The following is a 53,466-nucleotide window of genomic DNA, read 5'->3' on the forward strand; positions in this document are numbered from 1 at the left end:
TGTGGGTGCCCGCCCCGGGGGCGCCGGCCCGTCAAAAAACAAAAACCCGAGACCTAACTTGTGCGCTGGCCCGCCTGTTAGCACCTCAAATCGCTCCGTTCCGCCCCGGACCCCACCCGGACGTCGGGGCCCTTCTGCCATGCTCCGGATCACCAGGTGACGGGGAGTGCCACCGGTCCGCGGATCATCGTGCGCTGCCGCCAGGGGACCTCGTCGGCGGGGACGGCGAGGCGCAGCCCCGGCAGCCGGTCGAGGAGGGTGTTGATCAGGAGGTCGGTCTGTATCCGGGCGAGGACGGCGCCGGTGCAGTAGTGGGGGCCGTTGCCGTAGGCGAGGTGGGCGCTGGTGTCCCGGTCGATGTCGATGCGGTCGGGGTCGGGGAAGACGTCCGGGTCGCGGTTGGCGGCGAGGTAGGAGACGTAGACGGGGTCGCCCGCGGTGATGCGTACGCCCTGGATGTCGATGTCCTCCAGGGCGATGCGGGCCAGGCCGACCGAGGTGCGGTGCGGGATGAAGCGCAGGAGTTCGTCGATGGCGGCGGGACGGGACTCGGGCTGGCAGCGCAGGCGATCGAGCAGCTCGGGGTCGGTCAGGATGAGGTAGAGCATCTGGCCGACGTTGTGGGTGACGGCCTCGCCGCCGATCTGAAGAGGCCCCGCGATGCCGATGGCCTCCGCCTCGCTGATGTCACCGCGGCCGACGGCGGCGCCGAGGAGCGAGAGGACGTCCTCGGCTCGGCTTCCGGCCCGCTCGTGAATGGCCTCGGTGATCCAGCCGTACATCCCGTCCTTGGCAAGCTCCGCGGCCTCGGCACCGCCCGCGGTGGAGATGATCTGCCGGGTCCACGCGTGGATCTGCTCCCGGTCGGCCTCGGGTACCCCCATGACCTCGCAGACGACGGCGATGGGGAAGGGTTCGAGGACGCGCTCGACGAGGTCGGCGGGGGGACCGTCCTTCGCCACCCCGTCCACGAGGGCGTCGAGCGTCTCCTGGGCGCGGGGGCGCAGCCGCTTCACGGCTCCCACGGTGTACGCGGCCGCCACCGCCTTGCGCAGCCGGTTGTGGTCGGGCTGGTCGGCGAACGCCAGTGACCCGGGCTTCGGCTTGAAGTGCGGTGCGATACGGGTGACTTGGCGGTCGACGACCTCGGCGCGGCTGAAGCGGGGGTCGTTCGTGATCGCCTTCACATCCTCGTGGCGGGTCGCCAGCCAAGCCCAGCCCTCCCCGTGGGGGAGCCGGATCCGGGTCAGCGGCCCCTCGCGCATCAGCTCCGCGAGCACCGGGTCGAAGTCGGTCGCGTGCAGTTCGCGGGGCGGCCAGTCCCGTACGGGGGGAGGAGGCTGGCCGGTCAGGGTGGTGGTGTCTTCTGCCATGGGTCCACCATCGATCGGCGGAGGGCGGGTGTCGCGTGGGGGTGCTCCAGGCGGAGTGCGAGGCTCGGGGCTCTGAGGAGGCTTCGGGCGCCGAGGCGGACTTCAGATGTGCTGCCGGATGGCCGGCGCGGTGGATGGTACGGGTGCGCGGAACGGTGGTGGAGGTGGCAACTGGGCGGGGGGCGAGGAGGGCTGCTGGGCGGCGTTGGTCTTGCGGTGGCAGGTCCGTGGTCAGGGCGTGTCGTACGGCGGTGGGGGTGAGGGTTCGGTTCAGCCAGGCGGCGACACCCGGGGCGAGGTGTTCCGCGTCGGTGGCGGAGAGGGGGTGGTTGTACGCCGCTGAGCGCTGACCTACGGCGGGCGTCCCTCTTCCTGTAAATTCGCTGATGCGTACGACAGTTGGTGGGACGGGCGTGACGGGGGTTGCGGCGTGGCGGGGAATCGGCCGAGTGACTGGCATGTCCTGGATCTGGACAGGGACCCCACGCCTGGTGATCCGGACCGGGTGCGGTCGCTGGCAAAGAATCTGCAGGACTTCGCGGACGATGTCGGGGACGGGCTGCGTCTGATCAAGGGGATGGCGGACGAGGAGGCGGTCCTGCAGTGGGCGGGGAAGTCCGCGAAGGCGTTCCAGGATCAGTTTTCGGGTGTGCCGAAGCAGCTGAAGAAGCTGAAGACGTCGTATGACATGGCGGGGGATGCGCTGGCGGCGTACTGGCCGAAGCTGGAGCGTGCGCAGGCCCTCGCCGACCGGGCGCTGGCCAATGGGCGTGCGGCGCAGGCCGACCTGAGCTCGGCCAAGTCCCGTCTCTCGTCGGCCGATTCGTGGGTGACGAAGGCCGGCAAGGAAGCCGACAAGTACAAGGACGACCCGACCGGCAGCAAGAGCACCGAGAAGCCCGATGAGGCCAAGGTCCGGGCAGCCACCCGGGACGCGCAGCATGCCAAGTCGGCCCAGACGTCCGCCCAGTCGGACGTCAGCTCGGCACAGAACGCGCTGGACGCGGCGAAGAAGATGGCCGAGGACGCGCGCACCATGCGCGAGGAAGCGGCGCGCGAGACGAAGACCAAGATCGATGAGGCGTCGGATGCGGGGATCCGTAACCGGAAGTGGTGGGAGGAGGTCGGGGACTGGTTCTCCGACAACTGGGACACCATCGTCACGGTCTGCAAAGTCGTCGTCGCGGTCGTCGGAATCATCGCGATGATCATCGGGGGGCCGATCCTCGGCGCGATCGTGCTGATCGCGGCTCTCGTCGTCCTCGCTGACACCCTCAACAAATACGCGAAAGGCCAGGCCTCCCTATGGGACGTGGCCTTCGCGGCGCTGGACTGCATACCCGGCATGAAGGGCCTGACAACCCTCGGCGGACTCGCCAAGGGCCTCAAGGGCGGCATGGCTGCGATGAAGGGACTCAGGGGCGGGCTGAAGGGCATGGGACTCGCAGCGCGCGGGCTCGGCAAATCGGCCCGTGGCGCTATCGCCGACGGTGCGAAGGGCGCCTACAACCGGGCCAAAAACGTGGTGCGCTCCAAGGGCAGTGACCCGATCGACATGGCCACCGGCGCGATGTTTCTGCCGGAGACCGATGTCTCGCTGGCCGCAAGCCTGCCGCTGGCCTTCACCCGCCGGGCCGCCTCCACCTACCGCACCGGCTGGTGGTTCGGCCCCACCTGGGCCTCCACCATCGACCAGCGCCTCGAAATCGACGAGGACGGCATCGTCTTCGTCACCGAGGACGGGCTGCTCCTCGCCTACGCCCACCCCACCGGCACGCAGCACCAGGTGCTCCCCGAGGCCGGCCCCCGCCACGGTCTGATGCGTCTCGACAACGGCGGCTACCGCGTCGAAGACCCCATCGGGGTAACCCGCCGCTTCGGGCCCCCCGTCGATGGCATCGCCCTGCTGGAGCGAATATCCGACCGCAACGGCGACACCATCGACTTCGACCACGCCTCCGACGGGACCCCGCTCGCGATCCGGCATTCCGGCGGGTACCACCTCAAGCTGGCCGCTGTCGACGGCCGTGTCACGGCCCTCCACCTGGCCGGGGCGGGCGAGGAGGGATCCGACCTCGAACTGCGCAGGTACGAGTACTCCGGCGACTGCCTCACCACGGTCATCAACGCCACAGGCCACGCGATGGAGTTCACTTATGACGAGCGGTATCGCATCACGTCCTGGACCGACCGCAACGGCCGCAGCTACTCCTACGAGTACGACAGGGCGGGCCGCTGTGTGGCGGAGGGTGGCGAGGCCGGCCACATCAGCCTCACCCTGGACTACGACAGCACCGACCCGGCCTGGCCCGGTGCCAGGATCACCACCGTCACCACCGCCGAGGGCGCCGTCAGCAGGTTCGTCGTCAACGACAACTGCCAGGTCGTCGCGGAAATCGATCCGCTCGGCGGCACCACCCGCACCGCCTGGGACGAACACCACCACCTGACGTCCTGGACGGACCAGCTGGGCCACACCACGGACAAGACCTACGACGACCTCGGCCGTCTGCTGGATGTCACACGTCCGGACGGCGCGACGGTCAGTCTCACGTACGACGCGCAGGGGAACCCTGTTGCCATCACCGGCACCGACGGGCAAGTCCAGCGCCGGGAGTACGACGCCCGCGGCAATTGCGTCACGATCGTCAAGCCCGGTGGCGCCACGACCCGTTACACCTACGACGACGCCGGTCACCTGTCCACGGTCACGGATCCCACGGGATACGTCACTCGTGTGCGATGCGACCTGGCCGGTCTGGCCGAACATGTCACCGACCCCCTGGGAGGTGTCACGCGCTACACCCACGACGCCTTCGGCCGGGTGGCAGGCGTCACCGACCCCCTGGGCAACCCGACCCGTATGGAATGGGGTGCGGACGGCGAACTGCTGCGACGCACCGGAGCGGACGGGCAGGCGGAGGTGTGGACCTATGACGCCGAGGGCAATCGGATCAGCCACACCGACGCCATGGGGGCCGTGACACGGTTCGAGTACACCCACTTCAACCTGCTCGCGGCGCGGACGGGCTCCGACTCCGTCCGCCACGACTTCGAGTACGACCCCTCGCTGCGTCTGCTCGGCGTGAGTCGCCCGGACGGGCGGCGCTGGAGCTATCGGTACGACGACGCGGGGCGGCTCGTGTCGGAGACCGACTTCGACGGCCGCACACAGACCTACGGCCATGACGCCAAGGGCCAGGTCGTCCTGCGTGCCAACGCCCTTGGGCAGACGGTTCGCATCACACGGGACGTGTTCGGGCGTGTTGTCGGCAAGGACGCCGACGGCGCGGTCAGCACGTACACCTATGACCTGAACGACCGGCTCTGCGTGGCCGAGGGCCCTGACGCAACCGTGACGCTGCGGCGGGATCCGCAAGGGCGCCTGGTCTCGGAGACGGTCAACGGCCGGACCATCAGCTTCACCCACGATGCCGCGGGCCGGCCGCTGAGCCGTACCACTCCCACCGGTGCGACGAGTTCATGGGGCTACGACGGTCGCGGCGACCTCGCCCGGCTGCACACAGCAGGCCGAACCCTCGACTTCGGCCATGACGCGGCGGGGCGGCTCCTGTCCCTCGACGTGGACGACGCTCTGTCGCTGACGCGCGCGTACGACGGCCTCGGGAGAGTCATCGCGCAGGCGGTCACCACCGGTGAGGGTCGCACGCTGCGCGACCGTTCCTACCGCTACCGCGTGGACGGACACCTGGTCGGAATCGACGGCCCGGGCGGTGAGAGCCGGAGCTTCGACCTGGACGCGGCCGGCCGCACCACGGCCGTCAGGGCAGAGGGATGGACGGAGTCCTACACCTACGAAAAAGACGGTGCTCAGACGAGCGCTGCCTGGCCCGGCCAGCATCCTGGCCAAGCGGCTGTGGGCCAACGCCACACCGAGGGCGCGCGGTTGTTCCGTGCCGGTGACACCCGCTACTCCTACGACGACCAGGGGCGGGTCGTTCGCCGCCACCGCACCCGGCTCTCGCGCAAGCCCGAGACCTGGACGTACACCTGGGACGCGGAGGACCGGCTCGTCTCCGTCCGCACCCCCGACGGGACATTGTGGCGGTACCAGTACGACCCGATGGGGCGCCGTATCGCCAAACAGCGGATCGGCGCGGACGGCACCACCGTGGTGGAGCAGACCGATTTCACCTGGGACGGCAGCACCCTCTGCGAGCAGCTCACCACCGACTCCGCGTGCCCGCACTCCGTGGCCCTGTCCTGGGATCACGAGGGTCTGCGGCCCATCGCCCAGACCGAACGGCTTCTCACTGCCTCGCGCGAGGAGATCGACGCGCGGTTCTTCGCCATCGCCACCGATCTCGCGGGTGCTCCCACCGAACTGGTCGGTGAGGACGGTCGTATCGCCTGGCAGGCGCGGAGCACTCTGTGGGGCGTGACCGCCTGGAACAGCGGGAGCAGTGCGTATACACCGCTGCGTTCCCCCGGGCAGTACCACGACGCGGAGACGGGTCTTCACTACAACGTCCACCGCTACTACGACCCGGAGACGGCTCGCTACGCCACCCCGGACCCGCTGGGCCTGGGGCCCTCCCCCAATCCGTTCCTGTACGTCCTCGACCCCCTGCTCCTGGCCGACCCGCTCGGTCTCTACGAGATCGGGAAACCGGACGCCGCGAGCCAGGCGGGCAACCTGCCGATGCTCGCCGACAAGATCGCCGCACACGGTGACATCAAGAACCGGGGGATTCCGGGTGTCGACGACCTGGACGTCGCGGAGCACCTGGAGGACCTGATGACCAACACGCAGGGAATCCGGATGCGCAGCACCACGTCGGGCAACGCACGTTTCGCCTGGTGGGACGACGCCACCGGGACGATGCTGATCCGCGAAGGGGAGAATGGCACCTTCATGCAGCCCGATGACGGCTACGAGTACTTCCTGAAACAGCTGAAGGAGTGAATGGATTCGTGGGCGAAGCGGAGCGCGGCAGGGCTCGGCGGGGCAGTAGGCGTGCACCGTTCGACGTGTTCTGGGCGGCGCCGGAAAGCAGGGCCGTGTGGGCCGAGTTGCCCGAACCGGTCCTCGCGGCGATCGCCCGCCTTGATGCGGAGCGGCTGGAGTTGGAACGGTCGCGGGTCGCACCGCGGTTGCGGGAGAAGATAACGGCTCCCGTGTACTCGGTGGCGGACCGGTTCGCGTCCTGGGAGCGCGTGGTGCGCAGGATGGAGCCGGGCTGGTCGAGCGAGGACTTCTATCCCATCAGCGCCTACGACAACGACCTGGACTCCCGGGACTCGCTGGACGACTTGATGCAGCTGCTGCCCACCGAGGCGCGCGAAGGTGCGCTGGGGCGGCTGCTGGCACAGCTGGACGCACGCTTTCGGGCAGCGAGTGTCCCGGACCCGGAACTCACGCTCCGCCCCTGGGTACGTCCGACCAAGGAGAAGCCCGAGGCCGAGCTGGGGGAGTGGTGGAAGCGCAAGCCGGTGCGGGAGCCCTGGGACTGAGCAGGGAGCGGTCATGGCGTCCGAGTGGAACTGGGAAAGCGGCGAGGGTCTGCTGGGTATGGACGATCCCGCCGAGGTGGACACGGCGTTCGAGCGTGGCGAGGGTCATCTCGGTACGACAGTGATCGGGTTGGCCTTCAACTGTTCGCTGGAGGAGGCCTCGCCTCGGATCGTCAGGGCGATGCAGTTGCCGGACCTCGCTCAGCGGGGGTTCGCGTTCACCGCGGCGGGCACCGCGGCCCGACTCAATGGCGAATTGACGCCGGAGCTGTACGCCACGCTGCGTGCGGAGGGCCATCGTGGCATCGCCGAGGACGCCATCGACGACACGCTGACGTTCGTACCGTTCCCGCAACTGCCGCCGTGGTTCAAGCGTCGGTGGGTGTTCGTGGCGGTGCGGAACAAGTTGGAGGGCTGGTGGCTGCGGTCCGCGGACGCGGTCGGGGACGCGGTCGGGGACGCCTGGAAAGCGCTGCGTGGGCGCCGTTCTTGAGCGGGTGGACCCGTGCGGCCGGGGCCCCTCTGTCCAGGAAACCGTGAGGGCGGACGCCCTACAGGGGCCGGAAGTCGTGGCCGCAGCTCTCGCCCTTGCCGTCGATCTCGCGGACGACGCGGGCCGGAGCAGCGTCGCCGACACGTTCAAGATGTGGCGGGTCGCTTTCCTCCCGGGCATTCTGCGTCCCGACTCGACCGCACCCGAGTACGGAAAGAGAGCCTTCCGTGCCTACGCCCACACCTTGGAGGCGTCGTTCGGCTCGCACGGTTTCCGGAGCTGAAGCCCTCGCGCGTCGTCAAGTGAAGTCCTGGGGAACGCCGGTGGGCTCCTTGTTGGACGTTGGGTCAACTGTCCGGCGACTGTGTGAGTAATGTTCTTTTCTGGTCGCTGTGGGGTGGTTGTGGCGGTCGTAGCCTAGGTTGGCTCGGGGCCGCTTGGTTCCGGGAGTCTCTGTGAGGGTGGGTAGGTGCTCATGCGCGGCGCCGCAGGAGGATCGGCGATAACCCATGCAGGGCGCAGGTGGGTTGAAACAGCCGCTTCCCCCGCTCGCCGAGTCGGACTGGCGGACCGGCGTCGCCGCTGCCGAGCGGTCGGCGCAGCCGCCCGCGAGCGTCCGGGACGGGAAGCCCGCACGGGCCCAGCGCGCCCGCAGCCGGCTGTACGCCCTCGACGGCATCCGGATAGCCGCCGCGCTCATGGTCGCCGTGCACCACTTCGCCGGTACGAAACGGATGAACCAGCCTGGCAACGCCGTCTGGGGCCGTCCGGTGTCGGACATCATGCCCAACGTGTTCCGCTTCGCCACGTACGGCTGGATCGGCGTCGAGATCTTCTTCGTGATCAGCGGATTCGTGATCTGTATGTCGTGCTGGGGGCGCTCTCCCCGGCAGTTCTTCGTCTCGCGGGTGATCCGCCTCTACCCGGCGTACTGGTTCGCCGTCCTCTTCACCACGGGCGTGCTGATGGCCCTGCCGGGGGTGTGGGAGCGACTGAAGCCGCGGGAGATCCTGTTCAACCTCACGATGCTGCAGTCCGGTTCGGGCGTGCAGGATGTCGACGGCGTCTACTGGACCCTCTGGTCGGAAGTGCGCTTCTACCTGCTCTTCATGCTGGTCGTCGCGACCGGTCTGACGTACCGCAAGGTCGTCGTGTTCTGCTGCGTGTGGGGGGCGGCGGCGATGATCGCCCCGGAGTCCGACTTCCGTCTGCTGGTGGTCGTCGCCAACCCCGACGGTGCCTGGTACTTCATCGCGGGCCTCGTCCTCTACCTCATGCACCGCTTCGGCCAGGACCTGCTGCTGTGGGGCATCCTCGCCATGTGCTGGCTGATGGCCCAGATGGAGCTGGGGCATCGGATCGACGCGGTCGAGCACGTGTCCAGCTGGCGGGGCAGCGTGCTGATCTTCACGGTGTTCCTGCTGTTCATGGTCGGTGTCGCACTCGGTATGACCGACCGCATGCAGTGGAAGTGGCTGGTCACCGCCGGCACCATGACCTACCCGCTCTATCTGATGCACTACGCGGCCGGTACGACGGTGATCAACCGCCTTCGGGACACCATGGACGCCCGGCTGCTCGTCGCCGCCGTCATCGCCGGGTTCCTGCTCCTGAGCTATCTGGTCCACCGCTTCGTGGAACGCCCCGTGGCGCGGCTGGTGAAGAAGGGGCTGGACAGATCCTTCGCCCGGTTGCGAGAGGCACGGAGCATGGCCTGATCCGGGGGCGGGCTTCGATCGACCGAGCCTGTGTTTGACGTGCGTCACCTTCGGGGTATTCTCTCCGGCTCGATTAGCCAGGCCCGTGCCCCGTATGGCAGACTGTCGGAGTTGCTCGGTCGAGCGCCGATGCTGCGCGCCTCCCGTCGGGAGGACCGGAAGCGAGTCCCACAGTACTCGTCGCCCCAACTGCCGTAAGGCAGCGCTGGGGCGGACGTACGGGAATCTTTCGGGAAGTGTCAGCGGGGTGCAGGCCAGGCACCCGGTGGGTGTTCAGCCCCCGGTCCAGCGGTTGCTTTCGGGCGAGCCGCGTCCCTCGCAGGGAAATTCGTAACGGATATCTGTGCGGCAGGAGCGCGACACACCCGACCGCGTGGGTCGGAGGACAGGACGCGAACCCCCGGGTTCCGGAGCGTTTCACTAGACAAAGGACTACTGAGTAGCCATGGCGGGACAGAAGATCCGCATCCGGCTCAAGGCCTACGACCACGAGGTCATCGATTCCTCGGCGAAGAAGATCGTCGAGACGGTGACGCGTACTGGTGCGTCGGTCGCGGGCCCGGTGCCGCTGCCCACTGAGAAGAACGTGTACTGCGTCATCAAGTCGCCGCACAAGTACAAGGACTCGCGCGAGCACTTCGAGATGCGCACGCACAAGCGCCTGATCGACATTCTCGACCCGACGCCCAAGACCGTTGACTCCCTGATGCGACTCGACCTCCCGGCCGGTGTCGACATCGAGATCAAGCTCTAAGGGCCGGTGATCTGAGAATGGCTAAGCAGATCAAGGGCATCCTGGGCGAGAAGCTCGGCATGACGCAGGTGTGGGACGAGAACAACCGTGTTGTTCCCGTCACCGTCGTCAAGGCCGGTCCGAACGTCGTGACCCAGGTCCGTACGAATGACTCCGACGGCTACGAGTCGGTCCAGATCGCCTTCGGCGAGATCGACCCTCGCAAGGTGAACAAGCCCCTCAAGGGTCACTTCGCCAAGGCCGACGTCACCCCCCGCCGCCACCTCGTCGAGATCCGTACCGCTGACGCCAGCGAGTACACCCTCGGCCAGGAGATCACCGCCGAGACCTTCGAGGCCGGCGTCAAGGTGGACGTGACCGGCAAGAGCAAGGGCAAGGGCTTCGCCGGTGTCATGAAGCGTCACAACTTCAAGGGCCTCGGCGCCGGACACGGTGTCCAGCGCAAGCACCGCTCTCCCGGCTCCATCGGTGGCTGTGCCACCCCTGGCCGTGTCTTCAAGGGCATGCGCATGGCGGGCCGCATGGGCAACGAGCGGGTCACCACCCAGAATTTGACCGTTCACGCTGTTGACGCGGAGAAGGGACTGCTCCTCATCAAGGGAGCCATCCCCGGTCCGAACGGCGGCCTCGTCCTGGTCCGTACCGCGGCCAAGGGGGTCTGAGGACATGACCACCATTGACATTCAGTCGCCCTCCGGCGACATCGCCGGGACCGTTGAGCTCCCGGCCGAGATCTTCGACGTAGAGAAGATCAGCATCCCGCTGCTCCACCAGGTCGTCGTCGCACAGCTGGCCGCTGCCCGTCAGGGCACGCACAAGGTCAAGCGTCGTGGCGAGGTCCGCGGTGGTGGCCGCAAGCCTTACCGCCAGAAGGGCACCGGCCGCGCCCGTCAGGGTTCGACCCGCGCCCCGCAGTTCGCCGGCGGTGGCGTCGTCCACGGCCCCACGCCGCGTGACTACTCGCAGCGGACCCCGAAGAAGATGAAGGCCGCGGCCCTGCGCCACGCCCTCACCGACCGGGCCCGCAACGCTCGCATCCACGTCATCACCGACGTGATCGACGGCGAGGCCATCTCCACCAAGGCCGCGAAGAGCTTCCTCGGCAAGATCTCGGAGCGCAAGAACGTGCTCCTGGTCATCGAGCGCTCGAACGAGACCGCGCTGCTTTCCGCGCGCAACCTGCCCCAGGTCCACATCCTGGAGCCGGGCCAGCTGAACACGTACGACGTTCTCGTCTCGGACGACGTGGTCTTCACCCAGGCCGCCTTCGAGTCCTTCGTGTCTGGCGCGCCGGCTGGATCGGCTGCTGACACCGAAGGGAGCGAAGCCTGATGGCTACGCGTCACCCGAGCATTGCCTCGAAGGCCGCCAAGGCCAAGAAGGTCGCGCGCATCGCCAAGGCGAAGCGCCACGAGACCGAGGGCAAGAACACCGTCGAGACGCCGCTGAGCAAGAGCTTCACGGACCACCGTGACGTCCTTCTCAAGCCGGTCGTCTCCGAGAAGAGCTACGCGCTGCTCGACGAGGGCAAGTACACCTTCGTCGTCGCGCCGGGCGCCAACAAGACCCAGATCAAGCAGGCCGTCCAGGCGGTCTTCTCGGTCAAGGTCACCGGCGTCAACACGATCAACCGTCAGGGTAAGCGCAAGCGGACCAAGAGCGGTTTCGGTAAGCGTGCTGACACCAAGCGCGCGATCGTGACCCTCGCTGAGGGCGACCGTATCGACATCTTCGGCCAGGCCTCCTAACGGAGCGCCCTGGTCCGAATATCGGACGAGGACTGAGAAATGGGAATCCGCAAGTACAAGCCGACTACGCCGGGCCGCCGTGGCTCCAGCGTCGCCGACTTCGTCGAGGTCACGCGGTCCACGCCGGAGAAGTCGCTGGTTCGCCCCCTGCACAGCAAGGGCGGCCGTAACAATTCCGGTCGTGTGACCGTTCGCCACCAGGGTGGCGGACACAAGCGCGCCTACCGAGTGATCGACTTCCGTCGTCACGACAAGGACGGCGTGCCGGCGAAGGTCGCGCACATCGAGTACGACCCCAACCGCACCGCGCGCATCGCGCTGCTGCACTACGCGGACGGCGAGAAGCGTTACATCCTCGCCCCCCGCAACCTGTCGCAGGGTGACCGCGTCGAGAACGGTCCCGGGGCCGACATCAAGCCGGGCAACAACCTGGCGCTCCGCAACATCCCGGTCGGTACCACGATCCACGCGATCGAGCTCCGTCCGGGTGGCGGCGCCAAGTTCGCCCGCTCCGCCGGTGCCTCGGTGCAGCTGCTCGCGAAGGAGGGCACCATGGCCCACCTCCGCATGCCCTCCGGTGAGATCCGCCTGGTCGACCAGCGCTGCCGCGCCACGGTCGGCGAGGTCGGCAACGCCGAGCAGAGCAACATCAACTGGGGCAAGGCCGGCCGCAAGCGCTGGCTGGGCGTCCGCCCGTCCGTTCGCGGTGTGGCGATGAACCCGGTTGACCACCCGCACGGTGGTGGTGAGGGCAAGACCTCCGGTGGTCGCCACCCGGTCTCCCCGTGGGGTCAGAAGGAGGGTCGTACTCGCTCGCCGAAGAAGGCTTCGAGCAAGTACATCGTCCGCCGCCGCAAGTCGAACAAGAAGCGCTAGGAGCGGGTTTAGATGCCGCGCAGTCTCAAGAAGGGGCCCTTCGTCGACGGACACCTCGTAAAGAAGGTGGACGTACAGAACGAAGCCGGTACCAAGAACGTCATCAAGACCTGGTCCCGTCGCTCGATGATCATCCCGGCCATGCTCGGTCACACGATCGCGGTGCACAACGGCAAGATCCACATCCCGGTGTTTGTCACCGAGTCGATGGTCGGCCACAAGCTCGGCGAGTTCTCGCCGACGCGCACCTTCCGGGGTCACGTCAAGGACGACCGGAAGACGAAGCGCCGCTAGCGCGGGGTGGATTCGACCATGACAGACACTGGAAGGACAACCATGGAAGCCAGGGCCCAGGCGCGGTACATCCGCGTTACGCCCATGAAGGCCCGCCGCGTGGTGGACCTTATCCGTGGCATGGATGCCACGGAGGCTCAGGCGGTCCTGCGTTTCGCCGCGCAGGCCGCGAGCGTGCCGGTTGGCAAGGTGCTTGACAGCGCCATCGCCAACGCCGCGCACAACTACGACCACACCGACGCCGGCAGCCTCGTCATCTCTGAGGCGTACGTCGACGAAGGTCCGACCCTGAAGCGGTTCCGTCCGCGTGCCCAGGGCCGTGCCTACCGGATCCGCAAGCGGACCAGCCACATCACCGTGGTCGTCAGCAGCAAGGAAGGAACCCGGTAATGGGCCAGAAGGTTAACCCGCATGGGTTCCGGCTCGGCATTACCACGGACTTCAAGTCCCGTTGGTACGCCGACAAGCTGTACAAGGACTACGTCAAGGAAGACGTCGCCATCCGTCGGATGATGACGTCCGGCATGGAGCGCGCCGGCATCTCGAAGGTTGAGATCGAGCGCACCCGTGACCGCGTGCGGGTGGACATCCACACCGCGCGTCCCGGCATCGTCATCGGCCGCCGTGGCGCCGAGGCCGACCGCATCCGCGGCGACCTCGAGAAGCTCACGGGCAAGCAGGTCCAGCTGAACATCCTCGAGGTCAAGAACCCCGAGACGGACGCTCAGCTGGTTGCTCAGGCCGTTGCCGAGCAGCTGTCCTCCCGCGTCTCCTTCCGCCGCGCCATGCGTAAGAGCATGCAGTCGTCGATGAAGGCCGGCGCCAAGGGCATCAAGATCCAGTGTGGTGGCCGTCTCGGCGGCGCCGAGATGTCCCGCTCGGAGTTCTACCGCGAGGGCCGTGTGCCCCTGCACACCCTCCGCGCGAACGTCGACTACGGCTTCTTCGAGGCCAAGACGACCTTCGGCCGCATCGGTGTGAAGGTCTGGATCTACAAGGGCAACGTCAAGAACATCGCCGAGGTCCGCGCCGAGAACGCCGCGGCCCGTGCGGGTAACCGCCCGGCGCGCGGTGGCGCGGGTGGCGGCGCTGACCGCCCGGCCCGTGGCGGTGCCCGTGGTGGCGAGCGTGGCGGCCGCGGCCGCAAGCCGCAGCAGCAGTCCGCGCCGGCTGCCGAGGCCCCCAAGGCCGACGCTCCCGCCGCCGCTGCCGCTCCGGCTGAGAGCACCGGAACGGAGGCCTGACCGAAATGCTGATCCCCCGTAGGGTCAAGCACCGCAAGCAGCACCACCCGAAGCGCCGTGGTCAGGCCAAGGGCGGTACGCAGGTTTCGTTCGGCGAGTACGGCATTCAGGCCCTCACGCCGGCGTACGTGACCAACCGCCAGATCGAGGCGGCGCGTATCGCGATGACCCGCCACATCAAGCGTGGCGGCAAGGTCTGGATCAACATCTACCCGGACCGCCCGCTGACCAAGAAGCCTGCCGAGACCCGCATGGGTTCCGGTAAGGGTTCGCCCGAGTGGTGGGTCGCGAACGTGCACCCGGGCCGGGTCATGTTCGAACTGTCCTATCCCAACGAGAAGATCGCCCGTGAGGCCCTCACTCGCGCAGCCCACAAGCTGCCGATGAAGTGCCGGATCGTCAAGCGCGAGGCAGGTGAAGCGTGATGTCGGCCGGTACCAAGGCGTCCGAGCTGCGCGAACTGGGTGACGAGGAGCTTCTCGCGAAGCTTCGCGAAGCCAAGGAAGAGCTGTTCAACCTCCGCTTCCAGGCGGCGACCGGTCAGCTCGAGAACCACGGGCGGCTCAAGGCCGTCCGCAAGGACATCGCGCGGATCTACACCCTGATGCGTGAGCGCGAGCTGGGCATCGAGACGGTGGAGAGCGCCTGATGAGTGAGAGCAATGTGACTGAGACCGCTGAAGCCCGTGGCTTCCGCAAGACCCGTGAGGGTCTCGTCGTCAGCGACAAGATGGACAAGACCGTCGTCGTCGCCGTCGAGGACCGCGTGAAGCACGCGCTGTACGGCAAGGTCATCCGCCGTACCAGCAAGCTCAAGGCCCACGACGAGCAGAACGCCGCCGGCGTCGGCGACCGTGTCCTCCTGATGGAGACCCGGCCGCTGTCCTCGACGAAGCGCTGGCGCATCGTCGAGATCCTCGAGAAGGCCAAGTAATTACTTCAGGCCCTGGAAAAAAATTCTAGGGGCCCCTGAAGTTGGTTCCGCCAGGCTCGGGGCGGGAGCGCCTTAACCGGTGCCCCCGCCCCGGGAACCGGCAGACAATCAGGAGATAGACGTGATCCAGCAGGAGTCGCGACTGCGTGTCGCCGACAACACTGGTGCGAAGGAAATCCTTTGCATCCGTGTGCTCGGTGGCTCAGGTCGCCGCTACGCGGGCATCGGCGACGTCATCGTCGCCACCGTCAAGGACGCGATCCCCGGTGGCAACGTGAAGAAGGGTGACGTCATCAAGGCGGTCATCGTTCGCACCGTCAAGGAGCGCCGCCGTCCGGACGGCTCGTACATCCGCTTCGACGAGAACGCCGCTGTCATTCTCAAGAACGACGGCGACCCTCGTGGCACCCGTATCTTCGGCCCGGTGGGCCGGGAGCTGCGCGAGAAGAAGTTCATGAAGATCATCTCGCTCGCGCCGGAGGTGCTGTAAGCATGAAGATCAAGAAGGGTGACACGGTTCAGGTCATCACCGGCAAGGACAAGGGCAAGCAGGGCAAGGTCATTGCGGCCTACCCCCGCGAGGACCGCGTCCTGGTCGAGGGTGTCAACCGGGTCAAGAAGCACACCAAGGCCGGCCCGACCGCGAAGGGTTCGCAGGCCGGCGGCATCGTCACCACCGAGGCGCCCGTCCACGTCTCCAACGTCCAGCTGGTCGTTGAGAAGGACGGCAACAAGGTTGTCACGCGTGTCGGTTACCGCTTCGACGATGAGGGCAACAAGATCCGCGTTGCCAAGCGGACGGGTGAGGACATCTGATGACTACCACCACGACTCCGCGTCTCAAGACGAAGTACCGCGAGGAGATCGCGGGCAAGCTGCTTGAAGAGTTCGCGTACGCGAACGTCATGCAGGTTCCCGGGCTCGTCAAGATCGTGGTCAACATGGGTGTCGGCGACGCCGCCCGTGACTCGAAGCTCATGGACGGTGCCGTCCGTGACCTGACCACGATCACCGGTCAGAAGCCGGCCGTCACCAAGGCCCGCAAGTCCATCGCGCAGTTCAAGCTGCGTGAAGGTCAGCCGATCGGTGCCCACGTCACGCTCCGTGGCGACCGCATGTGGGAGTTCCTGGACCGCACCCTGTCGCTCGCGCTTCCGCGCATCCGCGACTTCCGTGGTCTGTCCCCCAAGCAGTTCGACGGGCGTGGCAACTACACCTTCGGTCTCACGGAGCAGGTCATGTTCCACGAGATCGACCAGGACAAGATCGACCGCGTCCGGGGTATGGACATCACCGTGGTCACCACGGCGACCAACGACGCTGAGGGCCGTGCCCTTCTCCGTCACCTCGGCTTCCCCTTCAAGGAGGCGTAACCGAGATGGCGAAGAAGGCTCTGATTGCCAAGGCTGCTCGTAAGCCCAAGTTCGGCGTACGTGGCTACACGCGCTGCCAGCGCTGCGGCCGTCCGCACTCCGTGTACCGCAAGTTCGGCCTGTGCCGCATCTGCCTTCGTGAGATGGCTCACCGTGGCGAGCTGCCGGGCGTGACCAAGAGCTCCTGGTAATCCTCCACCGTCCGTAGGACGTTCGGGATTACCCGAGGCTCTCGGTAAGCAATGGGTCGGTAAGGTGCCCTGCTCTCCATGGCTTAGGCTAGGAGGGTTGGGCGCCTGCCGCCCGTACGACTTACTACGCCGTAGGTCCCCGCACCGCACCCGTCCCGCCACTGAGTGGGGAGAGGGATGGCGCACTGGAAACCCCGGCGAGAGAGGCCGAAGGCCAATTCATGACCATGACTGATCCCATCGCAGACATGCTTACTCGTCTGCGTAACGCGAACTCGGCGTACCACGACGATGTCGCGATGCCGCACAGCAAGATCAAGTCTCACATCGCGGAGATCCTCCAGCAGGAGGGCTTCATCACCGGCTGGAAGGTCGAGGATGCCGAGGTCGGCAAGAAGCTCGTCCTCGAGCTGAAGTTCGGCCCGAACCGTGAGCGCTCCATTGCGGGCATCAAGCGGATCTCGAAGCCGGGTCTGCGTGTGTACGCGAAGTCCACCTCCCTGCCCAAGGTGCTCGGTGGCCTCGGCGTGGCGATCATCTCCACGTCGCACGGTCTCCTCACTGGACAGCAGGCCGGCAAGAAGGGCGTAGGCGGAGAAGTTCTCGCCTACGTCTGGTAGCGGAAGGGAACGGAGGAAAAAGCTATGTCGCGTATTGGCAAGCTCCCCATCACGGTTCCCGCCGGCGTGGACGTCACCATCGACGGCCGTACGGTCCAGGTGAAGGGCCCCAAGGGCGCTCTCTCCCACACCGTCGCGGCACCGATCGATGTCGCCAAGGGTGAGGACGGCATTCTCAATGTCACCCGCCCGAACGACGAGCGTCAGAACAAGGCCCTGCACGGCCTGTCCCGCACGCTGGTGGCGAACATGATCACCGGCGTGACCCAGGGTTACGTGAAGAAGCTCGAAATCAGCGGTGTCGGTTACCGCGTCCTGGCGAAGGGCTCCAACCTGGAGTTCTCGCTCGGCTACAGCCACTCGATCACGGTCGAGGCGCCCGAGGGCATCTCGTTCAAGGTCGAGAACCCGACGCACTTCTCGGTCGAGGGAATCGACAAGCAGAAGGTCGGAGAGGTTGCGGCCAACATCCGCAAGCTGCGCAAGCCCGACCCGTACAAGGCCAAGGGCGTCAAGTACGAGGGCGAAGTCGTCCGGCGCAAGGTCGGAAAGGCGGGTAAGTAAGCCATGGCATACGGTGTCAAGATTGCTAAGGGCGACGCTTACAAGCGTGCTGCCATCAAGCGTCGTCACATCCGGATCCGGAAGCACATCTCGGGTACGGCTGAGCGTCCGCGCCTGGTCGTGACGCGCTCCAACCGCCACATCGTGGCCCAGGTCATCGACGACGTTAAGGGTCACACCCTGGCGTCGGCGTCGACCCTGGACACCACGGTCCGCGGTGCCGAGGGCGACAAGTCCGCGCAGGCCAAGTCGGTCGGCGCCCTGGTTGCCGAGCGCGCCAAGGCCGCCGGTGTCGAGGTCGTCGTATTCGACCGTGGTGGAAACCAGTACGCCGGGCGCATTGCCGCTCTGGCGGACGCCGCCCGCGAAGCGGGACTCAAGTTCTGAGTCGCCCGTCGCGCTAGCGACTTCGGTCGCTGCGTAGCTAGCGGAAAAAGAGAGAGGTAATCCAATGGCTGGACCCCAGCGCCGCGGAAGCGGTGCCGGTGGCGGCGAGCGGCGGGACCGGAAGGGCCGTGACGGCGGCGGTGCCGCTGCCGAGAAGACCGCGTACGTTGAGCGCGTTGTCGCGATCAACCGCGTCGCCAAGGTTGTGAAGGGTGGTCGTCGCTTCAGCTTCACTGCGCTCGTCGTGGTGGGCGATGGTGACGGCACCGTCGGTGTCGGTTACGGCAAGGCCAAGGAGGTGCCGGCCGCGATCGCCAAGGGTGTTGAAGAGGCCAAGAAGCACTTCTTCAAGGTCCCCCGTATCCAGGGCACCATCCCGCACCCGATCACGGGCGAGAAGGCCGCAGGCGTCGTCCTGCTCAAGCCTGCTTCCCCCGGTACCGGCGTTATCGCCGGTGGCCCGGTGCGTGCTGTCCTGGAGTGCGCCGGCGTTCACGACATCCTGTCGAAGTCGCTCGGCTCGTCCAACGCGATCAACATCGTGCACGCGACCGTGGCGGCCCTCAAGGGCCTGCAGCGTCCCGAGGAGATCGCGGCCCGCCGTGGTCTGCCCCTCGAGGACGTCGCCCCCGCGGCTCTGCTCCGTGCACGTGCGGGAGCGGGTGCGTAATGGCTCGCCTCAAGGTCACGCAGACGAAGTCGTACATCGGCAGCAAGCAGAACCACCGCGACACCCTGCGCTCCCTTGGTCTCAAGGGCATCAACACGCAGGTCGTCAAGGAGGACCGCCCCGAGTTCCGCGGAATGGTGCACACCGTCCGCCACCTCGTGACGGTTGAGGAGGTCGACTGATCATGGCGGAGAACAGCCCGCTCAAGATCCACAACCTCCGTCCCGCCCCGGGCGCCAAGACCGCCAAGACCCGTGTGGGTCGTGGTGAGGCGTCGAAGGGTAAGACGGCTGGTCGTGGTACCAAGGGCACGAAGGCCCGTTACCAGGTTCCGGCGCGCTTCGAGGGTGGCCAGATGCCCCTCCACATGCGTCTCCCGAAGCTCAAGGGCTTCCGGAACCCGTTCAAGACCGAGTACCAGGTCGTGAACCTCGACAAGCTGGCGTCGCTGTACCCGGAGGGTGGCGAGGTCACCGTCGAGGGGCTCGTCGCCAACGGTGCGGTGCGCAAGAACAGCCTCGTCAAGGTCCTCGGCCAGGGCGAGATCTCTGTGGCACTGCAGGTGACGGTTGACGCCGTCTCCGGCTCCGCCAAGGAGAAGATCACCGCCGCCGGCGGTACCGTCACCGAGCTCGTCTGAATTCAGCAGGCGTCTCGATGACTTGAGCGATCCCAGCCGGGGGTGCCCACAAAAGGGGCATCCCCGGTTGGTCGTTCCTAGGGGGGCAGTGTCGCCGGTAAGGTGGCCTGCGCTGCCGAATTTCGTCCGGTGAGTCCCATGGGAACTCCGGGCGGCTTTTGACTGTTGGTTAGCTGTCAGACATCCGTCGAACCTCAAGACCGTCACCTCTGACGCAGAAGCGCGGGGGTCGCAGGAGGCACCGTGCTCACCGCGTTCGCCCGGGCGTTCAAGACGCCCGACCTGCGCAAGAAGCTGCTCTTCACGCTCGGCATCATCGTGGTCTATCGGGTGGGTACCCACATCCCGATCCCCGGTGTCGACTACACGAACGTTCAGACCTGTATGGATCAGGCCAGCGGCACCCAGGGTCTGTTCGGTCTGGTCAACATGTTCAGTGGTGGCGCGCTGTTGCAGATCACGATCTTCGCGCTGGGCATCATGCCGTACATCACGGCGAGCATCATCCTCCAGCTGCTGACCGTGGTGATCCCACGCCTGGAAGCCCTGAAGAAGGAGGGCTCGGCCGGCACTTCGAAGATCACGCAGTACACCCGCTATCTGACGGTGGCGCTGGCCATCCTCCAGGGCACCGGCCTGGTCGCGACCGCCCGCAGCGGTGCGCTGTTCAGCGGCTGCTCGGTCGGCACCCAGATCGTGCCGGACCAGTCGATCTTCACCACCATCACGATGGTCATCACCATGACCGCCGGTACGGCGATGGTCATGTGGCTCGGTGAACTCATCACCGACCGCGGCATCGGCAACGGCATGTCGATCCTGATGTTCATCTCGATCGCCGCGACCTTCCCGGCCGCGCTGTGGTCCATCAAGACCCAGGGCACGCTGGCCGACGGCTGGATCGAGTTCGGCACGGTCATCCTGGTCGGCCTGGTCATGGTCGGTCTGGTGGTCTTCGTCGAGCAGGCTCAGCGCCGTATCCCGGTCCAGTACGCGAAGCGCATGATCGGCCGCCGTTCCTACGGCGGCACGTCTACGTACATTCCGCTGAAGGTCAACCAGGCGGGCATCATCCCTGTGATCTTTGCCTCGTCGCTGCTCTACATCCCGGCTCTGATCGCCCAGTTCTCCAGCGGGACGTCCACCTGGAAGACCTGGATCGAGACGAACCTGACCAAGGGTGACCACCCGGTCTACATCAGCGTCTACTTCTTGCTGATCGTTTTCTTCGCCTTCTTCTACGTCGCGATCTCCTTCAACCCCGAAGAAGTAGCCGACAACATGAAGAAGTATGGTGGCTTCATCCCGGGCATCCGGGCTGGTCGGCCGACCGCTGAGTACCTGGGATACGTACTCAACCGGATCACCTGGCCAGGTTCGCTGTATCTGGGTCTGATCGCTCTCGTGCCGACGATGGCGTTGGTTGGTTTCGGGGCAAACCAGAACTTCCCGTTCGGTGGCACCAGCATCCTGATCATCGTGGGTGTCGGTCTGGAGACGGTGAAGCAGATTGAGAGCCAGCTCCAGCAGCGCAATTACGAAGGGTTCCTCCGCTGATGCGAATCGTCCTCGTCGGGCCGCCCGGCGCCGGCAAGGGAACGCAGGCCGCGTTTCTCGCCGCGAACCTGTCGATCCCGCACATCTCCACGGGCGACCTGTTCCGCGCCAACATCAGTCGGCAGACGGAACTCGGCAAGCTGGCGAAGTCCTACATGGACAAGGGCGAACTGGTACCGGACGAGGTCACCATCGCGATGGCCAAGGACCGCATGGAGCAGCCGGACGCGGAGAACGGCTTCCTGCTCGACGGCTTCCCTCGTAACGTCTCGCAGGCCGAGGCGCTCGACGAGATGCTGAAGAACGAGGGCATGAAGCTCGACGCGGTGCTGGACCTTGAGGTTCCCGAGGACGAGGTGGTCAAGCGGATCGCCGGCCGTCGCGTCTGCCGGAACGAATCGGCGCACGTTTTCCATGTCACGTACAAGCCGCCGAAGAAGGACGGCGTGTGCGATGTCTGTGGCGGCGAGCTATACCAGCGTGACGACGACTCCGAGGAGACCGTGCGCACGCGCCTCGAGGTCTACCACACGCAGACCGAGCCGATCATCGACTACTACAAGGCCCAGGGCCTGGTCGTCACGATCTCCGCGCTCGGCAAGGTGGAAGAGGTCACGGGGCGCGCGATGGAGGCGTTGGCTCGCGGGAGTGCGTGATCTCGCGGGGCGCGTTGAGCGGTAAGTAGTCCGTTGCTTCGGCCGCGGCACCCTGGGGGTGCCGCGGCCGAGGTGTGTGGTGGGGCCTGCGGCCCCGGGGCGCGCCGGTTGCTTGCCAGCGGGGCCTGCCTGGGGCTGAGTTGTGCCTTGGAGCGCGCCGCGGGAGGGGGAGGGACCTGGGCCGGGTTGCCGTGTCGTACGCGTGTGTGAGGCCTTGCCTGTACTGCCGTGGCGCGTGCGTCCCGGTCGGCGCGGGGGCGGGGGTGAGGCTGGTGTCCCCGGGCCGTGGGTGTCCGCTTCCGAGGGGGACCGCGGGGGCGTCGTGGTTTGGGTGCCTTGGGCCGCAGGGCAGGTGGGGGCACCCGTATCGTTGGAGTAGTCCGTTCTCTCCGGTCAAGGAAGGCCGCAGTCGCCATGGTGCAGATCAAGACCCCCGAGCAGATCGCCAAGATGCGTGAGGCGGGCCTGGTCGTCGCCGCCATCCACGCGGCAACCCGTGAGGCAGCCGTGCCCGGAGCCACCACGAAGGACCTGGACGAGGTCGCGCGCAAGGTGCTCGCCGAGCACGGGGCCAAGTCGAACTTCCTCGGGTACGGCGGATTCCCGGCCACCATCTGCACCTCGGCCAACGAGGTCGTCGTCCACGGCATCCCGGACGACAAGACCGTCCTCAAGGACGGCGACATCATCTCCATCGACGCCGGCGCGATCGTCGACGGCTGGCACGGCGACGCCGCGTACACCGCGTTCGTGGGCACCGGTCACGCCCCGGAGCTCATCGAGCTCTCCCGGGTGACCGAGGAGTCGATGTGGGCGGGCATCGCCGCGATGAAGCTGGGGAACCGGCTCGTCGACGTCTCCCGCGCCATCGAGACGTACATCCGCCGCCAGCCCAAGGTCGGCGGCGGCCGGTACGGGATCGTCGAGGACTACGGCGGCCACGGCATCGGCACCGAGATGCACATGGATCCGCACCTCTTGAACTACGTCGAGCGCCGGCGCGGCAAGGGACCCAAGCTGGTCCCGGGGTTCTGCCTCGCCATCGAGCCGATGGTGTCCCTGGGCACCCCGAAGACCGAAGTGCTTGAGGACAACTGGACCGTCATCACGACGGACGGGACCTGGTCCTCGCATTGGGAGCATTCCGTGGCGTTGACGGAGGAGGGGCCGCTTGTGTTGACGGCTCCGGATGGTGGGCGGGCGAAGTTGGGGGAGTACGGGGTTGTGGCTGCGCCGGATCCGTTGGTGTAGTCGTTCCGTGCGGGGCCCGAGGCTGCTGCGACAGGGGGGCTTCCGGCCTGGGCCGGCGCCGTATCGGGCGGTCACGACGTGCCGTGTCGGTGCCTGAGCTGCCGCGATTTCGATCTTTCTGTCGGCGGTTCGGGGCCCTCTGCTGTAGGGGTTCTGGTTAATGATCTTTGAAGTCGGGCATTCTTCCTCGATTCGTCTTTCCGGGTGCGCTGACGTAGACTGACTCGTCGGCTCTCGTGCACCCGCATGCCTGCATGCGCTCGTACGGAGTCGATCAAGGTAGTCGATTCGAAGGGCGAAGCGTGGCCAAGAAGCAAGGTGCCATCGAGATCGAGGGCACTGTCGTCGAGTCTCTTCCGAACGCAATGTTCAAGGTTGAGCTCCAGAACGGCCACCAGGTTCTGGCACACATCAGCGGCAAGATGCGTATGCACTACATCCGCATCCTCCCTGACGACAGGGTCGTGGTGGAGCTGTCTCCGTACGACCTGACGCGTGGCCGGATCGTCTACCGGTACAAGTAGATCTTGCCTGTGCCCCGCTTCCGCGGGGTGGTGGCACTGACCCGGAGAACCTCACCAATGAAGGTCAAGCCGAGCGTCAAGAAGATCTGCGACAAGTGCAGGGTGATCCGCCGTCACGGCCGGGTCATGGTCATCTGCGAAAACCCGCGCCACAAGCAGCGCCAGGGCTGACGCACGACCGACCTTCTGCTTCCGCAGATACTTCGCGCGACGCAAGTAGTACGTGTTCATACGCAGAGCCCAGGGCTGAGTCGCATCAGGCCTGACACCCCCGGTCGGAGGCCGGGGACCCGGTTCGTGCCGAATCTTCGACGTGAAGAGGACGGCGGGCGGGAACCGGCTTTGCGGAAGACCTCCGAACGACAACTGGAGCCATTGAATGGCACGCGTTTCCGGTGTTGACATCCCGCGCGAAAAGCGCGTGGAGGTTGCGCTCACCTACGTGTTCGGCATCGGCCGGACCCTCTCGCAGAAGACGCTGGCCGAGACCGGCGTCAACCCGAACACCCGCGTTCGTGACCTCTCCGAGGAGGAGCTGGTCAAGATCCGCGAGTACGTGGACGCCAACTTCAAGACCGAGGGTGACCTCCGTCGCGAGGTGCAGGCCGACATCCGCCGCAAGGTCGAGATCGGCTGCTACCAGGGTCTGCGTCACCGTCGCGGTCTGCCCGTTCACGGACAGCGCACCAGCACGAACGCTCGTACCCGCAAGGGCCCGCGTCGCGCGATCGCCGGTAAGAAGAAGCCGGGCAAGAAGTAGTCCTCAGCGGACAACGCTTCATCAGCGGTCTTCGCTGTAGGACCGACCACCTCCCCGTAGGAGTTATAGATGCCCCCCAAGGGTCGTCAGGGCGCTGCCAAGAAGGTGCGCCGCAAGGAAAAGAAGAACGTCGCTCATGGGCACGCCCACATCAAGAGCACGTTCAACAACACGATCGTCTCGATCACGGACCCCGCGGGCAACGTGATCTCCTGGGCCTCCGCCGGCCACGTCGGCTTCAAGGGCTCGCGCAAGTCCACCCCCTTCGCCGCGCAGATGGCCGCCGAGTCGGCCGCCCGTCGCGCGCAGGAGCACGGCATGCGCAAGGTTGACGTCTTCGTGAAGGGCCCGGGCTCCGGTCGCGAGACCGCGATCCGTTCCCTCCAGGCCACTGGCCTCGAGGTCGGCTCCATCCAGGACGTCACCCCCACCCCGCACAACGGCTGCCGTCCGCCCAAGCGCCGCCGCGTCTGACGCACGGTTGTCTTAGTTTTCCGGGGGTCCGGGCGGTATGGCCTTTTGGGGCCGTGCCGCCCGTACCCTTGTAGCTGGAACACATCGGGCTACCACCCGGTGGCAAGGGCATCAAATAGTGGGTGCCCCTGACTGAAGGACTCCTTCATGCTTATTGCTCAGCGCCCGTCGCTGACCGAAGAGGTCGTCGACGAGTTCCGCTCCCGGTTCGTGATCGAGCCGCTGGAGCCGGGCTTCGGCTACACCCTCGGCAATTCCCTGCGTCGTACGCTCCTCTCCTCGATCCCGGGTGCGGCGGTCACGTCCATCCGCGTCGACGGTGTCCTGCACGAGTTCACCACCGTGCCGGGCGTCAAGGAGGACGTCACCGACCTGATCCTCAACATCAAGCAGCTCGTCGTGAGCAGTGAGCACGATGAGCCGGTCGTGATGTACCTGCGTAAGCAGGGTCCGGGTCTGGTCACCGCCGCCGACATCGCGCCCCCGGCCGGTGTCGAGGTGCACAACCCCGACCTCGTCCTCGCCACGCTGAACGGCAAGGGCAAGCTGGAGATGGAGCTGACCGTCGAGCGCGGTCGCGGCTACGTCTCCGCCGTTCAGAACAAGCAGGTCGGTCAGGAGATCGGTCGTATTCCGGTCGACTCGATCTACTCGCCGGTTCTGAAGGTCACGTACAAGGTCGAGGCCACGCGTGTCGAGCAGCGGACCGACTTCGACAAGCTGATCGTCGACGTCGAGACCAAGCAGGCGATGCGCCCGCGTGACGCCATGGCGTCTGCGGGTAAGACGCTGGTCGAGCTGTTCGGGCTTGCCCGTGAGCTCAACATCGACGCCGAGGGCATCGACATGGGACCGTCCCCGACGGACGCCGCCCTTGCCGCTGATCTCGCCCTGCCGATCGAGGAGCTCGAGCTCACCGTTCGGTCCTACAACTGCCTCAAGCGTGAGGGCATCCACTCCGTGGGTGAGCTCGTCGCACGCTCCGAGGCCGACCTCCTCGACATTCGTAACTTCGGTGCGAAGTCCATCGACGAGGTCAAGGCGAAGCTGGCCGGCATGGGCCTGGCCCTCAAGGACAGCCCGCCCGGATTCGACCCGACCGCAGCCGCCGACGCCTTTGGCGCCGACGACGACGTGGACGCGGGTTTCGTGGAGACCGAGCAGTACTGACCGACCAGTACTGCTCGGGAGCCACACCTCCGGGACCTTTCGGGGCCCCGGATCTCCGACAGGCGATCGCCTGCTCGGACACTGACCTCGGTACCTGATACGGCCGGGGCAGATACGAAGGAGAAACACCATGCCGAAGCCCGCCAAGGGTGCCCGTCTGGGCGGCAGCGCCGCGCACGAGAAGCTGCTCCTCGCGAACCTTGCGAAGTCGCTCTTCGAGCACGGCCGCATCACCACCACGGAGGCGAAGGCCCGGCGCCTGCGCCCGTACGCGGAGCGTCTGGTCACCAAGGCGAAGAAGGGTGACCTTCACAACCGCCGCCAGGTGCTCACGGTGATCACGGACAAGAGCATCGTGCACACGCTCTTCACCGAGATCGGCCCGCGTTACGAGAACCGTCCGGGTGGCTACACCCGTATCACCAAGATCGGTAACCGCCGTGGCGACAACGCGCCCATGGCTGTCATCGAGCTGGTGGAGGCGCTGACCGTGGCCCAGGCGGCCACCGGTGAGGCCGAGGCGGCGACGAAGCGTGCCGTCAAGGAAGACGTCCTCAAGAAGGACGACGCCCCGAAGGACGCCCCGGTCGAGACCGAGGCTGCCGACGAGGTCGTCGAGGATGCGAAGCCGGCTGCGGCCGAGGGCGACGAGTCCAAGGACGCCGAGTCCAAGGACGCCTGAGCTTCTGCTCGTGTCTGAGCGGGTCCGCCCCCTTCGGGGCGGGCCCGCTTTCGCGTTCCCCCGGTGGGGGCTGGGGGCCGTGCGCGGCTGCGGTCCGGCTGGGCGGCATGCTGCTGTCCCCGTCGTCCTGCTGTCCCCGTCGTCCTGAGAGGATCTGTCTGTGAGTGATGAAGCAGAAACTGGGTTTGTGCGGGTGCGGCTGGATCTGGGGTATGACGGGCGGGAGTTCTCCGGGTGGGCCAAGCAGGCCAGTGGGCGTAGGACCGTGCAGGGGGAGATCGAGGATGCCCTGCGGACGGTGACGCGGTCGGGGGACGTCACGTATGAGCTGACCGTGGCCGGGCGGACCGACGCCGGGGTGCACGCACGGGGGCAGGTGGCGCATGTCGATCTGCCCGAGGACGTGTGGGGCGAGCACCGGGAGAAGCTGCTGAAGCGGCTGGCCGGGAGACTGCCGAAGGACGTGCGGGTCTGGTCGCTGGCCGAGGCGCCCAGTGGGTTCAATGCCCGGTTCTCGGCGGTCTGGCGGCGGTATGCGTACCGGGTGACCGACAGCCCCGGTGGCGTCGATCCGCTGCTGCGGGGCCACGTCCTGTGGCACGACTGGCCGCTCGACGTGGACGCCATGAACGAGGCCGCCCAACTCCTTCTCGGAGAGCACGACTTCGCCGCCTACTGCAAGAAGCGGGAGGGGGCCACGACCATTCGTACGCTGCAGGAGCTGAGCCTCGTGCGCGGGGGTGACGGGATCATCACCGCGACGGTTCGCGCCGACGCCTTCTGCCACAACATGGTGCGGTCGCTGATCGGGGCGCTGCTGTTCGTGGGGGACGGGCATCGGGGGCCCGAGTGGCCCGGGAAGGTACTGGGTGCCGGCGTACGGGACTCGGCCGTTCATGTCGTACGGCCGCACGGGCTGACGCTCGAAGAAGTCGGTTACCCGGCCGACGAGTTGCTGGCCGCGCGGAGCAAGGAGGCGCGGAACAAGCGGACGTTGCCGTCGGCGGGATGCTGCTGACCGGCTGACCTGCTGGCTGACGGGAAGGCCGGCTGACGGGAAGACCGGAAGGCCGACATACCGGCAGACCCACAGACCGACCGTGCGCCCGCGTGACCGGGGGTGTGGGTAGCGGTGGCCTGCCAGCATTGCGTGGTGGACTACCGCGTTGCGTGGCGGTCCACCGCCTTGCGTGGTGGTCCACCGCGTTGCGTGGCGGTCCACCGCCTTGCGTGGTGGACTACCGCGTTGCCCGTAGGCCTACTCGTTGGCCGCCGCCGACGCCTGGGTCTCGCCGCGCTGGCGGATCTGGCGGAAGGCGAACTCGGCGAGGTCGTCCCCGGTCGTGAAGACCGCGGTGTCCTTCGTGGTCACATCCTTGCCGTTGGTGAAGCCGGCGAGGGTGAAGTAGGCGTAGCGGCCGTAGGAGTTGGTGGTCGAGCGGCACACCGCGGAGTTGCAGAAGGCCTTGACGTCGCCGCCGGAGAGCGAGGCCAAGATGCTCTTGGCGTCCGCCTCGCCCTTGGCCTTGGTCGCCTGGGCCTCGGTGTCGAAGACGGCGATGCCGACCGTCGCCGCGACGCCGTCCTTGGTGTAGGTGATGCGCATGAGGCGCGTGCAGTCGTTCTTGGTGAGGATCGTGGCGAGCGTGCCCTTCGCGGCCGAGGCGCAGTTCGTCGTGTCGGACTTCTGGCCCTTGAGGTAGACACGGTCAACCAGGGTCAGCGACGAACCGGGGAAGAGGATGTCCGGGCTGAGCGGTGCTGTGTCCTTCTTCACGCTGGATATGAACTCCTCCGGGTCCAGCGGCGGGGGGGCCGAGGTCGGCTCGAAGGACGGTGTGAGCCCGGTCGTGCCGCTCGGGATGTCCGCGGTGGCGGGCAGGTTGCTGGGCGAGTCCGCGGCCTGGCTGGTGCCGTTCGCGGACACCACAGTCACCGCGACGGCGACGCCGACCGCGACAGTGGCGAGCGCTCCGCCGCAGATCAGCAGTAGTCTGCGGCGTTTGTTGCGCGACTCGGAGGCGTCGGCGAGCGCCGCCCAGTCCGGAGTCCGGTCGTCCGACTGGCTGACCCACTGAGGCCGCTGCGATCCCGAATTCCAGGGATCCCACGGGGGCTGCCCCTGCCCACCCTGCCCATAGCTCATGCGCCGCATCTTAGACGGGCGTTGGGGTGTGTCGTTCCGCTTCGCCGGGCGCTTGAGACTCTGGTGTGACCTGACCGCGTACGGCAAAAGTGACATCTCCGGGTGGTTGGTACGTCACGTCACCCGGCGTGCGGGGGCCGCTCTGATTTCGTACATTCGTACGAGACATGGTCGGCGCAGGTGTCGGCCCCGGGGACGCGTTTTGACCCGTCCGGGGCAGCCCAGGTACGCTGAACCTTCGTTATGTGTATTGGCTTGCTCATTCTCACGTGAGAGGCCCTTACACCGGTCCACCGGGGCCGATGACCAGCGACCAGCACGCGGTATGCGTCACCGCAGTGCGGTCAGGGCTGTCGTGATCGTCCGTGGTGGCCATGTCAGGACCCACTCACTGAAGAAGCGAAGGCTACGACCGTGCGTACGTTCAGCCCCAAGCCCGGCGACATCACTCGCCAGTGGTACGTCATCGACGCTCAGGATGTCGTCCTGGGCCGTCTGGCAACCACTGCCGCGACCATTCTGCGGGGCAAGCACAAGCCGATTTACGCCCCTCACGTCGATGCTGGTGACTTCGTCATCATCATCAACGCCGACAAGGTGCACCTCTCCGGCAACAAGAAGACCCAGAAGATGGCGTACCGCCACTCCGGTTACCCGGGTGGTCTGCGCTCCGTCCGTTACGACGAGCTGCTGGCGAAGAACCCCGAGAAGGCCGTCGAGAAGGCCATCAAGGGCATGATCCCCAAGAACACCCTGGGCCGTCAGTGCCTCTCGAAGCTGAAGGTCTACTCGGGCGACCAGCACCCCCACGCTGCCCAGCAGCCGGTGCCGTTCGAGATCACCCAGGTCGCGCAGTAGTTCCGGCCACCCCCTAAGACAAAGAGAATCTGAGGAAAATCGTGGCCGAGACCACCGCTGAGCAGCCGGTCGAAGAAACTGAGACCGAGCTCGTCGAGAACGTTGAGAACGTCGAGAGCTACACCACCGAGTCCGAGGTGCCCGTCGAGGGCGAGTACACCTCGGAGTCGCTCGCGGGCCGCTTCGGCGACCCGCAGCCGGCCGCCGGCCTGGGCCGTCGCAAGGAAGCCATCGCCCGCGTCCGGATCGTCCCGGGCACCGGCAAGTGGAAGATCAACGGTCGCACCCTTGAGGAGTACTTCCCCAACAAGGTGCACCAGCAGGAAGTCAACGAGCCCTTCAAGGTGCTCGAGCTCGACAACCGCTACGACGTTGTCGCCCGCATCACGGGTGGCGGCGTCTCCGGTCAGGCCGGTGCGCTCCGTCTCGGTGTCGCCCGCGCACTGAACGAGGCCGACGTCGACAACAACCGCGGCGCCCTCAAGAAGGCCGGCTTCCTCAAGCGCGACGACCGTGCGGTCGAGCGCAAGAAGGCCGGTCTCAAGAAGGCCCGTAAGGCCCCGCAGTACAGCAAGCGTTAATCTTCGCTGCCTGCTCGTACGCGTAGCATGTGTGATCAGTCGAGCACGTGGAGTTACGCGTAGTACGTCCGAACGCCCCGGCGGCACGCCACAGTGCCGCCGGGGCGTTCGTTTATCACGGCCTTAGGCGTATAACGGCACAAGGTGCTCAAAGGCTCGTGTGATCGGATGACTTCCGAATTCTGAAGCTTCCTCAGGAGGACAAGTGGGACGACTCTTCGGCACGGACGGCGTGCGCGGTGTCGCCAACGCGGATCTGACGGCCGAGCTCGCGCTCGGTCTGTCCGTCGCGGCGGCGCACGTACTGGCCGAGGCGGGCACGTTCGAAGGCCACCGGGCGGTCGCCGTGGTCGGTCGTGATCCGCGTGCGTCCGGGGAGTTCCTGGAGGCCGCCGTGGTCGCCGGTCTGGCCAGCGCGGGCGTGGACGTCCTGCGCGTCGGTGTGCTGCCCACCCCTGCGGTGGCGTACCTCACCGGCGCGCTGGGCGCCGACCTCGGCGTGATGCTCTCCGCCAGCCACAACGCCATGCCCGACAACGGCATCAAGTTCTTCGCACGAGGTGGCCACAAGCTCGCCGACGAGCTGGAGGACCGGATCGAGGGCGTCTACGAGGAGCACCGCACCGGCGCTCCCTGGGACCGGCCGACCGGCTCGGGCGTGGGGCGCGTGCGCTCGTACGACGAGGGCTTCGACCAGTACGTCGCCCACCTGGTCGCCGTACTCCCGAACCGTATCGACGGTCTGAAGGTCGTCCTGGACGAGGCGCACGGTGCCGCCGCCCGGGTGTCGCCCGAGGCCTTCACGCGGGCCGGCGCCGAGATCATCACGATCGGTGCCGAGCCGGACGGGCTCAACATCAACGACGGGTGTGGCTCCACCCACCTGGAGAAACTCCAGGCCGCCGTTCTCGAACACGGCGCCGACCTCGGCATCGCGCACGACGGCGACGCCGACCGCTGCCTCGCCGTGGACCACACGGGTGCCGAGGTGGACGGCGACCAGATTCTGGCTGTTCTCGCGCTGGCGATGCGGGAGCGTTCCGCACTGCGCTCCGACACCGTTGTCGCGACTGTCATGTCCAATCTGGGGTTCAAGCTCGCCATGGAGCGCGAGGGACTGTCCTTCGTGCAGACGGCGGTCGGTGACCGTTACGTCCTTGAGGCCATGAAGGAGCACGGGTACGCGCTCGGTGGCGAGCAGTCCGGGCACGTGATCATCCTCGACCACGCCACCACCGGCGACGGCACGCTGACCGGGCTGCTCCTCGCGGCCCGGGTCGCCCAGTCCGGCCGTACGCTGCGGGATCTCGCGTCCGTCATGGAGCGGCTGCCGCAGGTGCTCATCAATGTGCCGGACGTCGACAGATCGCGGGTGGGCACCTCGGCCGAGCTGGCGACGGCCGTTGCCGACGCCGAGCGTGAACTCGGTTCCACGGGGCGGGTGTTGCTCCGTCCCTCCGGCACCGAGCCGCTCGTACGGGTGATGGTCGAGGCCGCCGACATCGACCACGCGCGGTCGGTGGCGGGGCGGCTTGCGGACGCGGTGAAGTCTGCGCTCGGTTAGGACCTGTCGCAGGGGCGCGGATGCGGTGAAGTTCGCGCTGGGTTAGATCTGTCGCAGGGGCGCGGACGGCGTGAAGTCCGCGCTGGGTTAGGACCTGTCTCAGGGGCGCGGGCGCCGTTGAAGTCCGCGCTGGGTTAGGCCTGTCCCAGGAGCGCGGGCGCGGTGAAGTCCGCGCTCGGCTAAGCCACTTCGGGTGTGTGCGCGCTGTTTCGCCCAGAACCATTTCTGGGCGAGCAGCGTGAGCGTGCCGGCGGCGACGATGCCGCCGAGGTTGGCGAGGAGCTGCCAGGTGGAGCCCCACGTCTGGGAGTAGTCCGTATAGCTGAAGGCCACGGCGGCGTTGGCGGCCGCCGGGACCGTCGTCACCGAGATCGCGACGCCGATCAGGGCGCCCGACTTCGCGGACGTGAGGGACAGGGTGCCCGCGATGCCCGCCAGGAAGGCCACGACGAAGGACATCCAGTCGGGCTTCCAGATGAAGGCCGTGTTCGGCCGGGCGGCCTTCTCCATCGACCTCTCGAACAGCCCGAGCGCGTCCAGCAGCCAACTGAAGCCCGCCGTCAGCACCATGGCGACGGCGAACCCGGCGAGCAGTGCCCACAGCGACCGCCACACCAGGTGCGGGGCGCGCCGCACCAACGCCGTGGAGATCCCCGCGAGCGGCCCGAACTCCGGGCCCACGGCCATCGCGCCGACGATCAGGATCGCGTTGTCGAGCATCACACCGCAGGCGGCGAGCATCGTCGCGATCGCCAGGAGACCCACGTAGGTGACGGTGAGCGTCGATTCCTCGTGTGTCGCGTCCGCGAGGTGTTCCCACAGCACCGCGTCCACACCCTCGCCCGGCGCCTCGTCCGCCGCCTTGTCGGCGCGCATGGAGAGCGACAGGTCGATGTTCTCGATGGCGATCGACCCGGTCTTGTCGAGATCCAAGTCACGCAGGGCGCCGATGAGTTCGTCGCCCGCCTCACGTGCGACGTCGACCATCACGACGTCTCCGGCCGGGTTGCGGGCGGTACCGGGCATGACCACGAGGTGGGCGGTGCCGACCGTGTTCTCGATCAGGCGTAGGACTTCGTCGGTGCGGTCGGGTGGGGTGATGAGGCGGAGATGCAGCATGCCCGCAGCGTAGTCACAGCTTGCGCAGGCTCAGCTTCTGCACCTTGTGGTCCGGACCCTTGCGGATGACCAGCGTTGCGCGGCCGCGGGTCGGGGCCACGTTCTCCAGGAGATTGACCTTGTTGATGGTCCGCCAGGTCGTACGGGCGTAGTCGAGGGCCTCCTCCTCGGAGACCTGGGTGTACTTGCGGAAGAACGAGGAGGGGTCCTGGAAGGCGGTGGCGCGGAGTTTGCGGAAGCGGTTGAGGTACCAGGCCTCGATGTCCTCGGCGCGGGCGTCGACGTACACGCTGAAGTCGAAGTAGTCGGCGAGGCCGACGCGGGTGCGGCCGTCCTGGCCGGGGAGGGCGGGCTGCAGGACGTTCAGGCCCTCGACGATCAGGATGTCCGGGCGGCGGACCGTGAGGCGCCGGCCGGGGACGATGTCGTAGATGAGGTGTGAGTAGACGGGGGCCGTCACCTCGTCCTTGCCCGCCTTGATGTCCGCGACGAACCGGGTGAGCGCCCGACGGTCGTACGACTCGGGGAAGCCCTTCCGCGACATCAGGCCGCGCGCCTCCAACTCCTTGGTGGGGAGCAGGAAGCCGTCCGTGGTGACCAGCTCGACGCGCGGGTGTTCGGGCCAGCGGGAGAGCAGGGCCTGGAGGAGACGGGCGACCGTGGACTTGCCGACGGCCACCGAGCCGGCGACGCCTATGACGAAGGGCGTGCCGGACTGGGAACCCTTCTCGCCGAGGAAGGTGTTCAGGGCGCCGCGCAGGCCGTCGGTCGCGCCTACGTAGAGGTTGAGGAGGCGGCTCAGCGGGAGGTAGATGTCCCGCACCTCGTCGAGGTCGATGACATCGCCGAGACCGCGCAGCTTCTCGACCTCCTCGGCGTTCAGCGGGAGCGGCGTCTTTTCGCGCAGCGCGCTCCACTCGGCACGGGTGAGGTCGACGTAGGGAGTCGCCTCCGGCCTGGGCCGGTGGGCGCTCCGGGGGATCGAGGAGACCGGAGAGATCACACTCCATTGTTACGGGAGTGTGGACGGGGTTGCGCGTGGGGTGCGTCACGCTCCGCTTCCCACCGTCCCTCAGGGAGTGCGGCCTCGGTGCTGGGGGTTGTAGTCCGTCAGCGGGGTGGTGTTCTTGGGCCGCAGAACGCGTTCCATCCCGGCCATGGACTTCTGCAACGGAAGCCGGGTCACGGCGTTCCGTATCCGTATGCCGATGCGGCTCCTCGGCACGATGAGGCGGATGTGGGGCCCGCTCGACCAGCGTGGCCCGGAACCCGTGCCGGGCCAGCCAGTGGGCCAGGGTCTGTCCGGCGATGCCGGCCCCGGAGATCAGGATTGGCTCGTTCACCGTGTGGCCACCACCATCCGGCGCGGGGTGTCCGCTGCATTCAGGCGTTGGGCGACGGCTTCGATGTCGTGCCAGTCGGCACGTTCGCCATCGAGCGGCATGAGGCGGCCTGTCGCCATGAGGTCGAGCAGGTAGGCGAGATCAGGTCCGAAGCCGTCGCCCGCGTAGAAGCTCTCGATGCGGCGACGCCTTCCGATCAACTGGTAGGGGGCGAAGGTGGTGGGTTGTCCCGAGCCGGCACCTACCTGCTGGATGACGCCTCCCTCGGCCAGCAGGTCGAACGCCTCGGCCAGCAGCGGACCCCCGACCGTGTCGATGACATCGTGCGGCGGTGCGGAGAGGTCGGCCAGGCTGGTCACCACCTCGATTGCGCCGAGCGCGCGCAACCTGTCCCGGGCACCGAGGTCGCGTACCGAGGCGGTCACCTCCGCCCCGGCCAGCCGGCCCAGCTGGATGGCGAAGTGCCCGACCGCACCGGCGGCTCCGGTGATCAGCAGGCGCTTGCCGGTGAGCGCGCCCAGCCTGCGGATGGCACGCAGTGCACTCACCCCCGGGATCAGCATCACGCCGGCTTGGCCCGGGTCGACCTCTTCGGGCACGGTCGCGAGCTCCCCGGCCGGTACGGCCCGCAGCCCCGCCCACGCGTTCCCGGTGAGGAGGGTGGCCACCCGGGTGCCGACGGCCGGCCCGGAACCGTCGCCGGTCCCACGCACCACCGTGCCCACCGCGTCGAACCCGGGCACGCTGCCGGTCGGCAGGGTGGCGGCATGGGCGAAGTGGTCGGCGACAACCGTGAACAGTTCGATCTCGACCAGGACCTCGTCCGTCCCCGGCGTCGGATCGGGGACCTCGTCGAGTCGCAGGCCGGTGGGGGTTTGCGGTGTGGTGATCAGTGCTTGCACAGGTTCTCCCGGACTCATAAAATAACTGAAATAGACGTTCCATTTAAAGATATGGAAGAGGCATTCCAGATGTCAACCGCTTCGGGACCCGACTCCCAACCCCGCCGGGCCGACGCCGTACGCAACCGGCTGCTTGCGCTGGAGGCCACCAAGGCGCTGCTGAAGCAACGGGACGCCACCATCACGGTGGAGGCCATCGCCCGGCAGGCCGGCCTGGGCGCGGCCACTGTCGTACGCGCCTTCGGGAACAAGGACGCGCTCGTTGACGCGGCTGTGGCGGAGCTGCTTGATCCGTTGATTCGGCGGGCTGGGGGTCTGCTGTCCGGCTCGGGAAGCGATCCCGGCTCGGGAACTGAACCCGGCTCGGGAACTGAACTCGGCTCGGGAACCGAACCCCGGCAGGCGCTGCGCGCCTTCCTGCTCGATCTGATCGCGTTCCAGTCCGCCCACTGGATCATGAACGAGCCGCTCAGGGGGGTGGAGGCGCCCCTGACCGCCACCCGTCGGACCGAGCTTCGTGCGGCGTTCCGGGCGCTGGTGGCCCACACCCGGGATGCGGGCGGGATGCGGACGGACATCGACATCGACGTCGCCACCACGCTGTTGGGCGAGATGGCGTACGCGATCGCGCGTTCGGACGTGGCGTCACAGCAACTCGCGGACGGCTTCGTCACCGTCGTCATGGACGGCCTGCGGCCTCAGAGCTGAACGCGGCTGTGTGTGGGTGGGGGGAGGGGGTGAGAGGCTTGATGGTGGTATCGGTCGGAGGTGGCTGATAGTCATCCCTGGCCGTAATTTCCGATTTTGGGCACGGAGTGCCGGGATCGTCCGGCTTCCGGCCTTTAGGCTGCCGCTCATGTGCGGAATCGTGGGATACGTGGGGTCGCAGTCGGCGCTTGATGTGGTGATGGCCGGACTGAAGCGGCTGGAGTACCGGGGGTACGACTCGGCGGGGGTCGCCGTGCCGGCGGACGGCGGGCTTGCCGCCGCGAAGAAGGCCGGGAAACTGGTCAACCTGGAGAAGGAGCTGGTCGAACGGCCGCTGCCGGCCGGATCGACGGGCATCGGGCACACCCGCTGGGCCACGCACGGCGGGCCCACGGACACGAACGCCCACCCGCATCTCGACAACGCCGGTCGGGTCGCCGTCGTGCACAACGGGATCATCGAGAACTTCGCGGTGCTGCGGGCCGAACTGGCCGAGCGCGGGCACCGCCTGGCCTCCGAGACGGACACCGAGGTGGTCGCCCATCTGCTCGCCGAGGAGTTCTCGGTCTGCGGCGACCTGGCCGAGGCGATGCGGCTGGTGTGCCGACGCCTGGAGGGCGCGTTCACGCTGGTCGCCGTGCACGCCGACGAGCCCGACGTGGTCGTCGGGGCGCGACGGAACTCGCCACTCGTCGTGGGCGTCGGCGAGGGCGAGGCCTTCCTCGCCTCGGACGTCGCCGCGTTCATCGCCCACACGCGGTCGGCGATCGAGCTGGGCCAGGACCAGGTGGTGGAGCTGCGCCGGGACGGTGTGACGGTCACCGGCTTCGACGGCCGGCCCGCCGACGTACGCGCCTTCCACGTGGACTGGGACGCGTCAGCCGCCGAGAAGGGCGGCTACGACTACTTCATGCTCAAGGAGATCGCCGAGCAGCCCAAGGCGGTCGCCGACACCTTGCTCGGTCGCATCGATGTCTCCGGCCTGCTGAAGCTGGACGAGGTGCGGATTCCGGTTCACGAACTGCGCGAGATCGACAAGGTCGTCATCGTGGCGTGCGGGACCGCCTTCCACGCCGGGCTGATCGCCAAGTACGCCATCGAACACTGGACGCGGATCCCGTGCGAGGTGGAACTGGCGAGCGAGTTCCGGTACCGGGATCCGATTCTGGGCGCGCGGTCCCTGGTGATCGCCATCTCCCAGTCCGGCGAGACCATGGACACGCTGATGGCGCTGCGGCATGCGCGCGAGCAGGGCTCGAAGGTGCTCGCCATCTGCAACACCAACGGTTCGACGATTCCGCGCGAGTCGGACGCGGTGCTGTACACGCACGCGGGGCCCGAGGTCGCCGTCGCCTCGACCAAGGCGTTCCTGACACAGTTGGTGGCCTGTTACCTGGTCGCGCTGTACCTGGGCCAGGTGCGCGGGACCAAGTGGGGGGACGAGATCCAGGATGTGATCCGGGATCTGGCCGAGATCTCCGGCTCGGTGGAGCGGGTTCTGGAGACCATGGAGCCCGTACGGGAGCTTGCGCGCTCCCTCGCCGACAAGAACACGGTGCTCTTCCTCGGGCGGCACGTGGGTTATCCGGTGGCCCTGGAGGGTGCGCTCAAGCTCAAGGAGCTCGCCTACATGCACGCCGAGGGCTTCGCGGCCGGCGAGCTGAAGCACGGGCCGATCGCGCTGATCGAGGAGGATTTGCCGGTGGTCGTGGTGGTGCCCTCGCCCCGTGGGCGCTCCGTACTCCACGACAAGATCGTGTCCAACATCCAGGAGATCCGGGCGCGGGGTGCACGCACCATTGTCATCGCGGAGGAGGGGGACGAGGCGGTGGTGCCGTACGCGGATCACTTGATTCGGATTCCGGCTACGCCGACTCTGCTTCAGCCGCTCGTCGCCACCGTGCCGTTGCAGGTGTTCGCCTGTGAGTTGGCCACGGCTCGGGGGAACGAGGTGGATCAGCCTCGGAACCTGGCGAAGTCGGTGACAGTGGAGTGAGATTTGAGGGACGTGATGAAGGTGGTGAAGGCTCCGGCCGGGAAGGTGAGGGTGGGGCTGGCCGGGGTTTTGGAGTCGCGGATGGCTATGTGGGTGGGGGAGTTGGCGATCTCCACGCACTCGTTGCCATCGTCAGGGCCTGAGTAGGACGACTTCCGCCAGTTGTCCATGGGGGTGCCTCACAGCTCTTTCGCCAGTCGGTGAATGAAGTCACGCGACCGTCCGGGTTCGAGTGATACGGCTTCCACCTTACGGAAACGAGTTCGAAAGGCCGTGAGTTGTGCTTCGGAGTCGATGAAGGCTGAGCCGTGGGGTACGTCGCGCACCACCGTGTCGAGTTTGGCTACGGGGCCACCCAGGTAGGTCATGGTGCTCGCGGCTCTGGCGAAGTCGTCCAGATCGAAGGGGATGACGCGCACGGTGATGTGATCCGCATCGGAAAACTCCAGCAGCCTGGCGAACTGAGCCCGGGAGGCGGCGCGGTCGCTGACCCTGATGCGCAGGGCTGCCTCATGGATCACCAACTCGTACGGAATGGTGGTCTCCTGGCGTGCCATTCGATGACGGACGCGCAACTCAAGCTCATCGTGGGTGAGTTCGGGCACCCTGGAGGTGAAGACGGCACGCGCGTAGGCCTCCGTCTGGAGCCGGCCCGGTACGTACAGGATCGCCACATCATGCCGGAACGAGGCGTTGTGGTTCAGTTCGGAGAGGTCCAGAAACGACGTCGGTAGTAGGCCCCGGTACTCCTCCCACCAACCCCGTGTCCGATCGGTGGACATCGCGACCAGGGCGTCGATGAACTCGTCGTCCGTACAGGCGTAGTGGGATGCGAGGCGGCGAAGTCGTTTTTCGCTCACGCCCGCGAGTCCAGATTCGATGTGAGTGATCTGGGTGGGGCTCACCCCGAGCAAAGCCGCCGCCTGGCGGGCGTTGAGGTCTGCCGCCTCACGGAGTCTGCGCAGTTCAGTCGCCAGACGCATCTGGCGTGCCGTCGGTTCGCGCCTCAAAGCTCTCGACTGCTCCTAGGTTCAACGCGCCTACGGGCGCGACTCGTTCGGCGTCAGATTACGCGATCGGCTTGCCGTATCTCTAGATTTAGATCTATCGTCGGTGACGCGACGCACACTCTGCGGAACACCGGGACCTCGGAAGCGCACCGCTCCGTCCTGCCGCGACGGCTGCGGCACTGTCACCGCCCGTTGACCGCACCCCCAAAACGCCGAACGGGAGTTGACGCATGCCCGAAAACGAACCGTGGGAGTACTTCTTGTACCTCCCGAACGACCCCCGCGCAGTCACCGTCAGCCGCCGCACCCTCCGTCTGATCCTCACCATGCACGGTCTGATCCGGCTCGTTGATATCGGCGAACTCCTCGCGACCGAGCTGGTCTCCAACGCCGTACGGCATACGGAGGGACCCGCCGCCCTGAGGGTGTGCTGGTCGGCGGGCGTACTGCGGATCGGGGCGTGGGACGCCGATCCCCGGCCGCCGGAGCCGCCTCGGCGGTTCGACGAAGGCGTTGATCTGGAGGAGGGGCGCGGGCTGGCGCTGGTCCGTGCGTGCGCCGACCTCTGGAGCTGGCAGCCACTGGCCAGGGACGGCAGGCGGGGCAAGTACGTGTGGTGCGAGCTTGCTGCCGCGTAGAACTGGGTTGGAGCGGGCGCGTGTTGGTTGCGTGGCCGTCGGGGCCGCCCGCTTCTTTGCGAGTGTCGTGCTTCCACGGCCCGCGTCAAGGGCGCTACGCGTCGCCTCCGGCGATGGCCCTGCGGGCCACCCTTGACCCGGCCCGTTCCAGCACGGGCGAGAAGCGAGCGAGCGGCCCGGAAGGGTGGGGCCCCGGGTTGGCCGACGGCAGCCGTTGGTTGAGCTGCGGGCCGGAGCCGACGGGCGCGGGCACGCCTCGCCTGCGCGCCGGGTGGGCTGAGCGGCTTGCGGTGAGTGGGTGGTGCGCAAGCGGCTGGGTGGCGGCACGCCGGGTGAGCTCAGCGTCGGGCCGTCGGGCCGTCGGTGGGTGGGGTCGCGGACGGAGTGGGTGATTGGCGGATCTGTCCCACTTGGAGGAAGGGAAAGGCGAGGTCAGGAGCAGGGGGCGTGGGACAAATCTGCCTATTGCTTCTTGTGGGGGAGCGGTGAGGCTCTGTGAGTCGGGAGGGGGGCTCCTTGTCGGCTCGGCCTCTGGCGGAAAACCATGGGTGTGTCTGCGGTGGGGGAAATCATGGGGCATGCGATCGGATGGCTGGTATCTCAGTGACGATGTCGACGACTTTCTTGCCCGTGCCGGAGACTTCCTGCGTTCGAGCCCCGCTCTGCACACCACGCCGCTGACGACGATCGAAAAACTGCGCACGCGCGGGGCGGACGAGTCAGCCGGCGAAGCCCCCGTATTCGGCAGGCTTGAGCGAGGGGGAGAAGTTCGCGCCATCTTCTACCGCCGCACCGCGTCCGGTCCCCTGGGACTCACCCCCGTCATCACCCGCGACGAGGCCGACCTGCTCGCCGCTCGCCTGGCCGACCTCGGCCACTCGCTCCCCGGCATCAGCGCCGATCACGACACCGCCACCGCCTTCGCCGAGGCATGGCGGCGGCACACAGGCGCGACGCCGGTCCTCCGCCAGCCGCTCCACCTCTACCGTCTCGGCACGCTCACTCCTCAGGAGCCGTTCCCGGAGGGCCGAGTTCATGTCGCGGGCGAGCAGGACCTCGAGCAAGTCATCCACTGGTGCCACGAGTTCGCCGCCGCCGTCGGAGAGGTCGTCCCCGAGACCTGGGCCGACACCCGTTTCGCGGACAGACACTTCTTGTTCTGGGAGACCCCGGACGGCACTCCGGTCTCCATGGCGGCCATGACCTCGTTGATCGGCGGCCAGATCCGGGTGGACCCCGTCTACACCCCGGCCCACCTCCGGGGTCGCGGCTACGCGGGCGCCGTGACAGTCGCGGTGAGCAGGGCCGCGCTGGCCGCGGGTGCGAGGGAGGTGGTGCTCTACACGGACCCGGCCAACCTCACCAGCAACGCCCTCTACCGGCGACTCGGGTACGTCCCGGTCACCGACTTCGCCGTGTACGACTTCTCGTCCGACGCGCCGGAAGCCGACTGAGAACCCTGCGTGATCCGGCGTGATCCGGCTCACAAGCTGAGGGTGCGTCAGCCCTGGGTATGTACGATTCAACGTCTCAACAGGCCCTGCCGGGGGGATAGTTCGGCGGGGTCTCTCGATTCACTGTGGGGGATTTCATGCGTGTACGCGCTGCTGCCGTCGTTCTTGCCGGCGCTGTTGTTCTTTCCGCGCTCGCTCTTCCGGCCGTCGCCCAGACGTCGGAGCGTCCGGGTGTGTCGACGGAGCTCAGAACCTTCGGCTCGAAGACCGTCCTTCCGAACGGCTCGTTGGGTGGCACCGAGTTCTCGAATGCGGTAGTCAACGGCGGCAAGGACATCGTCCTCGGCACCACCACCAAGAAGTCCGTCACCGTCACGTACACCGCCTCCAACGCGAGCGGCGTCGCCCTCTCGGTGGCGTACCTGTGGCAGGGCACCGACAGCTCGACCGAGGAAGGCATCACCGGCTCCCTGGGGACGGACGAAAACGTCGAGTGCACGGAGTCGACGACCCAGATCGGCGTCTACAGCTGCAAGGGCGTCTTCAACCTCGACGCCGCGAGCGACTTTCAGGGCAACGGCGCCGCGGGGACCTGGAAACTGTTCCTGGGCGCCTACGACCTCTACGCGAACGCCAGCTTCGACGACAACGTCGCCACCACCAAGATCAAGCGCGCTGCCAAGCTGACCGTCAACGCCTCCCCGGAACCGGTGAAGAAGGGCAAGACCATCACGGTCACCGGCAACCTGAGCCGCGCCAACTGGACCACCGGCAAGTACGCGGGCTACGGGACCCAGCCCGTGAAGCTGCAGTTCCGCAAGAAGGGAAGCACCACCTACACCACCCTCAAGACGGTCAAGTCCAGCAGCACCGGGGTCCTGAAGACCACCACCAAGGCCAACCTCGACGGCTACTACCGCTTCGCCTTCGCCGGCACCACCACCACCGGTTCTGTGAGCGCGACCGGTGACTTCATCGACGTCAAGTAGGCAGAGTCTGAGGAACGGCCGCCGCACGGTCCACGTCTGCGGCCGCATCGCATCCCTGGCGCAGTCGCGGACGTCACGTACCAGTAGGCCACCGGCCGTAAGGTGCCCGGCATGAGCATCATCGGGGTCGGTATCGACGTGGCTGAGATCGATCGGTTCCGGGCTTCGCTGGAGCGGACGCCCGGGCTGGCCGAACGGCTTTTCCTGGAGAGTGAGTTGCTGTTGCCGAGTGGTGAGCGACGGGGTGCTGCCTCGCTCGCGGCTCGGTTCGCGGCGAAGGAGGCGCTGGCCAAGGCGTTGGGCGCCCCGGCCGGCCTGCACTGGACCGACGCCGAGGTCTACGTCGAGAGCACTGGGCAGCCGCGGCTTCGGGTGACCGGGACGGTGGCGGCTCGCGCGGCTGAGCTGGGGGTTCGGTCGTGGCATGTCTCGCTGAGTCATGACGCGGGGGTGGCCTCGGCCGTGGTGGTGGCGGAGGGGTAGCCCGGTCGGCCGGTGCGTCCACGGTTGGGGCTGTGGTTCGGGGTGCCGTACGGGAGACTCGAACGTATGCGTACTGCGTACAGCGTGGAGACGGTGAGGGCGGCGGAGCGTTCGCTGATGGCCCGGCTTCCGGACGGGGCCCTGATGCAACGGGCTGCTGCCGGGCTCGCCGCGGCCTGCGGCCAGTTGCTGGGGCGGGTGTACGGAAGCCGCGTCGTGCTGCTGGTCGGTAGTGGTGACAACGGGGGCGACGCCCTGTACGCCGGGGCGCGGTTGGCGCGGCGAGGGGCCGGGGTCACCGCGGTGCTGCTCGCGCCCGAGCGGAGTCATGGCGGAGGGCTGCTCGCGCTGCGGCGGGCGGGTGGCACGGTGGCCTCGCCCGGTACCGCCGAGGAAGCGATCCGGCGGGCCGACCTCGTCCTCGACGGGATCGTCGGGATCGGGGGCAGGGGCGGGCTCCGGCCCGACGCGGCCGCGCTGGTCGGGGTCCTCGACGGCTCCCGCGCCGCTGTCGTCGCCGTCGATCTGCCCAGCGGGGTCGAGGCGGACACCGGTGAGGTGCGCGGCGCCGCTGTCCGCGCCGACCTGACGGTCACCTTCGGGACGCACAAGCCAGGGCTGCTGATCGATCCGGCGCGGGAGTACGCCGGGTCGGTGCGGCTCGTCGACATCGGGCTCGAATTGCCGGACGAGCCCGAGTTGGAGGCCCTGCAGCACGCGGACGTGGCGGCCCTGCTTCCGGTGCCGGGGGCGGAGAGCGACAAGTACCGGCGGGGCGTCGTCGGGATCGCCGCCGGGTCGGCGCGGTACCCCGGGGCTGCCGTGCTCGCCGTGGCGGGGGCGTTGAGGGGCGGAGCGGGGGCCGTACGCTACGTGGGGCCGGCGGCGGACACGGTGCTCGCCCGGTTCCCGGAGACGCTGGTGTCCGACCAGGGGCCCGAGAAGGCGGGGCGGGTACAGGCGTGGGTCGTGGGGCCCGGTGCCGGGGACGACGCGTCGGCCGTGGCGGAGGCGCTGGCGGCGGATGTGCCGGTGTTGCTGGACGCCGATGGGTTGCGGTTGGCGGAACGCGAGGTCGTACGGGGGCGGGGGGCGCCGACCTTGATGACTCCGCATGCCGGGGAGGCCGCGGCGCTGCTCGGGGTTGCGCGGGAGTCCGTCGAGGGGGGTCGGCTGGCTGCCGTGCGGGAGCTTGCGGGGCTGTATGGGGCGACTGTGCTGCTCAAGGGGTCGACCACGGTGGTGGCCGATGCGGGGGGTGGGGTTGTGCGGGTGAATTCCACCGGGACGGGGTGGCTTGCCACTGCGGGGAGTGGGGACGTGTTGTCGGGGCTTTCGGGGTCGTTGCTTGCGGCTGGGTTGTCGGCGTTGAACGCGGGGAGCGTTGCTGCGTATCTGCATGGGCTTGCGGGGCGCCTTGCCGCGGATGGGGCACCTGTGGGGGCCCATGATGTGGCTGATGCGATTCCCGATGCCTGGCGGGATGTGTGTGGCTGAGGTGAGGGTTTGTTCGCCCCCTCCGCCCCTACCCGTCCCGTATCCGGAGGCTCCGCCCCCAGACCCCCGTTCGCCCGAAGGGCTCGTCCTCAAACGCCGGACGGGCTGAAAGATCCACCCCCTCCGCGCGGCTCACCCGCCCCCGCCTCTCTATTGCGTATGGCTGATCGCATGATCAGCAGACGAATGACTTGTCGTGGGATTGCGGTGATGCTTGCCGCGGTGGTGGTGCTGCCTGGTGGGGTGGCGTACGCGGAGCCGGTTCCACCGGCTGGCGGGCCGGAGGCGGAGCTGGTTCCCGGGGTGGCGCCGGGGCCGTATCAGCCGTGGCAGATTGATACGCCCGACCAGGTTCTGGCGCCGAAGGTGTACGCGCCGACTGCCTCGGAGGATGCGGTCGAGCCGCGGGACGCGATGGAGGGGACGTACACGCTCGTCGAGTACGTGCCGCTCGGAGACGCCGCCGCGAAGGTGGCCTGCAGTAAGCAGACCGGGCCCTACCAGCGGCAGGTCGAGCGGTGGCTGAAGCTGAAGGTGGACGGGAAGCAGTCCGGCGCCGACTGTCTCGCCATCCGTGGCTTCCAGACGAAGCACAAGATCAAGCCGAGCATCGGTTTCGCCGGGCCTGTCACCTGGGCCCAGATGCAGTTGCTGTCGGCGAAGAAGAACCCGAACGCGGCCAAGAAATGTCCCGTCCGGTCGTACCGCGTCGCCTGTGTGGATCTCACCCGGCAGCTCACCTGGGTGCAGAAGGGGAAGAAGGTCGTCTACGGGCCCGTGCCGATGCGCAGTGGGCGGGCGGGGTACGGGACGCGGACCGGGTGGAAGAAGATCTACTGGAAGCACAAGAACCACTGGTCGACGCTCTACAACACCTCCATGCCGTACAGCCAGTTCTTCGACGGCGGACAGGCCTTCCATGCCGTCTACGGCAGCATCTACACCACGGTCGGCTCCTGGGGTTGTGTCAATTTGCGGCTCGCCGACGCACGCAAGTTGTGGGGTGTGCTCAAGAAGGGCGACCGGGTTTACGTATGGGGCCGCAGGGTCGGTTCCTGAGAGCCACCGGTGACCGGGTGCTGTCAGACGCCTCTGAGACACTGGAGGCGCTATGAACGAGACAGCACCCCTGCGCGCCCGCGCCGAGATCGATCTGGCCGCCCTCGGGGCCAATGTGCGGACTCTGCGCGCCCATGCGCCGTCCGCGGCCGTGATGGCCGTGGTCAAGTCCGACGCGTACGGCCACGGGGCGGTCCCCTGTGCCCGCGCGGCGCGCGAGGCGGGTGCCACCTGGCTCGGCACGGCCACCCCCGAGGAGGCCCTCGCGCTGCGGGCGGCCGGACTGCCGGGGCGCATCATGTGCTGGCTCTGGACGCCCGGCGGCCCCTGGGACCGGGCCATCGAGGCCGACCTCGACGTGTCGGTGAGCGGTCTGTGGGCGCTGGAGGAGGTCACCCGGGCGGCGAGGGACGTCGGCAGGGCCGCCCGTGTCCAGCTGAAGGCCGACACCGGACTCGGGCGCAACGGCGCGCAGCCCGCCGACTGGCCCGAACTCGTCGCGCAGGCCCTGCGCGCCGAGGCCGACGGGCTGATCACCGTCACCGGCCTCTGGTCGCACTTCGCCTGCGCCGACGAACCCGGCCACCCCTCCATCCGGGCCCAACTCACCCTGTTCCGCGAACTGGTGACGTATGCCGAGGAGCGCGGCGTCCGCCCCGAGGTGCGGCACATCGCCAACTCGCCCGCCACGCTGACCCTTCCCGAGAGCCACTTCGACCTCGTACGCACGGGAATCGCGGTCTACGGCCTCTCGCCGAGCCCCGAGATCGGCACCCCGGCCGACTTCGGGCTGCGCCCGGTGATGACGCTGAGCGCGTCGATCGCGCTGGTGAAGCACGTCGAAGGGGGACACGGCGTCAGTTACGGGCATCACTACATCACCTCCGGTGCCACGACCCTCGGCCTCGTGCCCGTCGGCTATGCGGACGGCATCCCGCGCCACGCCTCCGGCACCGGCCCCGTGCTGGTCGGCGGCAAGCTGCGGACGGTCGCCGGACGGATCGCGATGGACCAGTTCGTCGTCGACCTCGGCGGGGACGAGCCGGAAGTCGGCGCGGAAGCGGTGCTGTTCGGGCCCGGCGACCGGGGCGAGCCGACCGCCGAGGACTGGGCACGGGCCGCGGGCACCATCGCGTACGAAATCGTCACCCGGATCGGAACCCGCGTACCCCGTGTGTACGTGAAGGTGAATGACGAACAAAACGGGTAACAGCGAAGAGGCGTGCAGCGACGTGGTGTGCGGCGCGGGCACGCCAGGTCACCGAAGAGTGCGGAAACCGGCGAAGAGGAGCGGGAAGTGAGCGAGAGCAGCGCGGGGGCCGTCGCGGGTGCGGCCTCGGCGGTCGCCGCCTCCGCCGGGAACTGGCGCAAGGCCGGGATCGCGGGCGTCGCCATAGGCGTGGTCGCGGCGGGTGCCGCCGCCGGCGTCGCCATAGAGCGGCTCACGGTCGGCCGCGGTATGCGGGAGCGGGCCCGGCTCGCCCTCGACTCGGCGGGACCGTACGGCGCACTGCGCGGCACTCCCGGCAAGGCGTACGCGGACGACGGCACGGAGCTGTACTACGAGGTCGACGACGCCGAGCCCGAGGCCCCACTGGGCGGCCGCCGACGGCGTCTGTTCGGCCGCAAGGCCCCGGCCCCCGTCACCGTCGTCTTCAGCCACGGCTACTGCCTCAACCAGGACTCCTGGCACTTCCAGCGGGCCGCGCTGCGCGGAGTGGTGCGCATGGTGCACTGGGACCAGCGCAGCCACGGGCGGTCCGGGCGGGGCGTCGCCCAGGTCGAGGAGCACGAGCCGGTCACCATCGACCAGCTCGGGCAGGACCTCAAGGCCGTCATCGACGCGGCCGTGCCCGAGGGGCCGATCGTGCTGGTCGGGCACTCCATGGGCGGGATGACGGTGATGGCGCTGGCCGACCGGTACCCCGATCTCATCCGCGACCGGGTCGTCGCCGTCGCACTGGTCGGTACGTCGTCGGGGCGGCTCGGCGAGGTCAACTTCGGGCTGCCCGTCGCGGGCGTCAACGCGGTGCGGTGGGCGCTGCCGAGTGTGCTGAAGGCGCTCGGTCAGCAGGCCGCCCTGGTGGAGCGGGGGCGGCGGGTCACCGCCGATCTGTTCGCCGGGATCATCAAGCGGTACTCGTTCGCGAGCAAGGACGTCGACCCGGCGGTCGAGCGGTTCGCCGAGCGGATGATCGAGGGCACGCCGATCGACGTGGTCGCCGAGTTCTACCCGGCGTTCACCGAACACGACAAGACCGCGGCGCTCGTGCACTTCGCGGACATGCCCGTCCTCGTCCTCGCCGGCGTCAAGGACCTGGTGACCCCGAGCGAGCACAGCGAGGCGATCGCGGACCTGCTGCCGGACGCCGAGCTGGTGCTCGTACCGGACGCCGGACACCTCGTGATGCTGGAGCACCCCGAGGTCGTCACGGACCGTCTCGCCGACCTCCTGATGCGCGCGGGAGCCGTACCGGCAGGGGCTACGGTTGCTGGCTATGGAACGACCAGCAGCACCGCACAGCCCCGCTGAGCCCACCGCGGGGGGCGCCGGCGTCCGGATCACCGTCAACTCCCCGGAAAAGATGCGCGAGTTGGGCCTCCGCCTGGCCAAGCTGGTGCGCGCGGGCGACCTGGTGATGCTGAACGGCGAGCTCGGCGCGGGCAAGACGACGCTGACCCGCGGCCTGGGAGAGGGGCTCGGTGTACGGGGTGCGGTCACCTCGCCGACCTTCGTCATCGCGCGCGTGCACCCCTCCCTCGGCGAGGGTCCGCCGCTCGTCCACGTGGACGCGTACCGCCTCGGTGGCGGGCTCGACGAGATGGAGGATCTCGATCTCGACGTCTCGCTGTCCGACTCGGTGATCGTCGTGGAGTGGGGCGAGGGCAAGGTCGAGGAGCTGACCGACGACCGGCTGCACGTCGTGATCCACCGGGCCGTGGGGGACACCACGGACGAGGTACGACACGTCACGCTGACCGGGCTCGGCGAGCGCTGGGCGACGGCCGATCTGAGCGGGTTGTCGGCGCTCTCGGCCTGAACACGCGCGCTCTCGGCCTGAACATGCCCGCGCGGCCTGGGAGCGGTGGGCGCGCGGGTTTCTTCGTACACGCGCGGGATTCTTCGTACATTCGAATAACGTTCCGACAAGACGTCGGCAAGCTGTTGCGTTTCGCGTCCTGGGCGTGGTCACATGGACATCAGTCCGTGGTTAGGTCTACCTAACCACGGTGGCCCCCGAAGCTCCAGGAGGCGTCCATGTCCGCTTCAGAACGGTCGGCTTCAGAACGTGACGTGCCGGCGCAGCAGCCGCGGGTGGCCGTCGGGGTGTCGATGCGGGATCTGCTGGCGTCGTGCGTTCTCGCCGAGGCGGTTTCGCGTGCGCCGCGCGCGCCACTGCCCGAGGTGTCCGAGCCCGCCGGTGTCGAACAGCCCCGCCGGGCCGCGTAGACGTTCCGTCGGCAGTCCGGATCTCGTCCGCGGGTCCGGTGGGGGCTGGTCGCGCCCACGCGGCGGAGCCGCATATATGTCACAGCCCCGCGCCCCTGACGGGGCGCTCTACTGGACGACCACGACCTTCACGCCCACCGTCGCGAAGGTCCACATCGCGTTGCCGTCCGCGCGGGACTCGCGGATGCCGCCGAGCTTCTTGGCGGCGTCCGGGGCGGTGGTCGAGCCGTTGAGGGCCGCGCTGAAGCCGATCGCGATGCCGTCGACGCTGGTGAACCGTACGACGTGCTCGATCTGCACCCCGTCCGACCCGGTGACCGCGTTGGCGCGGGTCGTGACGGCGTAGGTGCCGACGGTCGGGTCCACGGTGCCGGGGGTGACCTCGAAGGTGCGCTGCACCTTGTTGTTCGCGGCGACCAGCCACACGCGGTCGTTGCCGGTCGCGTAGACGACGCGCTCACCGGTGCCGGACGCGGTGGGCAGCGCGTTCGGGTTCGCCGGGGCCCCGGGGGTCTTCGAGACGGAGGCCTTGGGCGTCACGCTCGTGTCCGCTTTGCCCAGGGTGTCCGGCACACTCGCGGACGCCTGGTAGGCGAGGAAACCGACCCCGGCGATCGCCGCCACGGTGAGCCCGGCCACGATTCCCGAGCTGCTCCTAGCCACCTTGTGCGCCCACCTCTCGAACCACGTTCTTACCCTGTACGTCGCTTGTGGTGACGGTAGCAGGAGGGGCACGGCAGACCGGGGCGGCCGTGCCCCGGCCGCGGGCGCCGTACGCTGTTTGCGTGCTCTTGCTCGCTCTGGATACCGCCACCCCCGCCGTGACCGTCGCCCTGCACGACGGCACATCCGTCATCGCCGCGTCGAGCCAGGTGGACGCACGTCGGCACGGGGAGCTGCTGCTGCCGGCCGTCGACCGGGTGCTCGCCGAGGCCGGCCTGCGTCTCGACGCCGTCACCGGCATCGTGGTCGGCGTCGGCCCGGGCCCCTACACCGGACTGCGCGTCGGCCTCATGACCGCCGACACCTTCGCTCTCGCGCTCGGCGTGCCCGCGTACGGCCTGTGCACCCTCGACGGCCTCGCGTACGCGGCCGACATCGAGGGCCCCTTCGTCGTGGCGACCGACGCGCGGCGCAAGGAGGTCTACTGGGCGCGGTACGCCGATCCCCGTACCCGCGTGTCGGAGCCCGCCGTGGACCGGCCCGCGGACCTGGACCTCGGCGGTCTGCCCGTGGTCGGGGCGGGGGCGCTGCTCTACCCCGACACCTTCCCGGACGCCCGCGCGCCCGAGCACGTCTCGGCGGCCGCGCTGGCCTCCCTGGCCGCGGAGAAGCTCGCCGCGGGCGAGGAACTGGCCGCCCCCCGGCCGCTCTACCTGCGCCGCCCCGACGCCCAGGTGCCCAAGAACTACAAGGTGGTCACCCCCAAGTGACCCCCGTGCTGCGCGAGATGCGCTGGTGGGACATCGATCCCGTACTGGAGCTGGAGAAGGACCTCTTCCCCGAGGACGCCTGGTCACGGGGGATGTTCTGGTCCGAGCTGGCCCATTCGCGGGGGCCCGAGGCGATGCGCCGCTATGTCGTGGCCGAGGACGAGGGGCGCCTCTTCGGGTACGCGGGACTCGCGGCCTCCGGCACTGCATCTGATAGCGGCTTCGCCGCGGTGGGCGACGTACAGACGATCGCGGTACGCCGCGAGCAGTGGGGCACCGGGCTCGGCGCACGGCTGCTGGCCGAACTGCTGCGGGCCGCGACCGCGTTCGAGTGCGCCGAGGTGCTGCTCGAGTGCCGGGTGGACAACGTCCGCGCGCAGAAGCTGTACGAGCGCTTCGGCTTCGAGGCCATCGGGTTCCGGCGCGGCTACTACCAGCCGGGGAACGTCGACGCCCTCGTGATGCGCCTCAACGACCCTTCCACCTCAGTAAACGGCGTACAAGGAACCGAGATCAATGGTTGAGAGCAATGGCTGACGAACCGCTCGTCCTCGGCATCGAGACCTCCTGCGACGAGACCGGCGTCGGCATCGTCCGCGGCACCACGCTGCTCGCGGACGCCATCGCGTCGAGCGTCGACGAGCACGCGCGCTTCGGCGGGGTGGTGCCCGAGGTCGCCTCGCGGGCGCATCTGGAGGCCATGGTGCCGACCATCGAGCGCGCCCTGAAGGAGGCGGGGATCGCCGCCTCGGACCTGGACGGGATCGCGGTGACCGCCGGCCCCGGGCTCGCGGGTGCGCTGCTCGTCGGGGTCTCGGCGGCGAAGGCGTACGCCTACGCGCTGGGCAAGCCGCTGTACGGCGTGAACCATCTCGCCTCGCACATCTGCGTCGACCAGCTCGAACACGGTCCGCTGCCCGAGCCGACCATGGCGCTGCTCGTCTCCGGCGGCCACTCCTCGCTGCTCCTTTCGAGTGACATCACCTCCGACGTACGGCCGCTGGGCGCGACCATCGACGATGCGGCCGGCGAGGCCTTCGACAAGATCGCGCGGGTGCTGAACCTCGGCTTCCCCGGCGGCCCGGTCATCGACCGGTACGCGAAGGAGGGCGACCCGAAGGCGATCGCGTTCCCGCGCGGGCTCACCGGTCCTCGCGACGCGGCGTACGACTTCTCCTTCTCCGGTCTGAAGACCTCCGTGGCCCGTTGGATCGAGGCCAAGCGGGCGGCGGGGGAGGAGGTGCCGGTGCGCGATGTCGCCGCGTCCTTCCAGGAGGCGGTCGTCGACGTGCTGACGCGCAAGGCCGTACGGGCCTGCAAGGACCAGGGCGTGGACCACCTCATGATCGGCGGCGGGGTGGCCGCCAACTCCCGCTTGCGGGTGCTCGCCCAGGAGCGGTGCGAGGCCGCCGGGATCCGGCTGCGGGTGCCGCGGCCGAAGCTGTGCACGGACAACGGAGCGATGGTGGCCGCGCTGGGCGCCGAGATGGTGGCGCGGAACCGGGCCGCCTCCGACTGGGATCTGTCGGCGGATTCGTCGCTGCCGGTGACCGACACGCATGTGCCCGGACACGGACACTCCCATGACCATGTGCATGAGGTCAGCAAGGAGAACCTGTACTCGTGAGCGTCGCGCTGATGTGGGAGGCGCGGGCTGTCTCCGGGCGCGGCGAGGAGTTGCTCGACTGGGTGCGGGAGCAGGAGCTGGCGGCCCCGCCGCTGCGTCAGGAGATCTTCCGGGCGCCGCAGGACCGGGTGCTCGTCATCACCTGGTGGGACGCGCCCTACGACGCCGAACTGCCCGAACTGCCGGAGCCGGACGGGGAGTTGGTCGGCCGGGCCGTCCATCGGTGGCGGTTCGAGTCGGTGTCCTGACACTGGGTCGATGTTTTGGGTTTCGGCGTTCGGACCTTAGCCAGGCCTGAGAAGTCTGAGATTTTCCGAAGGAAAGCCCAGAAGAGTTCCTGCTCGCAATAATTCGGACTTATGTTCCTGCGCGTGACTGCTGAATACGAGCGCGGGGACGACCACGTGGGCGTCGGGAGACGTGGGGGCCGACGGCGCGGCCTGCTGAAAGCCGCCGGCATCGTGTCCGCCGGGGCCTTCGTGCTCGCAGCCGCGGGGGCGGGCTGGACCTACTGGCACCTGAACCAGAACATCAAGAGCGTCGACATCAACAGCGCGCTCGGCGACGACCGCCCGCCGAAGGTCGTGTCGACCCCCTCGGCGGCCGCCTCCGCCTCCGCTTCGGCCTCCGCGACCCCGCTCCCCAGCGGGGCGCTCAACATCCTGGTCCTCGGCTCCGACTCCCGCAGCGGCGAGGAGAACGCGGCGCTGGGCGGCGGCAGCAGCTCGGGTGCCCGCTCGGACACGGCGATGGTCGTCCACATCGACGAGGGCCGTACCGCGGCGACGGTGGTCAGCATCCCGCGCGACACCCTGGTCACCCGCCCGTCGTGCCCCACCTCGTCCGGTGGGACGACCGCGGTGGCGTACAACTCGATGTTCAACAGCGCGTACTCGGTGGGCGGTCCGGTCTGTGCGGTGAAGACGGTCGAGGCCATCACGAACGTCCGCATGGACCACTTCATCGAGATCGACTTCTCCGGCTTCGCGGACCTCGTGGACGCGCTCGGCGGTGTCACCGTCACCACGGACGAGGACATCGACGACGACGACAGCCACCTGCACCTGGAGGCGGGCACCCACCACCTCGACGGCACCCAGGCGCTGGCCCTCGCGCGCACCCGGCACGGCATAGGCGACGGCAGCGACCTGGGCCGCATAGGCCTCCAGCAGACCTTGGTGAAAGCCCTGTTGGAGCAGATCCGGACGACCGATCTGCTCACCGACCCCGCCAAGCTCTACAAGGTCGCCGACGCGGTCACCGGCAGCCTCACGACCGACACCGGTCTCGACTCGCTGACCGAACTGATCAGCCTCGGCCAGAGCCTGCAGTCGCTGCCCGCGGACGCACTCACGACGGTCACCATGCCGGTCGTGACGGCGCCCTCGGACCCGAACAGGGTGGTGGCGAACGAGCCGGAGGCGAGCGACCTGTGGGCTTCGCTCAGGTGACGACCCGGCCCGGCCGTTTCGGGGGACTGCTTAGGCAGCCACGGGTATCGCCGTCCACCTGTTGATCGACTTGATCGACAGGGAACAGGGAAGCTGCGGCTGTCACGGTGTCTTCAGATCCGGAAGACGGCACATACCGCTCAGGTACGGCTCGGCCTTTCGGTGCCGCGATCGAGCTGCCCGATCCCGTCGGCTTCACCCTGGACACCGAGAAACCGAAGGACCTCGCCGACTGAGCAAACGCCGGCAGCGCTCCTGTCACGCCCCGGACGTCCGAGAGTCCCGCCGCAGCGCCCCGTCCACCACCGCCCGCAGCTGCACCGTCACGTCGTACCCCTCCGTCAGGTCCTCCCACCGGTCCGACAGGGCTGTCAGGTAGGGGAGTTCAGCAGCGTCCTCGTCCTTCAGCAGGGCGGGGAAGTGCCGCTTGCGGTCCGGCTCCGCCGCCCGGCGGTCGACGGCTCGGCGGAAGACGAGGTCGCCGTACACGCAGTACCAGATGGTGCGGTACGCGCTGACCGCCTCGTCGGGAGTGAGACCGCAGGCGACGGCGGAGGCGATGATCTCCTCGACCATCCACAGCGCGCCCCTGTCCGTGAGGTCGCCGAGGCCCAGGACCTCGACCACCCAGGGCATGCCGCGCAGCACGGCGTGCATGTGGAGGGCGGTGGCCAGGGCGCGGTCGCGCGGGTCCTCGGGCAGCGCGGGGCGCGGGACCGTGGCCGCCATG

The 53,466-nt window shown here is 68.0% G+C and carries 66 protein-coding genes and 1 pseudogene (1 of these 67 running past the window's edge); 57 read left to right on the forward strand and 10 right to left on the reverse strand.

Annotated features, from left to right (window positions below; all coding sequences use genetic code 11):
- Positions 1–149: 149 nt before the first annotated feature.
- A complete protein-coding gene (locus ACFWP7_RS12725; RefSeq protein ID WP_384380382.1) occupies positions 150–1,373 on the reverse strand; it encodes a cytochrome P450 in 1,224 nt (407 codons plus the stop codon).
- 430 nt (positions 1,374–1,803) lie between these two features.
- On the opposite strand from ACFWP7_RS12725, the gene ACFWP7_RS12730 reads away from it, so the two are divergent.
- From ACFWP7_RS12730 to truA, 36 genes are all read left to right on the forward strand, one after another.
- On the forward strand, positions 1,804–6,300 hold the full coding sequence (locus tag ACFWP7_RS12730; RefSeq protein ID WP_384380385.1) for a DUF6531 domain-containing protein: 4,497 nt from the start codon (positions 1,804–1,806) through the stop codon (positions 6,298–6,300).
- Positions 6,301–6,308: 8 nt separating this feature from the next.
- Positions 6,309–6,848 (forward strand): hypothetical protein, encoded by a 540-nt coding sequence (locus tag ACFWP7_RS12735; RefSeq protein WP_384380388.1) that lies wholly within the window; start codon positions 6,309–6,311, stop codon positions 6,846–6,848.
- A gap of 13 nt (positions 6,849–6,861) precedes the next feature.
- Positions 6,862–7,341 carry a hypothetical protein gene (locus ACFWP7_RS12740; RefSeq protein WP_384380391.1) on the forward strand — a complete coding sequence of 160 codons (480 nt, stop codon included), beginning with the start codon at positions 6,862–6,864 and terminating at the stop codon, positions 7,339–7,341.
- Positions 7,342–7,417: 76 nt separating this feature from the next.
- Positions 7,418–7,624 (forward strand): hypothetical protein, encoded by a 207-nt coding sequence (locus ACFWP7_RS12745; protein ID WP_384380394.1) that lies wholly within the window; start codon positions 7,418–7,420, stop codon positions 7,622–7,624.
- A gap of 244 nt (positions 7,625–7,868) precedes the next feature.
- Positions 7,869–9,059: an acyltransferase family protein gene (locus tag ACFWP7_RS12750; RefSeq protein WP_384380397.1), complete on the forward strand. Its 1,191-nt coding sequence runs from the start codon at positions 7,869–7,871 to the stop codon at positions 9,057–9,059.
- 445 nt (positions 9,060–9,504) lie between these two features.
- The gene (rpsJ, locus tag ACFWP7_RS12755; RefSeq protein ID WP_003948644.1) at positions 9,505–9,813 is read left to right on the forward strand and encodes a 30S ribosomal protein S10; all 309 of its coding nucleotides are present in this window, start codon (positions 9,505–9,507) and stop codon (positions 9,811–9,813) included.
- A 17-nt stretch (positions 9,814–9,830) separates the two neighbouring features.
- Positions 9,831–10,475, forward strand: coding sequence for a 50S ribosomal protein L3 (gene rplC, locus ACFWP7_RS12760; protein ID WP_365442167.1), 645 nt, complete (start codon positions 9,831–9,833; stop codon positions 10,473–10,475).
- A gap of 4 nt (positions 10,476–10,479) precedes the next feature.
- The gene (gene rplD, locus ACFWP7_RS12765) at positions 10,480–11,145 is read left to right on the forward strand and encodes a 50S ribosomal protein L4 (protein WP_384380400.1); all 666 of its coding nucleotides are present in this window, start codon (positions 10,480–10,482) and stop codon (positions 11,143–11,145) included.
- A complete protein-coding gene (rplW, locus tag ACFWP7_RS12770; RefSeq protein ID WP_266456020.1) occupies positions 11,145–11,561 on the forward strand; it encodes a 50S ribosomal protein L23 in 417 nt (138 codons plus the stop codon). The genes rplD and rplW overlap by 1 nt, the downstream gene beginning before the upstream one ends.
- Positions 11,562–11,600: 39 nt before the next feature.
- Positions 11,601–12,437 (forward strand): 50S ribosomal protein L2, encoded by an 837-nt coding sequence (gene rplB / locus ACFWP7_RS12775; RefSeq protein ID WP_043676819.1) that lies wholly within the window; start codon positions 11,601–11,603, stop codon positions 12,435–12,437.
- A 12-nt stretch (positions 12,438–12,449) separates the two neighbouring features.
- Positions 12,450–12,731, forward strand: a complete 282-nt coding sequence (rpsS, locus tag ACFWP7_RS12780; RefSeq protein ID WP_384380405.1) for a 30S ribosomal protein S19 — start codon at positions 12,450–12,452, stop codon at positions 12,729–12,731.
- Positions 12,732–12,773: 42 nt separating this feature from the next.
- Positions 12,774–13,121: a 50S ribosomal protein L22 gene (gene rplV / locus ACFWP7_RS12785; protein WP_266456014.1), complete on the forward strand. Its 348-nt coding sequence runs from the start codon at positions 12,774–12,776 to the stop codon at positions 13,119–13,121.
- Positions 13,121–13,975, forward strand: coding sequence for a 30S ribosomal protein S3 (gene rpsC / locus ACFWP7_RS12790; protein WP_384380408.1), 855 nt, complete (start codon positions 13,121–13,123; stop codon positions 13,973–13,975). The genes rplV and rpsC overlap by 1 nt, the downstream gene beginning before the upstream one ends.
- Before the next feature lie 5 nt (positions 13,976–13,980).
- A complete protein-coding gene (gene rplP / locus ACFWP7_RS12795; protein ID WP_099500627.1) occupies positions 13,981–14,400 on the forward strand; it encodes a 50S ribosomal protein L16 in 420 nt (139 codons plus the stop codon).
- Positions 14,400–14,624, forward strand: a complete 225-nt coding sequence (rpmC, locus tag ACFWP7_RS12800) for a 50S ribosomal protein L29 (protein WP_003998824.1) — start codon at positions 14,400–14,402, stop codon at positions 14,622–14,624. The genes rplP and rpmC overlap by 1 nt, the downstream gene beginning before the upstream one ends.
- Positions 14,624–14,908, forward strand: coding sequence for a 30S ribosomal protein S17 (gene rpsQ / locus ACFWP7_RS12805; protein WP_327431000.1), 285 nt, complete (start codon positions 14,624–14,626; stop codon positions 14,906–14,908). The genes rpmC and rpsQ overlap by 1 nt, the downstream gene beginning before the upstream one ends.
- Before the next feature lie 121 nt (positions 14,909–15,029).
- On the forward strand, positions 15,030–15,398 hold the full coding sequence (gene rplN / locus ACFWP7_RS12810; protein ID WP_003992364.1) for a 50S ribosomal protein L14: 369 nt from the start codon (positions 15,030–15,032) through the stop codon (positions 15,396–15,398).
- Positions 15,399–15,400: 2 nt separating this feature from the next.
- Positions 15,401–15,724 (forward strand): 50S ribosomal protein L24, encoded by a 324-nt coding sequence (rplX, locus tag ACFWP7_RS12815; protein WP_266455993.1) that lies wholly within the window; start codon positions 15,401–15,403, stop codon positions 15,722–15,724.
- A complete protein-coding gene (rplE, locus tag ACFWP7_RS12820; protein ID WP_365442181.1) occupies positions 15,724–16,281 on the forward strand; it encodes a 50S ribosomal protein L5 in 558 nt (185 codons plus the stop codon). The genes rplX and rplE overlap by 1 nt, the downstream gene beginning before the upstream one ends.
- Before the next feature lie 5 nt (positions 16,282–16,286).
- The gene (locus tag ACFWP7_RS12825; RefSeq protein WP_261705331.1) at positions 16,287–16,472 is read left to right on the forward strand and encodes a type Z 30S ribosomal protein S14; all 186 of its coding nucleotides are present in this window, start codon (positions 16,287–16,289) and stop codon (positions 16,470–16,472) included.
- Positions 16,473–16,693: 221 nt separating this feature from the next.
- Positions 16,694–17,092 carry a 30S ribosomal protein S8 gene (rpsH, locus tag ACFWP7_RS12830; RefSeq protein WP_081218894.1) on the forward strand — a complete coding sequence of 133 codons (399 nt, stop codon included), beginning with the start codon at positions 16,694–16,696 and terminating at the stop codon, positions 17,090–17,092.
- Positions 17,093–17,116: 24 nt separating this feature from the next.
- Entirely contained in the window at positions 17,117–17,656 is a 540-nt protein-coding gene (gene rplF / locus ACFWP7_RS12835; RefSeq protein ID WP_384380415.1) for a 50S ribosomal protein L6, read from the forward strand.
- 3 nt (positions 17,657–17,659) lie between these two features.
- The gene (gene rplR / locus ACFWP7_RS12840) at positions 17,660–18,043 is read left to right on the forward strand and encodes a 50S ribosomal protein L18 (RefSeq protein WP_384380419.1); all 384 of its coding nucleotides are present in this window, start codon (positions 17,660–17,662) and stop codon (positions 18,041–18,043) included.
- Between the two features lie 64 nt (positions 18,044–18,107).
- On the forward strand, positions 18,108–18,713 hold the full coding sequence (gene rpsE / locus ACFWP7_RS12845; RefSeq protein WP_384380422.1) for a 30S ribosomal protein S5: 606 nt from the start codon (positions 18,108–18,110) through the stop codon (positions 18,711–18,713).
- Entirely contained in the window at positions 18,713–18,895 is a 183-nt protein-coding gene (gene rpmD, locus ACFWP7_RS12850; RefSeq protein WP_055553514.1) for a 50S ribosomal protein L30, read from the forward strand. The genes rpsE and rpmD overlap by 1 nt, the downstream gene beginning before the upstream one ends.
- Before the next feature lie 2 nt (positions 18,896–18,897).
- Positions 18,898–19,353, forward strand: a complete 456-nt coding sequence (gene rplO / locus ACFWP7_RS12855; protein ID WP_328749704.1) for a 50S ribosomal protein L15 — start codon at positions 18,898–18,900, stop codon at positions 19,351–19,353.
- A gap of 243 nt (positions 19,354–19,596) precedes the next feature.
- Positions 19,597–20,910: a preprotein translocase subunit SecY gene (secY, locus tag ACFWP7_RS12860; RefSeq protein WP_384380426.1), complete on the forward strand. Its 1,314-nt coding sequence runs from the start codon at positions 19,597–19,599 to the stop codon at positions 20,908–20,910.
- The gene (locus ACFWP7_RS12865; RefSeq protein WP_384380429.1) at positions 20,910–21,566 is read left to right on the forward strand and encodes an adenylate kinase; all 657 of its coding nucleotides are present in this window, start codon (positions 20,910–20,912) and stop codon (positions 21,564–21,566) included. Before secY ends, ACFWP7_RS12865 begins: the two co-directional genes overlap by 1 nt.
- Before the next feature lie 414 nt (positions 21,567–21,980).
- On the forward strand, positions 21,981–22,817 hold the full coding sequence (map, locus tag ACFWP7_RS12870; protein WP_384380431.1) for a type I methionyl aminopeptidase: 837 nt from the start codon (positions 21,981–21,983) through the stop codon (positions 22,815–22,817).
- A 302-nt stretch (positions 22,818–23,119) separates the two neighbouring features.
- Positions 23,120–23,341, forward strand: coding sequence for a translation initiation factor IF-1 (gene infA, locus ACFWP7_RS12875; protein WP_003948620.1), 222 nt, complete (start codon positions 23,120–23,122; stop codon positions 23,339–23,341).
- 57 nt (positions 23,342–23,398) lie between these two features.
- Positions 23,399–23,512 (forward strand): 50S ribosomal protein L36, encoded by a 114-nt coding sequence (gene rpmJ / locus ACFWP7_RS12880; protein ID WP_003998809.1) that lies wholly within the window; start codon positions 23,399–23,401, stop codon positions 23,510–23,512.
- Positions 23,513–23,720: 208 nt separating this feature from the next.
- The gene (rpsM, locus tag ACFWP7_RS12885; RefSeq protein ID WP_384380434.1) at positions 23,721–24,101 is read left to right on the forward strand and encodes a 30S ribosomal protein S13; all 381 of its coding nucleotides are present in this window, start codon (positions 23,721–23,723) and stop codon (positions 24,099–24,101) included.
- A 69-nt stretch (positions 24,102–24,170) separates the two neighbouring features.
- Positions 24,171–24,575, forward strand: coding sequence for a 30S ribosomal protein S11 (gene rpsK / locus ACFWP7_RS12890; RefSeq protein WP_006376016.1), 405 nt, complete (start codon positions 24,171–24,173; stop codon positions 24,573–24,575).
- Positions 24,576–24,722: 147 nt separating this feature from the next.
- Positions 24,723–25,745 carry a DNA-directed RNA polymerase subunit alpha gene (locus ACFWP7_RS12895; RefSeq protein WP_046583607.1) on the forward strand — a complete coding sequence of 341 codons (1,023 nt, stop codon included), beginning with the start codon at positions 24,723–24,725 and terminating at the stop codon, positions 25,743–25,745.
- Between the two features lie 130 nt (positions 25,746–25,875).
- The gene (gene rplQ, locus ACFWP7_RS12900; protein WP_384380439.1) at positions 25,876–26,427 is read left to right on the forward strand and encodes a 50S ribosomal protein L17; all 552 of its coding nucleotides are present in this window, start codon (positions 25,876–25,878) and stop codon (positions 26,425–26,427) included.
- Positions 26,428–26,587: 160 nt separating this feature from the next.
- Positions 26,588–27,445 (forward strand): tRNA pseudouridine(38-40) synthase TruA, encoded by an 858-nt coding sequence (gene truA, locus ACFWP7_RS12905; RefSeq protein ID WP_384380442.1) that lies wholly within the window; start codon positions 26,588–26,590, stop codon positions 27,443–27,445.
- 240 nt (positions 27,446–27,685) lie between these two features.
- On the opposite strand, the gene ACFWP7_RS12910 is transcribed toward truA, so the two are convergent.
- The gene (locus tag ACFWP7_RS12910; RefSeq protein ID WP_384380445.1) at positions 27,686–28,573 is read right to left on the reverse strand and encodes a hypothetical protein; all 888 of its coding nucleotides are present in this window, start codon (positions 28,571–28,573) and stop codon (positions 27,686–27,688) included.
- Positions 28,574–28,987: 414 nt separating this feature from the next.
- On the opposite strand from ACFWP7_RS12910, the gene rplM reads away from it, so the two are divergent.
- The 3 genes from rplM to glmM all read left to right on the forward strand — a co-directional run bounded on the left by rplM (position 28,988) and on the right by glmM (position 31,576).
- Positions 28,988–29,431, forward strand: coding sequence for a 50S ribosomal protein L13 (gene rplM / locus ACFWP7_RS12915; RefSeq protein WP_365436862.1), 444 nt, complete (start codon positions 28,988–28,990; stop codon positions 29,429–29,431).
- A 41-nt stretch (positions 29,432–29,472) separates the two neighbouring features.
- Positions 29,473–30,012, forward strand: coding sequence for a 30S ribosomal protein S9 (gene rpsI / locus ACFWP7_RS12920; RefSeq protein WP_384380449.1), 540 nt, complete (start codon positions 29,473–29,475; stop codon positions 30,010–30,012).
- Between the two features lie 205 nt (positions 30,013–30,217).
- On the forward strand, positions 30,218–31,576 hold the full coding sequence (gene glmM / locus ACFWP7_RS12925; protein WP_384380452.1) for a phosphoglucosamine mutase: 1,359 nt from the start codon (positions 30,218–30,220) through the stop codon (positions 31,574–31,576).
- 99 nt (positions 31,577–31,675) lie between these two features.
- On the opposite strand, the gene ACFWP7_RS12930 is transcribed toward glmM, so the two are convergent.
- The 4 genes and pseudogenes from ACFWP7_RS12930 to ACFWP7_RS12945 all read right to left on the reverse strand — a co-directional run bounded on the left by ACFWP7_RS12930 (position 31,676) and on the right by ACFWP7_RS12945 (position 34,940).
- Complete coding sequence (locus tag ACFWP7_RS12930; protein WP_384380455.1) at positions 31,676–32,695, reverse strand: DUF389 domain-containing protein; 1,020 nt, start codon at positions 32,693–32,695, stop codon at positions 31,676–31,678.
- Positions 32,696–32,708: 13 nt separating this feature from the next.
- Positions 32,709–33,698, reverse strand: a complete 990-nt coding sequence (gene coaA / locus ACFWP7_RS12935; RefSeq protein ID WP_384380458.1) for a type I pantothenate kinase — start codon at positions 33,696–33,698, stop codon at positions 32,709–32,711.
- A gap of 238 nt (positions 33,699–33,936) precedes the next feature.
- Positions 33,937–34,038: pseudogene (locus ACFWP7_RS12940) on the reverse strand (NAD(P)-binding protein); the annotation flags it as partial.
- On the reverse strand, positions 34,035–34,940 hold the full coding sequence (locus ACFWP7_RS12945; protein WP_384380461.1) for a zinc-binding dehydrogenase: 906 nt from the start codon (positions 34,938–34,940) through the stop codon (positions 34,035–34,037). The gene ACFWP7_RS12945 and the pseudogene ACFWP7_RS12940, both read right to left, overlap by 4 nt.
- Before the next feature lie 69 nt (positions 34,941–35,009).
- Between ACFWP7_RS12945 and ACFWP7_RS12950 the strand changes: the two genes are divergently transcribed.
- Both ACFWP7_RS12950 and glmS read left to right on the forward strand, forming a co-directional pair.
- Complete coding sequence (locus ACFWP7_RS12950; protein ID WP_384380464.1) at positions 35,010–35,648, forward strand: TetR/AcrR family transcriptional regulator; 639 nt, start codon at positions 35,010–35,012, stop codon at positions 35,646–35,648.
- 148 nt (positions 35,649–35,796) lie between these two features.
- On the forward strand, positions 35,797–37,644 hold the full coding sequence (gene glmS / locus ACFWP7_RS12955; RefSeq protein WP_384380470.1) for a glutamine--fructose-6-phosphate transaminase (isomerizing): 1,848 nt from the start codon (positions 35,797–35,799) through the stop codon (positions 37,642–37,644).
- On the opposite strand, the gene ACFWP7_RS12960 is transcribed toward glmS, so the two are convergent.
- Positions 37,605–37,814 carry a DUF397 domain-containing protein gene (locus tag ACFWP7_RS12960; RefSeq protein WP_384380473.1) on the reverse strand — a complete coding sequence of 70 codons (210 nt, stop codon included), beginning with the start codon at positions 37,812–37,814 and terminating at the stop codon, positions 37,605–37,607. The genes glmS and ACFWP7_RS12960 overlap by 40 nt on opposite strands.
- 9 nt (positions 37,815–37,823) lie before the next feature.
- Positions 37,824–38,627: a helix-turn-helix domain-containing protein gene (locus tag ACFWP7_RS12965; RefSeq protein WP_384380476.1), complete on the reverse strand. Its 804-nt coding sequence runs from the start codon at positions 38,625–38,627 to the stop codon at positions 37,824–37,826.
- A gap of 257 nt (positions 38,628–38,884) precedes the next feature.
- Here ACFWP7_RS12965 and ACFWP7_RS12970 point away from each other — a divergent pair, with 257 nt between their 5' ends.
- The 10 genes from ACFWP7_RS12970 (at position 38,885) to ACFWP7_RS13015 (ending at position 48,225) form a co-directional block, all read left to right on the forward strand.
- The gene (locus ACFWP7_RS12970; protein WP_384380479.1) at positions 38,885–39,292 is read left to right on the forward strand and encodes an ATP-binding protein; all 408 of its coding nucleotides are present in this window, start codon (positions 38,885–38,887) and stop codon (positions 39,290–39,292) included.
- A gap of 578 nt (positions 39,293–39,870) precedes the next feature.
- Positions 39,871–40,746 (forward strand): GNAT family N-acetyltransferase, encoded by an 876-nt coding sequence (locus ACFWP7_RS12975; RefSeq protein WP_384380482.1) that lies wholly within the window; start codon positions 39,871–39,873, stop codon positions 40,744–40,746.
- Between the two features lie 137 nt (positions 40,747–40,883).
- Positions 40,884–41,735, forward strand: a complete 852-nt coding sequence (locus ACFWP7_RS12980; protein ID WP_384380485.1) for a hypothetical protein — start codon at positions 40,884–40,886, stop codon at positions 41,733–41,735.
- Between the two features lie 111 nt (positions 41,736–41,846).
- A complete protein-coding gene (locus tag ACFWP7_RS12985) occupies positions 41,847–42,218 on the forward strand; it encodes a holo-ACP synthase (protein ID WP_384380488.1) in 372 nt (123 codons plus the stop codon).
- 66 nt (positions 42,219–42,284) lie between these two features.
- Positions 42,285–43,715: an NAD(P)H-hydrate dehydratase gene (locus tag ACFWP7_RS12990; protein ID WP_384380491.1), complete on the forward strand. Its 1,431-nt coding sequence runs from the start codon at positions 42,285–42,287 to the stop codon at positions 43,713–43,715.
- Positions 43,716–43,925: 210 nt separating this feature from the next.
- Positions 43,926–44,774 carry a L,D-transpeptidase gene (locus ACFWP7_RS12995; RefSeq protein ID WP_384380494.1) on the forward strand — a complete coding sequence of 283 codons (849 nt, stop codon included), beginning with the start codon at positions 43,926–43,928 and terminating at the stop codon, positions 44,772–44,774.
- Between the two features lie 52 nt (positions 44,775–44,826).
- Positions 44,827–45,984, forward strand: a complete 1,158-nt coding sequence (gene alr, locus ACFWP7_RS13000; RefSeq protein WP_384380497.1) for an alanine racemase — start codon at positions 44,827–44,829, stop codon at positions 45,982–45,984.
- Positions 45,985–46,071: 87 nt separating this feature from the next.
- Positions 46,072–47,307, forward strand: coding sequence for an alpha/beta fold hydrolase (locus ACFWP7_RS13005; RefSeq protein ID WP_384380500.1), 1,236 nt, complete (start codon positions 46,072–46,074; stop codon positions 47,305–47,307).
- Positions 47,273–47,815, forward strand: a complete 543-nt coding sequence (gene tsaE, locus ACFWP7_RS13010; protein WP_384380503.1) for a tRNA (adenosine(37)-N6)-threonylcarbamoyltransferase complex ATPase subunit type 1 TsaE — start codon at positions 47,273–47,275, stop codon at positions 47,813–47,815. The genes ACFWP7_RS13005 and tsaE overlap by 35 nt, the downstream gene beginning before the upstream one ends.
- 218 nt (positions 47,816–48,033) lie before the next feature.
- The gene (locus ACFWP7_RS13015) at positions 48,034–48,225 is read left to right on the forward strand and encodes a hypothetical protein (RefSeq protein WP_384380506.1); all 192 of its coding nucleotides are present in this window, start codon (positions 48,034–48,036) and stop codon (positions 48,223–48,225) included.
- A gap of 108 nt (positions 48,226–48,333) precedes the next feature.
- Here ACFWP7_RS13015 and ACFWP7_RS13020 read toward each other — a convergent pair whose 3' ends face one another.
- The gene (locus ACFWP7_RS13020) at positions 48,334–48,888 is read right to left on the reverse strand and encodes a hypothetical protein (protein WP_384380509.1); all 555 of its coding nucleotides are present in this window, start codon (positions 48,886–48,888) and stop codon (positions 48,334–48,336) included.
- A gap of 122 nt (positions 48,889–49,010) precedes the next feature.
- On the opposite strand from ACFWP7_RS13020, the gene tsaB reads away from it, so the two are divergent.
- From tsaB to ACFWP7_RS13050, 6 genes are all read left to right on the forward strand, one after another.
- Positions 49,011–49,658, forward strand: coding sequence for a tRNA (adenosine(37)-N6)-threonylcarbamoyltransferase complex dimerization subunit type 1 TsaB (tsaB, locus tag ACFWP7_RS13025; protein ID WP_384380512.1), 648 nt, complete (start codon positions 49,011–49,013; stop codon positions 49,656–49,658).
- Positions 49,659–49,675: 17 nt separating this feature from the next.
- On the forward strand, positions 49,676–50,182 hold the full coding sequence (rimI, locus tag ACFWP7_RS13030) for a ribosomal protein S18-alanine N-acetyltransferase (protein ID WP_384380599.1): 507 nt from the start codon (positions 49,676–49,678) through the stop codon (positions 50,180–50,182).
- A gap of 5 nt (positions 50,183–50,187) precedes the next feature.
- Positions 50,188–51,285: a tRNA (adenosine(37)-N6)-threonylcarbamoyltransferase complex transferase subunit TsaD gene (gene tsaD, locus ACFWP7_RS13035; RefSeq protein ID WP_384380515.1), complete on the forward strand. Its 1,098-nt coding sequence runs from the start codon at positions 50,188–50,190 to the stop codon at positions 51,283–51,285.
- A complete protein-coding gene (locus tag ACFWP7_RS13040) occupies positions 51,282–51,533 on the forward strand; it encodes a hypothetical protein (protein ID WP_384380518.1) in 252 nt (83 codons plus the stop codon). Before tsaD ends, ACFWP7_RS13040 begins: the two co-directional genes overlap by 4 nt.
- A 111-nt stretch (positions 51,534–51,644) precedes the next feature.
- Positions 51,645–52,736: an LCP family protein gene (locus ACFWP7_RS13045; protein ID WP_384380521.1), complete on the forward strand. Its 1,092-nt coding sequence runs from the start codon at positions 51,645–51,647 to the stop codon at positions 52,734–52,736.
- Positions 52,737–52,843: 107 nt separating this feature from the next.
- A complete protein-coding gene (locus ACFWP7_RS13050) occupies positions 52,844–52,972 on the forward strand; it encodes a hypothetical protein (protein ID WP_384380525.1) in 129 nt (42 codons plus the stop codon).
- Between the two features lie 22 nt (positions 52,973–52,994).
- On the opposite strand, the gene ACFWP7_RS13055 is transcribed toward ACFWP7_RS13050, so the two are convergent.
- Positions 52,995–53,466, reverse strand: partial view of a TetR/AcrR family transcriptional regulator gene (locus ACFWP7_RS13055; RefSeq protein WP_384380528.1) — the 3' portion only. Its footprint extends 221 nt past the window's final position; only the last 472 of its 693 coding nucleotides appear in the window; its start codon lies beyond the right edge, outside the window; it ends in the stop codon at positions 52,995–52,997.

Origin of the sequence: Streptomyces sp. NPDC058470 (genome assembly GCF_042721055.1) — a bacterium.
Lineage (GTDB): Bacteria > Actinomycetota > Actinomycetes > Streptomycetales > Streptomycetaceae > Streptomyces.

Excerpts from the sequence above, each read along its gene's own strand:
- ACFWP7_RS12990 (WP_384380491.1), top strand. The coding sequence starts at position 42,285 with ATGCGTACTGCGTACAGCGTGGAGACGGTGAGGGCGGCGGAGCGTTCG.
- rplO (WP_328749704.1), top strand. The coding sequence starts at position 18,898 with ATGGCGGAGAACAGCCCGCTCAAGATCCACAACCTCCGTCCCGCCCCG.
- rpsE (WP_384380422.1), top strand. The coding sequence starts at position 18,108 with ATGGCTGGACCCCAGCGCCGCGGAAGCGGTGCCGGTGGCGGCGAGCGG.
- rpsM (WP_384380434.1), top strand. The coding sequence starts at position 23,721 with ATGGCACGCGTTTCCGGTGTTGACATCCCGCGCGAAAAGCGCGTGGAG.
- ACFWP7_RS12740 (WP_384380391.1), top strand. The coding sequence starts at position 6,862 with ATGGCGTCCGAGTGGAACTGGGAAAGCGGCGAGGGTCTGCTGGGTATG.
- rplV (WP_266456014.1), top strand. The coding sequence starts at position 12,774 with ATGGAAGCCAGGGCCCAGGCGCGGTACATCCGCGTTACGCCCATGAAG.
- ACFWP7_RS12910 (WP_384380445.1), bottom strand. The coding sequence starts at position 28,573 with ATGAGCTATGGGCAGGGTGGGCAGGGGCAGCCCCCGTGGGATCCCTGG.
- ACFWP7_RS12980 (WP_384380485.1), top strand. The coding sequence starts at position 40,884 with ATGCGTGTACGCGCTGCTGCCGTCGTTCTTGCCGGCGCTGTTGTTCTT.
- tsaE (WP_384380503.1), top strand. The coding sequence starts at position 47,273 with ATGGAACGACCAGCAGCACCGCACAGCCCCGCTGAGCCCACCGCGGGG.
- rplD (WP_384380400.1), top strand. The coding sequence starts at position 10,480 with ATGACCACCATTGACATTCAGTCGCCCTCCGGCGACATCGCCGGGACC.
- tsaD (WP_384380515.1), top strand. The coding sequence starts at position 50,188 with ATGGCTGACGAACCGCTCGTCCTCGGCATCGAGACCTCCTGCGACGAG.
- rplE (WP_365442181.1), top strand. The coding sequence starts at position 15,724 with ATGACTACCACCACGACTCCGCGTCTCAAGACGAAGTACCGCGAGGAG.
- rpsH (WP_081218894.1), top strand. The coding sequence starts at position 16,694 with ATGACCATGACTGATCCCATCGCAGACATGCTTACTCGTCTGCGTAAC.
- rpsK (WP_006376016.1), top strand. The coding sequence starts at position 24,171 with ATGCCCCCCAAGGGTCGTCAGGGCGCTGCCAAGAAGGTGCGCCGCAAG.
- ACFWP7_RS12970 (WP_384380479.1), top strand. The coding sequence starts at position 38,885 with ATGCCCGAAAACGAACCGTGGGAGTACTTCTTGTACCTCCCGAACGAC.
- rplB (WP_043676819.1), top strand. The coding sequence starts at position 11,601 with ATGGGAATCCGCAAGTACAAGCCGACTACGCCGGGCCGCCGTGGCTCC.
- ACFWP7_RS12930 (WP_384380455.1), bottom strand. The coding sequence starts at position 32,695 with ATGCTGCATCTCCGCCTCATCACCCCACCCGACCGCACCGACGAAGTC.
- ACFWP7_RS12960 (WP_384380473.1), bottom strand. The coding sequence starts at position 37,814 with ATGGACAACTGGCGGAAGTCGTCCTACTCAGGCCCTGACGATGGCAAC.
- rpmJ (WP_003998809.1), top strand. The coding sequence starts at position 23,399 with ATGAAGGTCAAGCCGAGCGTCAAGAAGATCTGCGACAAGTGCAGGGTG.
- ACFWP7_RS13045 (WP_384380521.1), top strand. The coding sequence starts at position 51,645 with ATGTTCCTGCGCGTGACTGCTGAATACGAGCGCGGGGACGACCACGTG.
- map (WP_384380431.1), top strand. The coding sequence starts at position 21,981 with ATGGTGCAGATCAAGACCCCCGAGCAGATCGCCAAGATGCGTGAGGCG.
- rimI (WP_384380599.1), top strand. The coding sequence starts at position 49,676 with ATGCGCTGGTGGGACATCGATCCCGTACTGGAGCTGGAGAAGGACCTC.
- ACFWP7_RS12725 (WP_384380382.1), bottom strand. The coding sequence starts at position 1,373 with ATGGCAGAAGACACCACCACCCTGACCGGCCAGCCTCCTCCCCCCGTA.
- rpmD (WP_055553514.1), top strand. The coding sequence starts at position 18,713 with ATGGCTCGCCTCAAGGTCACGCAGACGAAGTCGTACATCGGCAGCAAG.
- ACFWP7_RS12950 (WP_384380464.1), top strand. The coding sequence starts at position 35,010 with ATGTCAACCGCTTCGGGACCCGACTCCCAACCCCGCCGGGCCGACGCC.
- rplX (WP_266455993.1), top strand. The coding sequence starts at position 15,401 with ATGAAGATCAAGAAGGGTGACACGGTTCAGGTCATCACCGGCAAGGAC.
- glmS (WP_384380470.1), top strand. The coding sequence starts at position 35,797 with ATGTGCGGAATCGTGGGATACGTGGGGTCGCAGTCGGCGCTTGATGTG.
- alr (WP_384380497.1), top strand. The coding sequence starts at position 44,827 with ATGAACGAGACAGCACCCCTGCGCGCCCGCGCCGAGATCGATCTGGCC.
- rpsS (WP_384380405.1), top strand. The coding sequence starts at position 12,450 with ATGCCGCGCAGTCTCAAGAAGGGGCCCTTCGTCGACGGACACCTCGTA.
- rpsQ (WP_327431000.1), top strand. The coding sequence starts at position 14,624 with ATGAGTGAGAGCAATGTGACTGAGACCGCTGAAGCCCGTGGCTTCCGC.
- ACFWP7_RS12825 (WP_261705331.1), top strand. The coding sequence starts at position 16,287 with ATGGCGAAGAAGGCTCTGATTGCCAAGGCTGCTCGTAAGCCCAAGTTC.
- ACFWP7_RS12985 (WP_384380488.1), top strand. The coding sequence starts at position 41,847 with ATGAGCATCATCGGGGTCGGTATCGACGTGGCTGAGATCGATCGGTTC.
- rplC (WP_365442167.1), top strand. The coding sequence starts at position 9,831 with ATGGCTAAGCAGATCAAGGGCATCCTGGGCGAGAAGCTCGGCATGACG.
- ACFWP7_RS12865 (WP_384380429.1), top strand. The coding sequence starts at position 20,910 with ATGCGAATCGTCCTCGTCGGGCCGCCCGGCGCCGGCAAGGGAACGCAG.
- rplQ (WP_384380439.1), top strand. The coding sequence starts at position 25,876 with ATGCCGAAGCCCGCCAAGGGTGCCCGTCTGGGCGGCAGCGCCGCGCAC.
- ACFWP7_RS12895 (WP_046583607.1), top strand. The coding sequence starts at position 24,723 with ATGCTTATTGCTCAGCGCCCGTCGCTGACCGAAGAGGTCGTCGACGAG.
- rplR (WP_384380419.1), top strand. The coding sequence starts at position 17,660 with ATGGCATACGGTGTCAAGATTGCTAAGGGCGACGCTTACAAGCGTGCT.
- rplP (WP_099500627.1), top strand. The coding sequence starts at position 13,981 with ATGCTGATCCCCCGTAGGGTCAAGCACCGCAAGCAGCACCACCCGAAG.
- ACFWP7_RS12965 (WP_384380476.1), bottom strand. The coding sequence starts at position 38,627 with ATGCGTCTGGCGACTGAACTGCGCAGACTCCGTGAGGCGGCAGACCTC.
- rpsC (WP_384380408.1), top strand. The coding sequence starts at position 13,121 with ATGGGCCAGAAGGTTAACCCGCATGGGTTCCGGCTCGGCATTACCACG.
- rplF (WP_384380415.1), top strand. The coding sequence starts at position 17,117 with ATGTCGCGTATTGGCAAGCTCCCCATCACGGTTCCCGCCGGCGTGGAC.
- rpmC (WP_003998824.1), top strand. The coding sequence starts at position 14,400 with ATGTCGGCCGGTACCAAGGCGTCCGAGCTGCGCGAACTGGGTGACGAG.
- ACFWP7_RS12975 (WP_384380482.1), top strand. The coding sequence starts at position 39,871 with ATGCGATCGGATGGCTGGTATCTCAGTGACGATGTCGACGACTTTCTT.
- rplW (WP_266456020.1), top strand. The coding sequence starts at position 11,145 with ATGGCTACGCGTCACCCGAGCATTGCCTCGAAGGCCGCCAAGGCCAAG.
- rpsJ (WP_003948644.1), top strand. The coding sequence starts at position 9,505 with ATGGCGGGACAGAAGATCCGCATCCGGCTCAAGGCCTACGACCACGAG.
- ACFWP7_RS12995 (WP_384380494.1), top strand. The coding sequence starts at position 43,926 with ATGCTTGCCGCGGTGGTGGTGCTGCCTGGTGGGGTGGCGTACGCGGAG.
- ACFWP7_RS13015 (WP_384380506.1), top strand. The coding sequence starts at position 48,034 with ATGTCCGCTTCAGAACGGTCGGCTTCAGAACGTGACGTGCCGGCGCAG.